The organism is Paenibacillus montaniterrae, assembly GCF_018403185.1.
In the GTDB taxonomy this organism is placed as follows: domain Bacteria; phylum Bacillota; class Bacilli; order Paenibacillales; family Paenibacillaceae; genus Pristimantibacillus; species Pristimantibacillus montaniterrae.
Window position 1 is genome coordinate 1 of sequence record NZ_BOSE01000002.1, and the last position, 57,671, is coordinate 57,671.

At 47.0% G+C, this 57,671-nt stretch carries 39 protein-coding genes, 1 rRNA gene and 1 other annotated feature (1 of these 41 running past the window's edge); of the genes, 7 read left to right on the forward strand and 33 right to left on the reverse strand.

The window, feature by feature from the left end; translation table 11 throughout:
* From KJS52_RS05910 to KJS52_RS05920, 3 genes are all read right to left on the reverse strand, one after another.
* Positions 1 to 348 (reverse strand): 16S ribosomal RNA (locus KJS52_RS05910); the annotation flags it as partial.
* Positions 349 to 590: 242 nt separating this feature from the next.
* Positions 591 to 1,160, reverse strand: coding sequence for an SLOG family protein (locus KJS52_RS05915; RefSeq protein WP_213513843.1), 570 nt, complete (start codon positions 1,158 to 1,160; stop codon positions 591 to 593).
* 41 nt (positions 1,161 to 1,201) lie between these two features.
* Positions 1,202 to 3,100 carry a serine hydrolase domain-containing protein gene (locus KJS52_RS05920; protein ID WP_213513844.1) on the reverse strand — a complete coding sequence of 633 codons (1,899 nt, stop codon included), beginning with the start codon at positions 3,098 to 3,100 and terminating at the stop codon, positions 1,202 to 1,204.
* Positions 3,101 to 3,323: 223 nt separating this feature from the next.
* On the opposite strand from KJS52_RS05920, the gene KJS52_RS05925 reads away from it, so the two are divergent.
* The 3 genes from KJS52_RS05925 (at position 3,324) to glsA (ending at position 6,315) form a co-directional block, all read left to right on the forward strand.
* Positions 3,324 to 4,040, forward strand: coding sequence for a response regulator transcription factor (locus tag KJS52_RS05925; protein WP_213513845.1), 717 nt, complete (start codon positions 3,324 to 3,326; stop codon positions 4,038 to 4,040).
* Entirely contained in the window at positions 4,037 to 5,104 is a 1,068-nt protein-coding gene (locus KJS52_RS05930) for a HAMP domain-containing sensor histidine kinase (protein WP_213513846.1), read from the forward strand. The genes KJS52_RS05925 and KJS52_RS05930 overlap by 4 nt, the downstream gene beginning before the upstream one ends.
* Positions 5,105 to 5,415: 311 nt before the next feature.
* Positions 5,416 to 6,315, forward strand: coding sequence for a glutaminase A (glsA, locus tag KJS52_RS05935; protein ID WP_213514423.1), 900 nt, complete (start codon positions 5,416 to 5,418; stop codon positions 6,313 to 6,315).
* 137 nt (positions 6,316 to 6,452) lie between these two features.
* On the opposite strand, the gene KJS52_RS05940 is transcribed toward glsA, so the two are convergent.
* The 3 genes from KJS52_RS05940 to KJS52_RS05950 all read right to left on the reverse strand — a co-directional run bounded on the left by KJS52_RS05940 (position 6,453) and on the right by KJS52_RS05950 (position 12,165).
* A complete protein-coding gene (locus KJS52_RS05940) occupies positions 6,453 to 8,321 on the reverse strand; it encodes an ABC transporter ATP-binding protein (protein WP_213514424.1) in 1,869 nt (622 codons plus the stop codon).
* A 29-nt stretch (positions 8,322 to 8,350) separates the two neighbouring features.
* A complete protein-coding gene (locus tag KJS52_RS05945; protein WP_306433571.1) occupies positions 8,351 to 10,117 on the reverse strand; it encodes an ABC transporter ATP-binding protein in 1,767 nt (588 codons plus the stop codon).
* A gap of 1,142 nt (positions 10,118 to 11,259) precedes the next feature.
* Entirely contained in the window at positions 11,260 to 12,165 is a 906-nt protein-coding gene (locus tag KJS52_RS05950; protein WP_213513847.1) for an ArsR/SmtB family transcription factor, read from the reverse strand.
* A 226-nt stretch (positions 12,166 to 12,391) separates the two neighbouring features.
* Here KJS52_RS05950 and KJS52_RS05955 point away from each other — a divergent pair, with 226 nt between their 5' ends.
* Positions 12,392 to 15,793, forward strand: coding sequence for a choice-of-anchor I family protein (locus KJS52_RS05955; protein ID WP_213513848.1), 3,402 nt, complete (start codon positions 12,392 to 12,394; stop codon positions 15,791 to 15,793).
* 35 nt (positions 15,794 to 15,828) lie between these two features.
* On the opposite strand, the gene KJS52_RS05960 is transcribed toward KJS52_RS05955, so the two are convergent.
* From KJS52_RS05960 to KJS52_RS06010, 11 genes are all read right to left on the reverse strand, one after another.
* A complete protein-coding gene (locus tag KJS52_RS05960; protein ID WP_213513849.1) occupies positions 15,829 to 16,446 on the reverse strand; it encodes a hypothetical protein in 618 nt (205 codons plus the stop codon).
* A 49-nt stretch (positions 16,447 to 16,495) separates the two neighbouring features.
* Complete coding sequence (locus KJS52_RS05965) at positions 16,496 to 17,356, reverse strand: glycoside hydrolase family 43 protein (protein WP_213513850.1); 861 nt, start codon at positions 17,354 to 17,356, stop codon at positions 16,496 to 16,498.
* A gap of 62 nt (positions 17,357 to 17,418) precedes the next feature.
* Positions 17,419 to 19,071, reverse strand: a complete 1,653-nt coding sequence (locus KJS52_RS05970) for an MGH1-like glycoside hydrolase domain-containing protein (RefSeq protein WP_246563208.1) — start codon at positions 19,069 to 19,071, stop codon at positions 17,419 to 17,421.
* 28 nt (positions 19,072 to 19,099) lie between these two features.
* A complete protein-coding gene (locus tag KJS52_RS05975) occupies positions 19,100 to 20,455 on the reverse strand; it encodes an ABC transporter substrate-binding protein (protein WP_213513851.1) in 1,356 nt (451 codons plus the stop codon).
* 117 nt (positions 20,456 to 20,572) lie between these two features.
* Positions 20,573 to 21,400 carry a carbohydrate ABC transporter permease gene (locus KJS52_RS05980; protein WP_213513852.1) on the reverse strand — a complete coding sequence of 276 codons (828 nt, stop codon included), beginning with the start codon at positions 21,398 to 21,400 and terminating at the stop codon, positions 20,573 to 20,575.
* Between the two features lies 1 nt (position 21,401).
* Positions 21,402 to 22,319, reverse strand: coding sequence for a carbohydrate ABC transporter permease (locus KJS52_RS05985; protein WP_213513853.1), 918 nt, complete (start codon positions 22,317 to 22,319; stop codon positions 21,402 to 21,404).
* 109 nt (positions 22,320 to 22,428) lie between these two features.
* Complete coding sequence (locus tag KJS52_RS05990) at positions 22,429 to 23,982, reverse strand: response regulator (RefSeq protein ID WP_213513854.1); 1,554 nt, start codon at positions 23,980 to 23,982, stop codon at positions 22,429 to 22,431.
* Entirely contained in the window at positions 23,975 to 25,774 is a 1,800-nt protein-coding gene (locus tag KJS52_RS05995) for a sensor histidine kinase (RefSeq protein ID WP_213513855.1), read from the reverse strand. The genes KJS52_RS05990 and KJS52_RS05995 overlap by 8 nt, the downstream gene beginning before the upstream one ends.
* A gap of 182 nt (positions 25,775 to 25,956) precedes the next feature.
* Positions 25,957 to 28,446 (reverse strand): glycosylhydrolase-like jelly roll fold domain-containing protein, encoded by a 2,490-nt coding sequence (locus KJS52_RS06000; protein ID WP_213513856.1) that lies wholly within the window; start codon positions 28,444 to 28,446, stop codon positions 25,957 to 25,959.
* 20 nt (positions 28,447 to 28,466) lie between these two features.
* Positions 28,467 to 29,504 (reverse strand): glycoside hydrolase family 88/105 protein, encoded by a 1,038-nt coding sequence (locus KJS52_RS06005; RefSeq protein ID WP_213513857.1) that lies wholly within the window; start codon positions 29,502 to 29,504, stop codon positions 28,467 to 28,469.
* Between the two features lie 162 nt (positions 29,505 to 29,666).
* The gene (locus KJS52_RS06010) at positions 29,667 to 29,927 is read right to left on the reverse strand and encodes a YfhJ family protein (RefSeq protein WP_213513858.1); all 261 of its coding nucleotides are present in this window, start codon (positions 29,925 to 29,927) and stop codon (positions 29,667 to 29,669) included.
* 173 nt (positions 29,928 to 30,100) lie between these two features.
* Here KJS52_RS06010 and KJS52_RS06015 point away from each other — a divergent pair, with 173 nt between their 5' ends.
* Positions 30,101 to 31,555: a SpoVR family protein gene (locus KJS52_RS06015; protein ID WP_213513859.1), complete on the forward strand. Its 1,455-nt coding sequence runs from the start codon at positions 30,101 to 30,103 to the stop codon at positions 31,553 to 31,555.
* Between the two features lie 149 nt (positions 31,556 to 31,704).
* Here KJS52_RS06015 and KJS52_RS06020 read toward each other — a convergent pair whose 3' ends face one another.
* From KJS52_RS06020 to KJS52_RS06055, 8 genes are all read right to left on the reverse strand, one after another.
* Positions 31,705 to 34,389 carry an exo-rhamnogalacturonan lyase family protein gene (locus KJS52_RS06020; protein ID WP_246563210.1) on the reverse strand — a complete coding sequence of 895 codons (2,685 nt, stop codon included), beginning with the start codon at positions 34,387 to 34,389 and terminating at the stop codon, positions 31,705 to 31,707.
* Positions 34,389 to 35,681, reverse strand: a complete 1,293-nt coding sequence (locus tag KJS52_RS06025; RefSeq protein WP_213513860.1) for a hypothetical protein — start codon at positions 35,679 to 35,681, stop codon at positions 34,389 to 34,391. The genes KJS52_RS06020 and KJS52_RS06025 overlap by 1 nt, the downstream gene beginning before the upstream one ends.
* Positions 35,682 to 35,785: 104 nt before the next feature.
* Positions 35,786 to 37,354, reverse strand: coding sequence for an extracellular solute-binding protein (locus tag KJS52_RS06030; protein WP_213513861.1), 1,569 nt, complete (start codon positions 37,352 to 37,354; stop codon positions 35,786 to 35,788).
* A gap of 456 nt (positions 37,355 to 37,810) precedes the next feature.
* A complete protein-coding gene (locus tag KJS52_RS06035) occupies positions 37,811 to 38,695 on the reverse strand; it encodes a carbohydrate ABC transporter permease (RefSeq protein WP_213513862.1) in 885 nt (294 codons plus the stop codon).
* A 14-nt stretch (positions 38,696 to 38,709) separates the two neighbouring features.
* A complete protein-coding gene (locus tag KJS52_RS06040; protein WP_213513863.1) occupies positions 38,710 to 39,618 on the reverse strand; it encodes an ABC transporter permease in 909 nt (302 codons plus the stop codon).
* A 121-nt stretch (positions 39,619 to 39,739) separates the two neighbouring features.
* Entirely contained in the window at positions 39,740 to 42,064 is a 2,325-nt protein-coding gene (locus tag KJS52_RS06045; protein WP_213513864.1) for an AraC family transcriptional regulator, read from the reverse strand.
* Between the two features lie 221 nt (positions 42,065 to 42,285).
* Positions 42,286 to 43,953, reverse strand: coding sequence for a 2-isopropylmalate synthase (gene leuA / locus KJS52_RS06050; RefSeq protein ID WP_213513865.1), 1,668 nt, complete (start codon positions 43,951 to 43,953; stop codon positions 42,286 to 42,288).
* 74 nt (positions 43,954 to 44,027) lie between these two features.
* Positions 44,028 to 44,273, reverse strand: a binding site (T-box leader).
* A gap of 146 nt (positions 44,274 to 44,419) precedes the next feature.
* Positions 44,420 to 45,256 (reverse strand): polysaccharide deacetylase family protein, encoded by an 837-nt coding sequence (locus tag KJS52_RS06055; RefSeq protein WP_213513866.1) that lies wholly within the window; start codon positions 45,254 to 45,256, stop codon positions 44,420 to 44,422.
* A 242-nt stretch (positions 45,257 to 45,498) separates the two neighbouring features.
* On the opposite strand from KJS52_RS06055, the gene KJS52_RS06060 reads away from it, so the two are divergent.
* Positions 45,499 to 46,392 carry a helix-turn-helix domain-containing protein gene (locus KJS52_RS06060; protein WP_213513867.1) on the forward strand — a complete coding sequence of 298 codons (894 nt, stop codon included), beginning with the start codon at positions 45,499 to 45,501 and terminating at the stop codon, positions 46,390 to 46,392.
* Positions 46,393 to 46,536: 144 nt separating this feature from the next.
* The gene (locus KJS52_RS06065; RefSeq protein ID WP_213513868.1) at positions 46,537 to 47,829 is read left to right on the forward strand and encodes a glycoside hydrolase family 27 protein; all 1,293 of its coding nucleotides are present in this window, start codon (positions 46,537 to 46,539) and stop codon (positions 47,827 to 47,829) included.
* A 374-nt stretch (positions 47,830 to 48,203) separates the two neighbouring features.
* On the opposite strand, the gene KJS52_RS06070 is transcribed toward KJS52_RS06065, so the two are convergent.
* The 8 genes from KJS52_RS06070 to KJS52_RS06105 all read right to left on the reverse strand — a co-directional run.
* On the reverse strand, positions 48,204 to 48,341 hold the full coding sequence (locus tag KJS52_RS06070) for a hypothetical protein (protein ID WP_213513869.1): 138 nt from the start codon (positions 48,339 to 48,341) through the stop codon (positions 48,204 to 48,206).
* A gap of 43 nt (positions 48,342 to 48,384) precedes the next feature.
* Positions 48,385 to 50,148 (reverse strand): glycoside hydrolase family 2 protein, encoded by a 1,764-nt coding sequence (locus tag KJS52_RS06075; protein WP_213513870.1) that lies wholly within the window; start codon positions 50,146 to 50,148, stop codon positions 48,385 to 48,387.
* 31 nt (positions 50,149 to 50,179) lie between these two features.
* A complete protein-coding gene (locus tag KJS52_RS06080; protein WP_246563212.1) occupies positions 50,180 to 52,633 on the reverse strand; it encodes a family 43 glycosylhydrolase in 2,454 nt (817 codons plus the stop codon).
* Between the two features lie 5 nt (positions 52,634 to 52,638).
* Positions 52,639 to 53,475, reverse strand: a complete 837-nt coding sequence (locus KJS52_RS06085; RefSeq protein WP_213513871.1) for a carbohydrate ABC transporter permease — start codon at positions 53,473 to 53,475, stop codon at positions 52,639 to 52,641.
* 11 nt (positions 53,476 to 53,486) lie between these two features.
* Positions 53,487 to 54,380, reverse strand: a complete 894-nt coding sequence (locus KJS52_RS06090) for a carbohydrate ABC transporter permease (RefSeq protein WP_213513872.1) — start codon at positions 54,378 to 54,380, stop codon at positions 53,487 to 53,489.
* Positions 54,381 to 54,456: 76 nt separating this feature from the next.
* Complete coding sequence (locus tag KJS52_RS06095; protein WP_246563214.1) at positions 54,457 to 55,833, reverse strand: ABC transporter substrate-binding protein; 1,377 nt, start codon at positions 55,831 to 55,833, stop codon at positions 54,457 to 54,459.
* Between the two features lie 98 nt (positions 55,834 to 55,931).
* On the reverse strand, positions 55,932 to 57,017 hold the full coding sequence (locus KJS52_RS06100; protein WP_213513874.1) for a GntR family transcriptional regulator: 1,086 nt from the start codon (positions 57,015 to 57,017) through the stop codon (positions 55,932 to 55,934).
* Positions 57,018 to 57,126: 109 nt separating this feature from the next.
* On the reverse strand, positions 57,127 to 57,671 hold the 3' portion of the coding sequence (locus KJS52_RS06105) for a LacI family DNA-binding transcriptional regulator (RefSeq protein ID WP_213513875.1). 511 nt of this gene lie beyond the right edge of the window; only the last 545 of its 1,056 coding nucleotides appear in the window; its start codon lies beyond the right edge, outside the window; its stop codon occupies positions 57,127 to 57,129.

Below are 57,671 nucleotides of genomic sequence, written 5' to 3' on the forward strand. Positions count from 1 at the left end.
TCTGGGCCGTGTCTCAGTCCCAGTGTGGCCGATCACCCTCTCAGGTCGGCTACGCATCGTCGCCTTGGTGAGCCGTTACCTCACCAACTAGCTAATGCGCCGCAGGTCCATCCATAAGTGACAGATTGCTCCGTCTTTCCCAACTCCCTCATGCGAGAGAATCGCGTATCCGGTATTAGCATCCGTTTCCGAATGTTATCCCGGTCTTATGGGCAGGTTACCTACGTGTTACTCACCCGTCCGCCGCTAAGTCTCAAGGAAGCAAGCTCCCTATCAACTCCGCTCGACTTGCATGTATTAGGCACGCCGCCAGCGTTCGTCCTGAGCCAGGATCAAACTCTCCATGAAAGTTTGTCTTGCTCATTGTATTTCGCTTTTATCAATGTTGACCGACGGGGCGGCAACATTGATGGCAGTTCTTACTCGTTGTTCAGTTTTCAAGGATCAATTTCTTTTCCCTCGTCACCAGCAATCTCTCGCGGCGACAAGAAATAATATATCATAGGGGGCGCCCATAATGCAACCCTTTTTTCAAAAAAAGTTTTAAGTTTTTATTTATGCCTATTTGACTAGCATTATTGCTTATTCTTCTAGCTCTCGTAATCCATCATTTGCAATGCCTCTTCCTCTATTATGACGTTAATATCATCTGCTGTAATCGTATAGAGAGGATAGTCGACGTTCTCTGCTTTTTTAATTGCCTTTTCTTTTATAAATCTCGCCTTGCTCGCAGACGATTCTTCATCATAAAACAACAGCATGCCATCCGTTTTATTAAGCAGCAGCGTATCCCTCGCCTGAAACTGCCACGGCCCGCTATACGGCTGTTTGCTCACAACAGCATAATGATCAAGCTTCGCTTTTATTTTGTTCCAATATTGCTGCTTGTCTTCATTCCAGCCTTGTTCCTGATTAGCATAAGCGTGAATGATCGATACTTTTAGTTGAGGAAACATCTGCTCTCTAATTTGTATAGCCATTTCAGCAGCCCAAAGGTCAAAGCCGTATTGACCAGGAGTTATAATCCACTCCACGCCTTCTTCAATTAATGGGATCATCTTATTGATGCATGCTTTTCTAATATATTTTAATGCTTTATGCTTTTGGCTATAGATCCCCAGTTCATGAGCAGCATAGCCTGTTACTAATAAATTTTGCATAATTCCCTTCCTTGATCACCAATAATGATAAGAACACCTACCTAAAATAGGTGGATGCTCAACATATTCCAATATAATAGAAAAAACGTATAGGCTAAGCTAATCAATGACAAGAATATTTTCCCAGCCGCTAATGCTATTCTACCACTTTTGGCAAGCTTAATGCTGAAAATTATAGCATACACCGCTAAACCCGCTGCAAGCAAAGGAAGTGATGTTATTCCAAAGCTATATATTAGCGGGTAGCCATAGCTCATCTCCTTTATGCCAATTAATAATTGTAAAACAACATACACCGTAAACAGCATTGACATAAGCATAATGCTGCGAGAGATGGACCCCCTTGCTTTCTTGCTTACAATTACTCTCCAGCCTCTAACGCTATATCGAATAAGCCAGATCAGCAGAACAATGAGCCAAAATAACGCACCGCCCGCATATATAAACAGTAGTGTAAAGGATTGCTGCCACCAGGAAACTCGCTCCATCGTTACTTTATCAATGCCCGTCATGACCGTTCGCCCGTCTTCCTCATGAAACCAAATACGCTGCGTGCCATTTTGCTCCTGAAATATTTGATCGGCAATCTCACGGAACTGTACAGTTGCGTGACTAGCCAAATGCGGAAAATTTCCACTGATCTGCAAGCCGTCATTGGTCGCCTTCACCTTATATGATGTGCCAAGCGTAAAAAGCCGAATCGATCTACCCCAGCCCTGTTTTGGTGCCAGTAAATAAGCATACGTCCCTTCATATTGCTGAAGCTTATTAGCTTGTTGAATAGTTGGCACTAAATGCTGAGTACTGATTTGACCAGCTCCAGCGATTTGACTATGTTCGCTTTGCTCCAAGCTTTGCGCCGTTACTAGCTCTACAACCTGATCATGAAGCTTTGTTCCTGCATCCCCGCTGTTCGTCAAGACGAAAACTCCGAGCTGAGCAGCAGGATACAGCACTAATTTGGAGATAAAGCCTTCTACCTCCCCGGTATGCCAAACTATTTCCTGACCATCAGCCGCAAGATCAACATGAAAGCCGTAGCCAACTCCGTCCAGCATAGGATGTGAGCGGTATTGCGCTTGATGCATACGCGTGACCAGCTCAGGGGACAATATTGATTGTCCGTCATACGAGCCTTCATTAAGATGAGCAATCATATAAGCCGCCATATCATTAGGCACTAAACTGATTGCCCCCGCTGTGGGAATATTCAAATGATCAGGCGGTATTGGAGTAAAGCCTGCTGATTCATCAAATGTGTAGGAGCGGCTTTCTGCTGGTCCTAGTCTGGCGCTGTTCATCTTCAGCGGCTTAAACAGCTGCTCTTGCATATAGTCGTCTAATGCTTGACCCGTCACCTGCTCGATTAAAAGCCCCGCCAAGCCATAACCAACATTGCTATAATCATATCTTGTTCCAGGCGCACGAACAGGAGGCTGCTTCTGAAAATACTGCTGCAAAAATGCTTCCGCCGAGCTTTGCCCCGCTGCAGACCTGGCGGTTAAATGATAAATGCCTTGATCCAGGCCCGCAGTATGAGTCAGCAAATGATGCAAGCTAATTGGCTGCTCTTTATAAAATGGCACCTGAAAGGATTTCAAATAATCGTTAATATTGCGATTCAAATCCACTTGTCCGCGATCTACCAGCTGCATAACCGATGTCGCCGTAAAAGACTTCGTTAAGGAGCCAATTCTAATTAAAGTTGTTTCGGGGTCCATTGCGATTTGATTCTCTACATCGCTATACCCATACCCCTTGCTAAAAATCATTTCCTCTCCATGAACAGCTAATACGACAGCGCCAGGAATGTTAAGCTCCTCCAACTGTTTCTCCATAAGCTGATCAACACTTGCCTCCAGCTCCAATTGCGCAGACGACGCTACACTATTATACGATTTAACAGGCAATACAGCCGACAACCAGATTAGTATAGCCAAACATGCACAAGCAGCAGCTTTATTCAACATTGCAGCCTCACCTTCCTCGCCTCTTTAAGTTTAAGCATTTAACTGAACTGTATCCCATCAATGCTTCTATTTATGCTAAAGCATGATTCTTTCTCTCGCCTATCTCGAATCTTAAATTTACCTTAAATAAAAGGATGGTGAGCTTATTGCAAGAAAGTATTAAGCAACAGGCATAAACTAAGGAGGAATCAGGATGAGACGATCCGTCCTGCTGGTTGATGATGAACCAGAAATACTAGAGCTGCTCACACTATTTTTAGAGAAAGAACAATTTCACATTGTTACTGCGCAAAATGGGCTTGAAGCGTGGGATTATGTCAGAACCAGAGCATTTGATCTAGTCGTGCTCGATATTATGATGCCCAAACTGGATGGACTGCAGCTTTTGAAGCTGCTGCGCCAGGATTACAAGCTGCCCGTTATTTTGCTGTCAGCCAAAAGTGATGACAGCAATAAAATATTAGGCTTGGGTCTCGGCGCAGATGATTTTATCGCCAAGCCCTTTAACCCTTTGGAGGTCGTCGCACGCATATTAGCAATGTTGAGACGAACATATGAATTTAATGAACCGCAAGCTGCCAAGCCAATTGTTGAGCCAACTATTGAAATCGGCTCGCTAAAACTTGTCGGCTCAGATTGTGCTCTATATAAGGAAGGTCGGGCAATCCAACTGACAGCAATGGAATACCGCATACTGAAGGCTTTTATGGAAGCGCCGGGCCGCATCTTTACGAAAAAACAATTGTTCGAGCAGGTTTGGTCGGATTTTTATCAAGAAGATGCCAATACGATTATGGTTCACATTTCGCGTCTGCGGGATAAAATCGAGGATCAGCCGAAGGAACCTGTCTACATCAAAACGATTCGCGGACTAGGCTATCGCTTTGCGAAAAGGGAGGAATTTAAGTGAAGCAAAGCTCTCTTTTTCATAGGCTGACAAAGTCCTATGTCTTATTTATGCTATCTTCCGGCGCAGTCTGCCTGCTGTTTGCATTTTTCATGCTTCGCTCCTCGCTTATCAATATTGAAATTTCGTTAGGTTGGCTGCTTGTCTTTCTGCTTCTGATCGGCATGAATGTCGCGATCTACAGTCTGTGGACGGCCAAACGCATTACACGCCCGCTGGAAACCATTGCAAAGTCGCTGCAAGGCATGGCTGAGGGACAATATCATCAAAGGCTGGCAATTGATGCAGGCTATGAATTTTCAATCATTCAGCAGCACTTCAATGCACTGGTAGAAAAACTGCAGCAGGCGCAGGAGGAAAATGCTCGCCTCGAGAACAGCAAGCAGCAAATGCTGGCTGATCTTTCGCATGATCTGAGAACGCCCATTACAACGATTCAAGGCTATGCCAAAGCACTTCAGCTCGGCTATGCTCAAAATGAGGAAAAAAGAGCGGCTTACATTGAGCTCATCTATAACAAATCCATTTACGTAACCTCGCTAGTCGAACAAATCTTCAATCTGGCTACCTTGAACAGAGCCGACTATCCGTATGAGCCGAAGCATGAGGATATCGCCGAGCTGCTGAGAGAAATAGCAGCCCACTATTATGATCAGTTTCTTGAGAAGAGCTTCAGCGTGCAGCTCGACATTGCTGAAGCTGAACTACTGCATTGGTATGATCCTGTTCTGATGCGCAGAGCGATCTCCAACCTGCTGTCGAATGCGCTAGTCCACAATCCGCCAGGCACGAGCATAGCGCTGCGGCTTGCGGAAGCAGAGCAGCATATCGAAATCACGATAACCGACGACGGCGAAGAAATTCCCGATGCAGTAAAGCCAGTGCTGTTCGATTCCTTTATTAGAGGGGACGCATCAAGAAAAAGTGGTGGCGGCAGTGGGCTTGGACTTTCAATCGCCAATAAAATCGTCGGCTTGCATCAGGGAACACTTACTCTGCATACTGCAAATGGCTGCAAAACCTTTACGATCCGTCTGCCCAAGCTAATCCCTCCTGATCAAAAATGATAAGCTAGGGCGTGTATACACCCCCGCTTAGGGGTATCTTACACCGCCTGTTCGCCCCCTGCTTCGTTGCCTTTCCTTGACGTACACCCGGTACGCCTTCGAAAAAGCGCCTGGCATGGAACGAACATTCGGCATAATCTGCTCCCTTCTGAGTTTGCATACACGCCCTAGTAGACAAAAGCTCTGCTGATAAAATACTATAAAAAAAGCAAGAATATTAGCTAGGAAGCTTGAAAATCCAGAAAGGAGGAGCGGCAGTGAGCTACATAAAATTGCACGACCGACTCCCGAATATCGAGCACAATCTTCAGATGTGGGTAGAGCAGTGCAAGCAGCAATGCCATGGCGGCAAGGTCGCATCCTATATTCCAGAGCTTGCGAAAGGAAATAAACAAGCACTCGGTATCGTAATGATGGATGCGTATGGTGAACAATGCAGTGCCGGCGATATTCAAACTGTGTTCACATTACAAAGCATATCGAAGGTTTTCTCGCTCTTGCTTGCTCTAATGGACAATGGCGAAGAAATTGTATTTCATAAAGTAGGGATGGAGCCAACAGGAGACAGCTTCAACTCTATGCTCAAATTAGAGCTGGTACAGCCGGGGATACCATTCAATCCGCTAATAAATGCGGGAGCAATCGCCGTTTCTTCCTTAATTCAAGGAAGCTCGCAAAAGCATAAATTGGAGCGCGTGCTGCAATTTTTTCGGAAATGCGCCCACAATGACAGCCTGCAGTTTAATGAGCAGGTTTATCAGTCAGAGCTGCATTCTGCGGATTTGAATCGTTCGATGGCTTATTTTTTAAAGGATAACGGGGTACTCGAGCATAGTGTGGATGATGTGCTCGATATTTACTTCAGACACTGCTCCATTGACGTGAGCGTTAAAGATTTAGCGCGCATGGGCCTGCTGCTTGCCTATAATGGAACAGATCCGATTACTGGAGAACAGCTTATTCCGAAACGCTATGTGCAAATTGCCAAATCATTTATGGTAACATGCGGCATGTACAACGCGTCTGGGCAGTTTGCGATTCAGGTTGGACTGCCTGCGAAAAGCGGAGTGTCTGGCGGTATTTTAACCCTTATTCCCGGAGCAATTGGAATCGGTGTAGTTGGACCAGCGTTAAATAGTAAAGGAAACAGCATCGCAGGAGTTGAGCTGCTGGAAAAGCTGTCCAATGCATACGACCTGAGCATGTTTTAAATAATAAGCACGGAGATAGTGATCTGTAAGCCTCTTTCGCATGGTTAATCTGTACGCCTCTTTGCATGGTTAAAGTGAGGTTTAAATAATCTGGGCAACGACAGCCCATCTCCGTGCTTTAGTTTATTATCGAGGCCTTAAGCCTCGAGCATCTGCTGACCTAGCACTAATTTGCGATACAGCCCTTCCTGTCTGGAAAGCTGTTCATGCGATCCGATTTGCGAGATTTTTCCCTTCTCCAGCACAATAATTTTATTTGCCTGTGTAATTGTATTAAGACGGTGCGCGATAACGAATGATGTTCTGCCGGCCATTAAACGCTGCAGCGCCTCTTGGATTTTAATTTCAGTGACCGTATCGATGCTGCTGGTCGCCTCATCCAGAATTAAAATCGCCGGATCGGCAATCAGTGCGCGTGCGATCGCAATCAACTGCTTCTGTCCTTGACTAATGCCCGCTCCGCCAAGCTTAAGCTCAGTGTTATAGCCATCCTTCAAGCGCATGATGAAGGAATGCGCATTGGCCATTCTCGCGGCCTCATACACCTCTTCATCGCTAGCATCGAGGCGCCCGTAGCGAATATTTTCCAAAATCGTGCCTTCAAACAGATAAGGGTCCTGCAAAACAAACGCCATATGCGAGCGCAAGCTTTCTCTTGTGTACTGGGCTATATTTTTGCCATCAATTAAAATCGCACCGTTTGTCGGCTCATAGAAACGCGATAGCAATGAAATTAGCGTTGTTTTGCCAGCTCCCGTCGGCCCTACAAACGCAACCATTTCCCCAGCATTTACATCAAAGCTCGCTTGCTGAATAATAGGCTGCCCTTCATCATACTGAAAATCAACCTGCTGAAACGATACATTGCCGACAACCTTGGCAAGCGGCTTCGCTTCCCGCTCATCCTGCACCTCAAGCGGCTCATCCAAAATATGAAATACCCGCTCCGCACCGGCAATTGCAGACAGCAACGTATTCCATTGATTCGCCAAATCATTAAGCGGCCGCGTAAATTGTCTGGAATACTCCGCAAAAATAATGATCGTTCCGACCGTAACCGAATCGGTCCAAATTGATAACAAAGCCCCAACTCCAACGATTAAAGCAAAGCTTAATGAATTCAAGCCGTTCATCAGCTTTGGAATAAAGCCGGAAATAGTCTGCGCCCAGAAGCCGGACAGCATTATTTTCTCATTGCGATCCTTAAAGCCTTCGATCACTTCATTTTCCTGCGCGAATGCTTTAATAATTTTTTGCCCGGACAGCGTTTCTTCCACGAAGCCGTTTAGAGATCCCAAGCTTTTTTGCTGCATGCGAAACAGTCTGCTCGTGCGGCTCGAGATCCATTTCATGCCGAGAAACATTAGCGGAATCACGATAAAGGTAAGCAGCGTTAAAATCGGACTTAAGCTGAGCATGACAAAAACAATTCCGATTAGCGTCAACGTGCTTGAGCAAATTTGAATAAAGGAGCTATTCATAGATGAGCTAATATTTTCTATATCATTGCTGGCGCGGCTCATCAAATCCCCTTGCTGCCGCTTTGTAAAAAATGAAATCGGCAAGCGATGGAACTGGGCAAACAAGTCAGTTCTCAGCTTGTAAACGGTTTGCTGAGAAACCTGAATCATCCATATGTTTTGCAGCCACGCCGACAAGGCTTGCAGCAAATAAATCGCAGCCGTCACAACTAGCATCAAAAGCAAGCCTTCCTTAGCCTCAATAATGTAATGATCGACAATATGCCCGACCATATACGGGCCAAGCAAAGTTAATGCCGTTCCCAGCACAACCATAAGCAATACCGCGATTAACCGCATACGATAAGCGGCCAAATAGCTCCAAATTCTTTTGAGCGTGCCCCACATATTTTGCGAGCGCTTTGCTTGCTCAGGCGCCCGGCCTGGTGCTCCGCCCAAGCCCAGCCCTTTATATTTGCTTTGAGCTGCTCCACTTTCTTCTTCAGCCAACAATGAATTTGGCTTTTCATAACGAAACGGCAGCATAAAAAAGTGCTTAATGCGGCTGAAGCCTGTTAAGGTGCGGTCAGCTCGCGTGTTGTCGGGTTGGTCCATGCTGCTTCACGCTCCTTTCCCCGTTGCGACTGATAAATTTTGCGATATAACGATGAGTGAAGCATAAGCTCCTCATGCGTGCCCTGCTTCATAACCTTGCCATCATCAACAATGAGCACGGAATCGGCACGAACTGTAGTGCTCATTTTTTGAGTAACGAGCAAAACTGTGCAGGACAGCTCGCCAATCGCATCCAGCAACCGTCGTTCTGTTTCTACATCCAAGGCGCTGGTGCAATCATCAAGCAGCAGAATGGCTGGCTTTCGCACAAGCGCTCTTGCAATGCTGAGCCTTTGCTTTTGACCGCCTGATAAATTGACGCCCTTCTGTCCGATCATTGTATCGTAGCCTTGAGGCAGCTCGATAATCGTATCGTGAATTTGTGCCAGCTTGGCTGCCTCCACTACCTCATCATCTGTAGCATCCAGCTTGCCCCAACGTATATTGTCTGCTACTGTGCCAGAAAACAGCATAATTTCTTGCGGCACATAGCCAATATTCATTCTTAGCTGATGCAGAGCATAATGCTCAACAGGCTTCTGATCAATCGTTATAACACCGGCATCCGCATGATACATTCTAGGAATAAGCTGGAGAATGCTCGTCTTGCCGGATCCTGTTGCTCCCATAATCGCCAGCAGCTGACCGGACTTCACTTGGAAGCTGACGTCTGACAGCGTATTCATATTCGATTCTGGATACGTGAAGCAAACACCAGAGAAGCAAATATCGCCTTCCATATGTACGCTATCTGCACTTGCTTTCGCTTCGGTCTGTTCACTGTCTGCTACTGCGAAAACTTCATCCACCCTTTGCATTGAAGCCGATGCTCGGGCAATTCCATTAACAATCATCGAAATCATCGACAGCGCGCCCGTTATGCGCATCGCATAGTTGACGACTGCAACAATTTCCCCAACCGTAATAGAAGAACCCGCTTGAATTTGATTGCGTGCCGCCCAAAGCATAAATAATATACAGCTATTAATGAGGATTAGCACAATCGGATTAGACAGCTCGGCAAAAATCATCGTTGCTACAGTTCGCGCACGCAGCTGTTCATTTTTATGCTGAAACTGGTTATTTTCGTGGCTCATTCGGCCAAAAACGCGAATCAATCTGACACTCATCAAGCTTTGCTGCATCACCTTGTTAACTTGATCCAGCTTTTGCTGAACGATGTGGAACAGTTTATTGTTGCGAACCATCAGCCAGCCGAGAAAAATCGCAAGAATCGGAAACGCAATTAATAGATAGATTGCCAGCTTTGCATTTAATGCGAGCGCCATAATGAGACTCGTAATAACGAGCAACGGAGCCCGCAGCATAATTCTCATGCCCATAAACACAGCGTTTTGCACTTGATTGACATCATTGCTTATACGAGTAAGCAAGGAAGCCTCTTGAAATTTGCTGAACGTATTATAGCTCATACGCTGAATGCATTCATAAAGTGATTGCCTAAGATCGAAGCCGAAATTTTGACTGACATGTGCGGAATAAAAGGAGCTTAATATACCTATAGCAAATGCAAAAATCGTAGTCCCGAGCAACAGACCGCCCCAAAGCAAAATGCTGTTAACATTGCCGGCGACGATCCCCTCATCGATCACCTTGGACATCATTAATGGCTGCGCCACTTCAACTGTCAGCTCGATCAGCATCAGCATAATCGCAACAACAACATAAGCCTTGTAACGGCCTAAAAAACGAGTAAAAGTCTGCAAGCAATACTCCCTCCTTCTCTCTCTTATTATAAGTCATCATAGGCTATAAATTGAATCATTTTTTTATACCTTTAAATATCTCGTTATTAAGATATTTAACACAAGAAAACATCGAAGCACAATCCCGCAAATCAGGGATATTGACCTCGATGTCCTTCAGCGCTGCGGAGCTAAGCAATCCTACAGTCGCTTTTTAAATCGTAATGCTCTTATTTGAATTTTTTAAGGGAGCATTACGATGTTAAAGGCGACCCTCTTCGTTTTTCGGATTGCTTTGCTCCTCCGCTGTAGCTTTTTTTGAGTGCGCTACGAAGCGATTGTAGCGTCTTCATAGCAGAGCTTTTTGAATGCCCTCTTTCAGCGCTGCGGAGCTAAGCATCCTACAGTCGCTTTTTAAATCGTAATGCTCTTATTTGAATTTTTTAAGGGAGCATTACGATGTTAAAGGCGACCCTCTTCCGTTTTTCAGCGCTCCGGAGCAAAGCAATCCTACAGTCGCGTTTAAATCGTAATGCTCTTATTTGAATTTTTTTATGGGAGCATTACGATGTTAAAGGCGACCCTCTTCGTTTTTCGGATGCTTTGCTCCTCCGCTGTAGCTTTTTTTGAATGTAGGACCAAGAAGCTTGTGCGCTAGTAAAAAACGAGGAGCGCAGCGTAGGCAACAAGCTACGTGAGCACCGAAGTTTTCGCTAGCGCGCAAGATTCGACGTCGACTAAGCTACGAAGCAGCGCAGCGTCATCAAAGTCCTGCTTTTAAACCTTCCACTTCCAATGAGGGTTTAAAAGCTGGGCTTTCAGGACCAAGAAGATGGCACGATACTAGAAGGCGAGGAGCGCAGCGTAGGCCATTAGCTACGTGAGCACCGCAGCCTTCGGTAGCGTGACATATTCGCCGCCGAATACGCTCCAACGCAACCACATCGTCATCAAAGTCCTGCTTTTAAACCTTCCACTTCCAATGAGGGTTTAAAAGCTGGGCTTTCAGGACCAAGAAGATGGCACGATACTAGAAGGCGAGGAGCGCAGCGTAGGCAACAAGCTACGTGAGCACCGGAGCCTTCGGTAGCGTGACATATTCGCCGCCGACTAAACTACGAAGCAACCACATCGTCATCAAAGTCCTGCTTTTAAACCTTCCTCTACTCGTAGTACATGCGGAAGGATATGTCTCGACTGTAATTCCCAAACCCTTTGCCGAACAGCGTCAGGCCGCCTACATGCTCTGCATCCTCGTGGACTCCTAATCTGAAGCTCCATACATTGCGGTTAATGCTCAGCATATCCAGCGTAACATCAGATATTTTATGACCGTCAACCCAGCTGCCTACCTCGTCGACACGCAGCACCTTCAACAAGCCGTATTGGTTGACAGGGTCGCCCCACCAGGACGGGGAAAATCTGCCGCGTTCCGCTCCAAAGTCACCCGGACTTGTCCATGTCCCGATCTCGGTTCCGTTTACTTGAAAAAATATATCGGAGGGCCAGTTTTCGTTGTAGCCTGGCGCCTCGGAGCCTAGCTCCAATGAGATTTCAATTGCGATTATTTTTTGTGAAGGCAGTAAATAGTTCGGCACCTTATACTCCAGGTAGCCGTGTCCAAGCCAAAGAATTCCCGCATTCACTCGCTCAGGCGTATAAAAATAACGAGGATCGTCAAATTGACCGATTACCCGATCAGGCGTAGCCAGACCGCAGGTCGGATAAATTTCAAACTCTGTATAATGGCCAATTGGAATCGTGACCTCGTGGCATTTATACTGAGCGCTTGAATGAGACGGAAGCTCAATGTGTATATCATGCTCGGCAAGCGAGCACATTTTATGTGTCCCGCCATCTTTACGGACCATTTGCGTCGCCACCAAGCCAGCCTTCTCCAGCTTTTTCACGTGCATCGTTATGATTGCACTGCTCAGCTGCAGCGCAGCGGCAAGCTGCTTCACGTTCATTGATTCTTTGGAAAGCAGCTTAATAATCTCCAGCCGCACTTCACTAGCCAATGCTTCATACAAAGGTAGCCACTTTTTATCCGTATTTGCCTCAATCATTAAATTCGATCCTTCCCGTTCTACTTTACCTTATCTTATCCAATTATCCTAGGTTTCATGGTACATCTAAGCAGGCCGCTTGTAAATAGCTTGTAAAGTGAATCGGAGCTAACCGCGAGGTACATCTCAATACAATCTTTATAAATCCTTAATAATTCGTTAACAATAGGCTGACAGTGCATTGCTACAGTTAGTCCGAAAGCTATTATATTTGGGAGGGAAAGCAATGAACTTCAAAAAAGGATTAATTGCGGTAGGCTTGTCGATTTCCTTATTGGCCGTACAAGCTCCTGTCGCAACTGTCCATGCTGCCAATGGCGCTGAGCCATGGTTATCCTTTGCCGGACAAGGCAGCCTGCAAGCCGAGCTGATCGCTCGTTATACAAGTGGAGCAGAGTTTGACGAAGGCGGTACCGAAATCGTTGCCTATGATTCAGTTCATAAGCAAATGTATTCTGTCAACGGAGCAGAAAAATCACTAGATATTATATCTTTATCCACTCTATCATCCAATTCTGCTACTGTTCAGAATTTATCGCTTACAAAACGCATTTCCTTGGAGCAATTAAGCAGAGAGTCGTTGGCGCTAAGCGATATTACTAGTGTTGCGATTCATCCGTCCAATGAGTATGTTGCGATTGCCGCACCTGCTGACCCGACTACTGACGCAGGCTATGTTATCTTTATAAGTCATGATGGCACTTATCTGAATCATGTAAAGGTAGGCTCGCTACCTGATATGGTAACCTTCACGCCTAACGGCAAATTTGCGCTTGTAGCCAATGAAGGCGAACCTAGCAGCGATTACAAGATTGACCCTGTTGGCTCTGTCAGCATCATTGATGTGTCAAATGGCGCGAGCAATATTACAAGCAATAATGTTGCAACAGCTGGCTTCGATAAGCTTGATGCAGAGGGCATTCGCATTGTGAAGCCAGGTGCCAGCTTTAGCGAGGATGCCGAGCCGGAGTACATTGTCGTCTCCAACGACAGCAGCAAAGCCTATGTCGCTTTGCAGGAAAACAATGCGATCGCCGTATTGGATCTTTCCACAAAACAATTCACTTCCGTACATGATCTGGGCGAAATCGATCATTCCTTGCCAGGCTTTGCGCTCGATGCTTCCGATAAAGACGGTGCTGCCAGCTTGAAAAACTGGCCGACGCTTGGAATGTTTATGCCGGATGGTATGAGCACTTACACAGTAAACGGAAAAACATATATTTTGACAGCAAATGAAGGCGATGCCAAGGACTACGACGGCTTCTCGGAAGAAGCAAGGGTAGCTGATTTGGCTGACCGCCTGGCCTTGAACGCTTCGCATTATGGCGGCTTCTCACAAGAAGAGCTAGATGCGATGATGGAAACCTTGACGGCTGATGAGCAGCTTGGACGGTTAAAATCAACGACTAGCGTGCCGTTGAACGAGGATGGCAAGCAGGAAGCGATTTATTCCTTTGGTACTCGCTCCTTCTCTGTGTGGGATGGAGATACGCTGGAGCTCGTATTTGACAGCGGTGACCAGTTCGAACGCTTGACCAAGCTGGCAAACCCTGCTGGCTTCAATACTGACAACGCTGAAAACAAGTTTGACAGCCGCTCTGACGATAAAGGCGTGGAGCCGGAATCGGTAACGGTAGGCCAGGTTGGCGAACGCAGCTACGCTTTTGTAGGCTTGGAGCGCGCTGGCGGCATTATGGCTTATGATTTGACCAACCCTGCACAGCCTGTTTTCGATCTGTACTTCTCATCTCGCAGCTATGACAGCGAAGAGGAAATTCCATCAGGCGATGTAGCACCGGAAGGCTTGTCTTTTATTGCAGCCGAGCAAAGCCCGACAGGCAAAGCATTGCTGCTTGTTGCACACGAGCTTAGCGGCACAATCGCGGTCTATGAGCTGGCTCCTTCCGAGCAAACACGCATCCAGATTATTGCGACCAATGATATTCATTCGCGCGTATATGAGGACAGCGGCATGGGCTATGCCAAGGTTGCTGCAATCGTCGAGCAATATCGTCAAATGAATCCGAATACGATTGTGCTTGATGCTGGCGACACGCTTCATGGTCAAACCTACTCTACCTTGGTAGAAGGCAGCAGCATCGTCGAGCTAATGAACGAAATTGGCTATGCAGCGATGACAACAGGCAATCATGATTACAACTATGGATTCGAGCGTGTGCTTGATTTGGGCGAGCAAGCCAACTTTGATATTTTAGCGGCCAATGTAAAGGACGCTGACGGCTCTCATGTGTTCGAGCCTTATATCATTAAGGAAGTAGCAGGAGTGAAGCTGGGCGTATTTGGCTTGGCAACGCCGGAAACGGTGTACAAAACTCATCCGAACAATGTTGCAGGCATAGCGTTTACTGATCCTGCAACAGCGGCCAAGGAAATGGTCGAGGAGCTTCAGGGCAAGGCCGATGTCATTATCAATCTTGCGCATCTTGGCACAGATGGCTCTACAAGCAAGGAAAACCGCTCTGACACCATTGCTTCAGAGGTAAGCGGTATTGATCTCATTATCGATGGACATAGCCATGAGCTAATTAATCGCACCATTAACGATACCTTGCTCGTGCAGTTTGGCGAATACGGCAAACAAGTCGGCATTATTACACTAGTGCTGGAGGATGGCAAGCTGGTTGATAAGCAATCGTATTACATTACAGCCGAGGATGCTGTAACCTTGCCTGCAAATGCGCAAGTAGAAGCAATGATTGAAAAAACAACTGCTGAACAGAAAAAGATTTTGGATCAAGTAATCGGGAACACAAGCGTAAAGCTGGAAGGTGAGCGTGCCGTTGTCCGCACAAGTGAATCCAACCTTGGCAACCTGATTACGGATGCTATGATTGCTGCAACAGACGCAGATATCGCACTTACGAATGGCGGCGGCATTCGCGCTTCGATTGAGCAAGGTCAAATTACAAAAGGCGATGTCATTACGGTTCTGCCGTTCGGCAACTTTATCGTAACGATTGAAGTGACGGGGCAAGAACTGAAGGATGCGCTGGAGGTTGGCGCTGCTGGTTATCCGGATGCGCACGGTGCATTCGCCCATGTTGCAGGAATCAACTATAAAATTGATCCTGAAGCTGCAGCAGGCGCTCGTGTGCATAGCGTGATCGTCAACGGCAAGCCGCTTGATTTGAAGCAAACCTATACGCTGGCAACGAATGACTTCCTAGCTGCCGGTGGAGATCAGTACACGATGTTTGCCGACAATACGATTATTAACAATGCAGGCACGCTAGACGAGGAGCTTATCAAATTTATACAGAAGCAAGCTTCAATCGCGCCTGCAACGGAAAAACGAATTGTTGTTGAAGCCAAGGCAGCTTCGACTACTCCAACAGGCAACACTGGCAAAGACAAGGATAAGGACAACAATCAAGAAGCAGGCCCAACAACTGGCAGCAAGCCAGGCGATGCCAACCAAGCTGGCGGCAACAAGCAAAATGAGCAAGCAACTGATAAAAATGTTGTGTATATCGTGAAAAAAGGCGACAATTTAACAAAAATTGCCAAACAATACAATACAACATGGCAAAACATTCAACGCGCAAACAGCATTAAAAATCCGCACAGAATCTATCCGGGGCAAAAGCTGGTCATTCCAGCCTAACAATGAAGGGGGCAGCATGCCCCCTTTTTTTTGAATTATTCTACAACAAAAGAGATCGAGTTGCTAAATTGATAGGAAGGCTTTCCGTCGGCTCCATCATGTGCTGCATGCTCGACAAAGCTTGCATGCGCAGCAATCGTATATTGCCCCTCTGGAAACTGTTCATCCATTAATTCCTTCACAAAGGCAATATAATCCTCGCCATCCTGCTCAGAATAGCCTCCGGTAAAGCTGTACTCATACTTTACCGGCTCATCCTTTTTTAAGGTCGTTACAATGTACGGCTCATTCATAGACCCTGGAATGGACATATCTCTCGTATGCTCCTCGATCGAGAAGCCAACAGGATACATGGAATGGCCGATTTCAATTTGCTCATGCTCGCCTGTATAGGTCAGCTCCGCATATACTTTAATCGTCTCGTCTACTGCATAATGCGTTTTGCTCGTATACAGCGCCAGCTCAAAATCCCCTTCTGTCACCTTCGTGCTCAGCACCAGTTCCTCTTCCTTCAACGCTGATGTTGGACTAGGCTCTGGCTCTTGATTGCCCGCTCCGGCTTGATGTTGTGGTGTAGGCGTACCCTTTAATTCACCTTCTCCGCAGGCTGACAGCAGCAGCAATGACAAAAGCAATACAGCTATTTTCTTCAAGAAAATCCCCCCTTGTGTAAGCTCTATCCTAATAGACGGGGGGTTTATGCTATAGGTTGCTGATTCGAATAAACTTCGCTCGCTCATGCGGTGTTTGATTCGGACCATGCAGCGCCAGCATGCTTTGACCGTCAAATGTTTTGAAGATCATGCCGTGACCGCCGTCCTCGCGATAAATCGGCTCCGGCTGGTGAATCCATGGTCCATCCACCTTGCCTGTGGCGGAAATGGCAAGCCCTTGCGCATACCTCTGATCAATAAAGCTGGCCCATAGCAGGCAGAGCTCGCCCGCTTCATTTTTGAACATAAATGAGCCGTCTGTCACATAGTTTTGCTCGAAGGGAAACCGCTCATGTTGAAAGGAGGTCGGCCAAGGCGCTTGCGAGGCGCGGAACAGCAGCTTTGGTGGCGATACGGCCTGCTTCAAATCCTTGCTCAGCTGCACAATACAAACCTCGCCATCTCCAACCTGCTGCCACTCATGGCAAAATACCATCCACGGCGTCCCCTCTTCATCCACATAGAGCGAGCCGTCCAAGCAGCACCATTCCTCAGGTGTGACGACTCCATCGCTGTACAGCGCAAATGGTCCGTACAAGGAGTCGCTTCTTAGAACCGCGGTGCCCAGCAAATCATTTTCACGTCTGCGAAATGTGGCGAACATATAGAAGGCGCCGCCGTATTCATACACCTCAGGAGCCCAAAAGTTTTTGTCTGCGAAGAAGCCCTCGTAATTTTGAAATACGCGATAAGGCCCCTCCCACTCCTGCAAATCGTCGCTGACATACATTTCGAAGCCGTTGCCTTCCTGCCATATATTTTTGTCGGTCGAGCCGTACATATAGTATTTTCCTTCATCTGGACGCGGCACGATAAACGGATCACGAATTTGAATTTGCGAAAGCTTCATATCAACCTTCCTTTCCAGCGGATTAGCAGCTTAGCAGAATAATAGATTAGCAAATTCGCGGGTTAATAGCTTGGCGCTACTACGCCCGGCTGATGCACGCACTGCCACCTGCCCTCGATAAGCTGCCACTGCTCATTGCCATTGATGGCAAGCTGGTACATCTGCTGCCCCACCATCACCTCTCCGGCAACCGGGCCGTACTGCATGCCGATCAAGCTGACAAGCTCGCCTTGCTCATTCAGCACAGCCCGCAAGCCTGACGGGAAGGCGGCATAGAGCATATCATCCTGCCAAATCTCACAGCGCTCGCTTCCGTTGACGAATTCATAGCATTTGCCGTTTACAGTGCGACGATAGACCAGAGCTCCTGTAATTTTCTCGCCATGATCAGCATCGTACGGCAGCACTCCCGTAAACCAGATCGTCTGCTCCTTAGTCGGCAATATTCCCGACAGGCGCTCAATAAAATCCAATACGCATAAAATAGCGGGTGAGTAAGCTTCAGTGAAGCCCTCCTGTCCCGTCCACGGGCTAAGCGTTTGCGAAAACCTGCTCATTCTTGTCATTGCAGATACAATCGGCTGAATCGTCCACAGCTGCTCCACATAGCGCTGATGATGCTCAAAGGCATGGGCCGCGCGAATGATTGCCAAAAAGTTGGTTGGTCCAGCCCAGCTATTGTAGCTCGTATGCGGATCAAAGCGCGGATCATCTAGCGCAATCGAAGGAAACGGGTATTTGGCGAAAAATTTGCGCGTATTCAGCAAGTATTTGCCTAGCATTCTGGCAAACATCTCATCGTCAGCCACCTCGCAAGCCAGCACCCGCAGCAGCACATCCGACTGAACCCGTACAAATTGCCCCTGACGATCTACATCATAGAAGAAATCATCGACCGGATCATAGCAATATTGGAACAAAGCCTGTCGTGTCTGCTCTGCCTTCAGCCGCCACTTTGCTGCTTGCTCCTGCTTGCCCAGCTCTTGCGCGATCTCTGCCAAATATTTGCGCTGACAATAGACGTTAGCCGTCAAGTCAGGCGCGAGAAACGGCAAAATCGGCGAATGCGGATTGCATTGCGTGGCATCGTTCTGATGCGGCGTATCTGCCACATGCCAAAAGCGCGGCGACAAATCATGCCCGGTGTCAAAAGCGCTGAACGCTTCAATACAGCCTGTTTTCCGCGTATTGCGATAGGTCATCAGCCAATCGTCATACTTGACCATTGCGTCATACATCGTGACAAGAAAATGCTTGGGCTTGCCATTCAATTGATAATGATGCCAAACAGAGCGGGCCAGCGGCGTTACGAGCTGGATTTGACGAAAGCTGGCTCCGTCAACTGTAATTTTGTACGGCAGCATGCCATCCTCGCGCTGATTTCTCGCAAATTCAAGATACGTTTCCTCGGCAACCTCGGGCAAAAAGCGGGCCAGCAGCTCATTATTGATTGTTCCTGTACTCTCCAGCCAGCAGCCATAGTAAATGCCGCCTTCATGCAAAATCGGCTTATCCGTCAGCGTTGGCTTAATGCAATCGAGCAGCCTTGCAACCGCCTGCTCATACACCTTGCTCAGTGCATCCGTCTCGGCAGTAAAAAAAGCATTGCCTGTCTGTTTCCACTGTGCCAACAGCGGCTGGTCCTTGCTCACATTTCCTGGCGAAATACGCTTCGTTATATCGATGCGGCGTAGCTGCTCGCGCAATTGCTGCATGCTGTTTCCTCCTTGTAAAAGATAGTCGCTACTGAGCGACATTGTTGGCGATAATCTCCTGCGCATTGGCATAGAAGCTGGCCACCGCTTCTTCTACTGTTTTGCGGCCAAAGCCGATTTCCTGAATCGTTGTTTTTGCCATTTTCTCAAACTCTGCATTGCCAGGCAGGTTGTAGCTGATTGCGAACGGCTCTGTTTTCGTCGCTTCAGAAACGCGAGAGGTATAATCATAAATGATTTTCTCGACATCACTCGCTTCGGCCTGCAGCACATCACGGTTTGCTGCTGTAACAGGCACGCCGCGGTTGTTTCCTAAAATGCGCGCTGCCTCCGGATCATTAATAAAGAAGGAAATAAACAACGCTACCTCTTCAGGGTGCTCCGTTTTCGCATAGCCGGACAAGCCTTGCGACGATTCGAACACTACGCCAGTTCCTTTCGGGCCGCGCGGCAGCTGCACCATAGTCAGCTCATCTGTTGTCAGGCTTTGCAGTGACGTCAACTGATTTGATGGCAATAGCGTCATCGCAACCTGGCTCGTAATCATCAGGTTTTTGGAAATATCTTCATTCGGATTGGAAACGGCTGCTTCAGGCGTGACAACTCCGCCTTTTTCAGCCAGCTCAGCCCAGTAGCTGAACCACTGCATTGCCATATCCTGATCAAATCCGATCGTTTGCTCATCCATGTTGTAAAGCTGCTGACCATGCTGCTTGAAGTAAATATCCAGGCCATCATAGGTGAAATCATACGTACCGTACACGCCATCGCCCAGCTTGTCGCTAATTTCGGTTGCGATCGCTGCATATTCCTCCCATGTCCAGCCGTCCTGCGGAATTTCCATATTTGCTTTTTCAAACATCGTTTTGTTAATGACGATGCCGCGCGCATTTGCACCCGCTGAAATGTGCAGCAGCTGGTCATTCACTGTGCCGTATTGAATCATCGATTCATCCATATCGGAAAGATCAAGCTGATTGCCAACATATTCATCCAAAGGCAGCAGCACGCCTTTTATCGCATAATCTACTACATTGCCGCCAAGGAAGAAAATATCCGGCGCTGTGCCTGAGGCTAGCTGCGTATTGATTTTATCCCAGTAGCCAGAGGACGGAGCGAATTCGCCAATAATATCAATATGAGGGTATTTTGCTTCAAACAGCTCAACCACTTGATTCGTAATATCGGCACGCTCCTGATCGCCCCACCACATCATGCGCAGCTCTACCTCAGCAGGAGTATCTGACCCATTAGAATTTGAGTTGGCATTGCTCGTTCCTGTTCCTTGCGAGTTTGGTGCTGTATTCGCATTTCCACCGGATGAACACGCGCTCACTAGCGCAAGACTTAATACGATGCATACAAGTAAACTCCATTTTTTCATGCATAGCTCCCCTTTATTCGAATATTGTCTGTTGCCTGTATTCAGAATAACGCTTTCATTTTACAGTTTGAATTCTATAATTTCGGGTCATGTCATATTATTTTTTTGGGATTCAGCTTATTTGAAGCCGGTAGTTGCAATTCCTTCCAGGAAGTATTTCTGGAAAAACAGGAAGATCAACGAGATTGGAATAAGCGACAGTGCTGACATTGCCAGCAGCGCTCCCCAGTCTGATGAGCCCGACGGGTCAAATAAGGCGCGCACACCAAGCTGAACGGTAAATAGATCAATTTTGCTAATATAGATCATTTGGCTAAAGAAATCATCCCATGACCAAATAAATGTAAAGATCGCCGTTGAGATGAGCGCCGGCACTAATAGCGGCAGCATTATTCGCATATAAATCCCTTTCTGATTGCAGCCATCAATCGTCGCGCTTTCATCAAGCTCGCGCGGCACACCGCGAATAAACTGAACCATCAGCAAAATAAAGAAGGAGTCTGTCGCAAGCCACTTAGGCACGATAAGCGGGTAATACGTATTGAGCCAATCAAGCTCGCTGAAAATAATATATTGCGGAATGAGCGTCACATGATATGGCAGCATAATCGTAACAATCATCAAAGCAAACCACAGCTTGCTAAGCTTGAACTTCAATCTGGCGAAAGCAAAAGCCGCCAGAGAGCACGTAACAATATTGCCAAGCACGCACATGATCGAGATGAACGCGGAGTTCAAGAAAAAGCGACCAAAGGATTGCCCTTGAAATCCCGCCCAGCCCTTTATATAATTGTCAAGCGTCCACTGCTTGGGCCACAGCCCCGGCTCGCTGAAAATGAGTTGATTCGGCTTGAACGAGCTGCTTATGAGCCACAGGACGGGATACAGCATCAGGATGCCGAGCGCTATAATAAACAGATGACGAAACAGATTTGTCTTCACCATATTATTTCCCTCCTTGGTCGTCGCTGTAGAACACCCAATATTTTTGCGTTGTAAATACAATCGCAGTTAAAAAGCCGATGACGAGCAGCATAATCCAGGCAAGCGCAGAAGCATAACCCATATCAAAGAATGAGAAGCCCTTCAAATAGAGATACAGTGTATAAAACATCGTTGCATCCAGTGGACCGCCTCGGCCATCCCCGATTACAAACGCTGGCGTAAAGGCCTGGAAGGAATTGATTATGCCCATTACCAGATTGAAAAACAGCACTGGCGTTAACAAAGGAAAGGTAATAGAAAAGAACTGGCGTATTTTCCCTGCTCCATCAATCGAGGAGGCTTCATACAGCTCGGTCGGAACCTGCTTTAGCCCTGCGAGGAAAATGACCATTGCTGATCCGAATTGCCATACCGTCAGCATAATAATGGTGTGAATAATATAATCCGGATGAGAAATCCAGGACGGTCCTTTAATGCCAAACCAGCTCAGAAAATCGTTGACGACACCATTTCCATCAAAAATTTGGCGCCAAACGATCGCAATCGCGATGCTGCCTCCCAGCAGTGAAGGCAAATAGTAAACCGTACGATAGATGCCAAGCCCGCGCAGTCCTTTATTCAAAATCATTGCCACGATTAGCGCGAAAGCAAGCTTTAACGGCACCGAGAAAAATACATATTTGAATGTTAACAACAAAGAATTGCGGAATGTTTCATCCTCCGAGAAAATTTTGCTATAGTTGCCTAGTCCAATCCATGTCGGAGCATTAAGCAAATTGTACTTGGTAAACGAGAAATAAAGCGAAGCTATCATCGGACCTACCGTCAAGCAGAAGAAGCCGATCAGCCATGGTGTTAAAAACAGATATGCGGTGCGATTTTGCTCGCGTGCCAAGCTGTTGCTGCTTTTCTTTATCATCCTTGTCCCTCCTAAAATGTTCTGTACTTCCATCTTAAGAGTGAACATGACAAAGCTGAATTCTATTTTTTCGGCGATTGACTATTAATTTTTTTAGGTTCACATTGCGCTATTGCGTCTTCGATTTTTCATTGCGATATTCAGAGGGCGATATATGAAACATTTTCTTAAAACGAGAGCTGAAATAGCTCGCATTGGAAAAGCCAGTCAGCTCGGCTATATCGCTTAGCCCGAGCTCCGTCGTTTCCAGCAGATGGCAGGCATGCTTCATCCGTATTTCCGACAAGTATTGAACAAAGCTTTGCCCAACCTTGCTTTTAAATAGCTCGGAAAAATAGCTGGTATTGTAGTTGAATTTTTCGGCAAGCGAAGGCAGTGTAATTTCGTATACGTAGTTTTGTCCGATATACGCGAGTACCTCGTCAAAAATATCCTCGTTGCTTTCCTGACGCATCGACTTGTGGCTTTCCTGCAAATACCGCTCCACATAAGCGATCGCCTTGTCAACGGTCGTCAGCTTCAGCACCTGCTCCGGATTCAGCCAAATCGAATGGGTATGGACAACGCTTGCCTTTTGCTCCTGCAGCAATCGCTCAAGCGCAATCAGTACTTCAAAAATACGGCGCACCAGCTCGGTATGGGAAAGCTGCTTCGCTTCGGTAAATGTCGTGCGAATATATTGCAGCGCGGGATTCAAGTCGTCCTTTTGCAGCAGCCGAATTAGCATCTCATCGTTCAGCCTGCCAATATGTCCATGCAGCGCTGTATGCTGATGTGCCTCGCTGTTATGCAGGCTCCACTGCAGCAAAGCATCCATATAAGCGTGATGCCATTGCGCGAACCCGCATACTTCACCGCTTATTCCGAGCACCAGCTCGAAGCCCAGCACCTGCTTGAGCTGCTGCTTAAAGCTTTCAATCATTTGCAGGCGCGTCGAGCTGCCGTCGCGGCATACAAGATGAAGCAAATGCGGATAGCTGCTATCCTTGCATATGAACAGCTGCTCGGCATGCTGCTGAGCAAGCTCGCGCATAATCAGCTCAAAAGGCAGCTGAAACTGCTCCGTCTCCTGCTTCGCTTCATGTGCCTTATCCGCCTGCAGTCCGAAGGTGGCAACTTGAATCGCGGCCTCATCCCACGGCTTCATCTGAATAGGTGCAGCCTTGCTCATAATGATCGGGGACAGATCGCCCTTCAGCATATGCAGCGCAAAGTTTTCACGAATTTCCTGGAACCAGCGTTCATATTTGCGGCTGGATTCCTGATCAACCAGCCTTTCTTGCCGCTCATTCATAATCGTCTGCTTTAGCTGCAGCAGTAGCTGCTCCAGCTCATCCGGCATTACAGGCTTCAGTAAATACTCTACTGCACGATGGCGGATTGCTGCCTTCGTATACACAAAATCATCATAGCCGGTCAATACGACAGACTTAATGCCGGGATATTGCTGCTGAATTTGTGAAAGCAAGGCAATGCCGTCCATGACCGGCATATTCATATCGGTAATGACAACATCAATCGGCTGTTCCGTCAGCTTCTCCAACGCATCCTCGCCATGAACAGCTTCTGCTGCAATGTTAAAGCCAAGCTGCTGCCAATCCACCTTCAAGTGCAAGCCTTTGCGAATTTCCAATTCATCATCAACAATTAACACATTAATCATGCTGTATGTCCTCCTTTATCGGTACAAGCAAGCTAACCTCGGCCCCGCCAAAGCGGCTCGTCTCCAGCTTGAATTGAAATTGCTCTTCATATACGGCATAGCAGCGCAAAAGCACATTTTGCAGGCCGATATGCTGCTCATTGCTTTCAAACTGCTTTAGGCTTGATTGCTTCTCGACTTGATGGATAAGCTGGTATTTCTCATCGGCCGTAAAGCCCGGGCCATTATCGCTGATCACAATTTCAATTTGCTGCTCATGGCGAATCAGCTTAATTTCGATTTTAATAAAATCATGATGCTGCGAGCTGAACTTTACGGCATTTTCAATAATCGGCTGCATAATTAGCTTGAGCACCAGCAGCTCATCCAGCTCACCAATTGTTACAAGCTCAATTTGCGAGCGATTCTGATAGCGCACGCGAATAATATCCAAATAATGCTTAATAAAACGCAGCTCATCCCGCAAGTATACAAGGTGATCGCTCGTCTGCAGCGAATAGCGCATCATTTGTCCCAGCGACAAAATCATCCTTGACGTTTCCTGACCGCGGTTTTGCAGCGCCAGGCTGCTGATCATTTCTAATGTATTAAATAAGAAATGCGGATTAATTTGCATTACTAGCGCTTTGTATTCCGCTTTTTGCTTGAGCAGCGTTAATTGATATTCCTTGGCGATATATTGCTGCAGCTGGGTATTCATACTTTTGAAGCCGTCAATTACAAAGGCGATTTCCATCGTATTCGATGTTTCATGCAGCATCCGCCTTTCTGCTTGTACGAAGTCGCCGCGCCGCAAATGGCGCATTGCCGCCACAAGTGAGCTGAGCGGCTTGGAAATGCTGTGCGAGAATACGAGCGTCACAATAATCGATACGAATAACAGGATGGAAACAATAATGAGTACAGTATCGCGAAACTTGAATAGCTGGGAATATAAATCCTTTTCGCTTACAATGCCGACCAGCATCCATTTCGTTCTAGGTAGACGCTTATATACGATCATCTCCTTTTCTCCATGCTCGTTTTTTTGGAACATTCTACCTTCACTGGATGGAATCGTTTTCAATTGCTCGAAATAAGCCAGCTGATGGTCAGCAATTTGCTGTGCTTGTCCGGTCAGCAGCATCTGCCCGTTGCGATCAATTAAGTAAATTTGCCCCGTTTCTCCCAGATGCAGCCGTTCTAACGGCTCTAAAAAATAGGCCTCGCTCACATTAATTTTCAAATAAGAGCTGGCAAGCGCGGGATTGTAGGTATCAAGCGGCATCGTCATGCTGACCATCGGGTTCGGATTACCCTTGGCCATTTCCACTATATCAGGGCTGGCCGGACTCCAATACCGTTCCTTTTCCCGAATATCGACGTACCACGATTCACCCGTAAACGAGCCGCTGCGGTTAATATAACTTTCGCCACTAATCCACAGGTCCGGGTAGCGGTAAATCGTCATGTTGGCAAGCGGCGTATAGCTGTTCGTTACCTGCGTCAAATACTCGCTAAGCTCGATATTCGCCAGCATTTTCGCGCCATTGGAGGACTTTTCGTCCAAATGCACGCGGTCCCAGTTGTAGATGACATCGCTGTTATAAACTAAAGAAGCCGAATCATAAACCTGGTTTTGCAGCATCTCCACATAAGAGGCGTATTCCTGCATCTTTTCAAGAGCAGACTCCTCAATGTAACTGCTAATAATTGTTTTGGAGGAATTAAATAAAAATACAGCCATTATGCTAAATGAAACAACAATAAGGAAAATAAAGGTAACCATCAGCTTAAATTTTAATGAATTCATCTATATGAATCTCCTTACACAAAATAATGTGTTTTAATTAAGGTATCATAGAGTAAAGCGCTTGCAAACTATAAGTTGCTAAATAAGCCTGCTGCAAGGCAGTAGCGCAACAAGCTCCTCTATATGCAAATAAGCTCTACGCGTACGATCAAGGATCGTGCGTAGAGCTTATGTCTACCAGCTTATTCGCTGTGCTGAATCGTTAAGCTGACTGGCCCGAGCAAGCCTGAAGGCAATGAAAGACCATCATAGCGATTCGCCAAGCTATTCGTAACTTCTACCTTCAACTCATTATTGCTCTGCAGCAGCTCTGAATTTAGCGTGAATAGATACGGCTTCCACATCCGAACGCCAAGCTCCTGTCCGTTAACCGATAGCCGCGCAATTTCATGGACATCCCCAAGGTCCAGCTCAAGCCTTCCTTTTCTTGCGTCGTCAGACAGCTTGAATTGTTTCGTATAGGTTACATTTCCGGAATAATGCTCCATTCCTTCCCACTCTGTCCAGGAGGATAATGATTTGAGCTGCTTGCTCATTGATTCATTATCGATCCGCCAGTCATTAGACAGATCAAGCGTTTCCTTGCTCGCTGTTTGTTCGGCCTGCTCAACTATAGTGTCTCTGGCATCGCTCACTCTGTCAAATGCAATAACGATGCATTCTCTACGGGCTACGCTTAGCTTAATAGCTTGCTTATCTTCCAAGCGTTCAAAATGTGCTGCTGCAAATTCCCCTGTCCACGGATACCAAATTTCTGCTGTTCCTGGCAAGCTCACGTACAGCTTGCCTTCATAGCCAGCCTCGCCTTCATTAACGACTACAAGAAAGTCTGTTTCTTCCTTCGTAATCCGACTTATCCGTATAGCAGGTGCTGCAGGTTGGAGCTCGATGGTACTATGCAAATTCGCCGTTACGAGAGCCGACACCTCTTCCTCATCGGCCGCGAGCTCTTGACCAATAACTTCAAGCCCTTTAGCTTCACTCTTCCATTCGATCACTTTGCCGCCTTGCTTGACAAATTCCGTCAGCTTTGCCACACATGCTTGACTGAATCTGTCTCCATTCTCGACCACGATCATGCTGTACGTCTGATCAGCGATGCGTACCGTTCCATCCACGATGTGGCTACTACGGAGCAGCAGCTCTTCCTCCAAATAATTGAATTCAATTTGCTTCTCATATAACGGTTTAACGATTCTCCATGGCAAATATGAAGCCTGCGCCAGCACTGCAACCTCAGCGCCATTCACGCAATCGGTCATGAGCCAGCTCATTCGCTTGATGTATTTTGCAAACTGAGCATACTCTGACCACCAAATATTGTTGGGGCCTACATCTGGTGGACGCTCATCTCTACGTTCTCCACGAATCGAATAATAGAAAGCATGCGGGACAATGAGATTGACCCCGCGAACGAACAGCCAGTCCAGGTACCACTTCATATTATCCGCTGTCAAAGACCATCCGCCTTCACTCCCGCATACGCCAAAGCTTTCGTTCATGTTTCGACGTCTGTAGCGATGTCGCGCAGCATCAGAAGAGCATTTGCCCATCGTGCTGTGCACGCCGGTAATCGCTTTATTATGTTCAGGCGCAATATAGCGCCATACAATATCCTGGCCCGGAATATGGAAATGCTCCAACAGCCCGATATCATCACTAGCCGCAGGATGGCCTGTTAGTCCAATTCCATGCGCTTCGCACCAATCAGCCAGCGGCTTGTAATAGGTGCGCGAAAGACGTGCTTGAACAAGCGACTTATAAGTATGACGCACCCGTTCTGTCGCTTCTCCCGCTTCGAACCAAAGTGCGGGAAGCTCCTCCTCGCGACCACCGCTAGCCAGGAACTCATCCATAAAACCAGTCGTCCAAGGCTGCAAGCCCTCGCTATGTCCTCTGCCCAGCAAATCAGGCTCATCAGTAAACATCGCCAATATTGTCGATCCAAAATATTGGTGCAGCTTCTCATAATACCGTTCATGCGTCAATGCAATAAACGTGCTGGTCGCCTCCGGATTCAACAGATCTGCAGCCAGAGGAGCATCCGGCTCTCCATCGTCTTGACCAGGGTGAACTCCACGAATCGTTCCTTTCGAGCAGGTATCCACCAGCAGCAATACCGACCAGCCTCCATCCTCTGGCGGAATAAATTCGAGGCTGTCGCTGCCTTGCTCAAGCTTAAGCAAAATCGTACGCTCAATTGCAATTTCTTGCTCAGACAGCTTGCAAACGGCTTGCGCAGAAACGAGCTGCTCTCCCGGAGACAAATCAATTGGAATCGTAATCGCCTCGTTTATTTCTCCGAATCTATATTCTCGAAGCTGCAAGGCACGGCTGGCATATTGCGGGTTTTGCTTAACAACCATCCCGCATGCGGAACCAGAAGGATACATCCCTTCATCATAGAGAATTACCTTCATCCCAAGCTGATCGGCCTCAGCTACTGCTGCCTCCACCAAATCCAGATAAGGCTCCGATAAATAAGGCATCGTTCGCGGCATTCCCATTCGAGGATGAATAACAAACCCGTCTACTTCCTTTGCATGAAAATCATGAATTTGTTCAATAATTTTCGACTTGGACAGCTCATCGTTCCAAAACCAGAACGGTATTGGACTGAACTCGCTTGGCGGGTTTATAAATGACTGCTTTAAATGCTCAAGCAGCTTCATCGCCTGCACCTCGTTCCTTGTTATATACTGCTGACAACTTCCTTGTTTTGCAGCAGCGCTACCAAATAAGCCAAAGTCAATCCCTGGCCCCAGCCTTGCACTCGTTTTTTCGATATTGCTTTATAGTCATCAGCTGTATACATCACAGCTGTTCCTGCTGATACATTACGAACCGAGCCGTCCTCGTCAATGTTGGCGAGAATGCCTGTATACGCGCGCGCCATATAATTTTGATGCATTGGATGTCCGTTAATGGTCAAGGCAGCTGCAATGCCTGCTGAAGCTGATGTCTCCTCATACGAAGTCTCATCATTCAGAATCGTGCGCCATAGTCCATCCGAGGTCTGCAATCTGACAAGCGCGCTAAGCTGGTCGCCAAGTGCTCCGCCAAGCTGCATCCACATCGGCATAAACGGGTTTAACATCTTATGTGCCTGCGCCATTGTATAGGCTGCCCAAGCGTTGGCTCGTCCCCAATAAATGGCCGACAGGTGATTTCCTTGAACATTATCCCAAGCATGATAGAACAGATTCGTTTTAGTATCTTGCAAATACTCCTCATGCCAATAGAATTGGTTCAATGCGTCATCAATATATTCTTTGTTGTCCAGCTTGAAGCCGAGGCGCAGCAAGAAATAAGCCGCCATAAACAATGTATCTGCCCATGCCTGCTCCGGAAAATCGTTTTTAGAAGAAACCGTATGCTGGAAAACGCCTTCACCAAAGCGAATTGCCTCCTTCTGCAGGTATTCTGCTTTCTTTAAGGCCAAGTCCAAATATTTGGAATCTCCTGTCGCTTCATGCAAAGTCAACATCGTATGCCCCATCGCGCAATTGTTAACCATAAACTGTGGCAATCCCAATTCCAAATATTCATCGACCCAATTTACTAGAAAATCAATATATTCTTGCTTGCCTGTTGCTTCCCATGCTTTGCTTATTCCGTAAAACGCTACTCCACAGGACCAGTTCCAAGTAAAATCCATATTCATCGTTCTGCGAACGACTCGATCGATTGCTTCCTTCACTTCAGCTTCATTGCACTCAAATTTACGCATCATTCCGCCTCCTATTGAAAAGCTCATTCGATATTCATTCGCTTATAACTGTACCGAATCTATAAATTACAATCGACTATTTTTCTTGCTTATTTCATGAAAAACTATTCTTTCTTGCGCTGCAAAAAAAGAAAGACTGTCGACAGGTGCCGACAGTCAGATTCATACTATTGGATCACTTAGCAAATCCGCATACTTCGAATTTTTTGCAACAAATAGATGCAGCTTATCGCCGTAGCTAATAATTAGCTGGCGAACAAGATTTTCTGTATAATCTGCTCCTTGAAATTTATAACCCGCCTTGGCGGAGGTGGCTTCATAATCACTCCATAATAGCTCAACCCATAACATAGCCTTCTCCTCAGGCAGCTCTGGATTTTTCTCCATTAATAGCTCTGTTAATCGCTTTATGTTGTCCAGCATAATAGAATAGTCTCCTTCAATTCATGTTCAACCTATCAACTTCATATAAAATATCATCATACTAAACTTTTCATGAAATTCAAAGCCATAATACAACATCCTCTCGCACCTCATAACTTGCCTTGCCTGCTCATACATATGATAGTGGAATGATTGGATAAGGGGGCTAGGCTATGACAGCAGATGAGATGAAGCAGCTTGAACGCGCGATTGCTGAAATTACGGAGGTTGCGAAAGGCTTTGGCTTGGACTTTTACGATATGCGCTACGAAATCTGCCCTGCAGATATTATTTATACGTTCGGGGCTTACGGAATGCCGACCCGCTTCAGCCATTGGAGCTTCGGCAAAACGTTTCATAAAATGAAAATGCAGTATGATTTTGGCTTGAGCAAAATTTATGAGCTGGTCATTAACTCCAACCCATGCTATGCCTTTTTGCTTGAAGGTAACTCGCTCATCCAAAACAAGCTGATCGTCGCACACGTGCTGGCGCACTGCGACTTCTTCAAAAACAATATTCGCTTTAATCTCACTAACCGCGATATGGTAGAAAGCATGTCGGCTACGGCTGACCGCATTCACCAATATGAGCTGATTCATGGCACTGATACCGTTGAGAAGTTTATTGATTCGATTTTGGCAATTCAGGAGCATGTGGACCCAACGATTATTAAGCCTTATCAATTGGATAAAAAACGGTATATCGAGCTGGCGACGCGCGAGAAGGAAAAGCCTGCGCAGCCGCAGGAGGCAGCTTCCCCCTACGAGGAGCTATGGGGGCTGGATGAGGAAGCCAAGGAAGAGGAGCGTCTTAAGCGTGAAGCCGCTTTGCAGGAGGCGAAGCGTTTCCCGCCTCGTCCTGAAAAGGATCTGGTTTGGTTTATCGAGGAATACTCGCCTATTTTAGAGGATTGGCAGCGTGATATTTTGACTATGCTGCGCGATGAAATGCTATATTTCTGGCCGCAAATTGAGACAAAAATTATGAATGAAGGCTGGGCCTCCTATTGGCATCAGCGGATTATTCGTGAAATGAACCTAACGAGCGAGGAAACCATTGAATTCGCCAAGCTGAACAGTTCTGTTGTCATCCCTTCTCGCCACACTCTTAATCCTTATTATCTTGGCTTAAAAATATTTGAGGATATTGAAAAACGCTGGGATAATCCAACAGAAGAGGAGCAGCGCAGATTTGGCCGCAAGCCCGGGAAAGGACGCGAAAAAATTTTCGAGGTGCGGGAGCTGGATTCTGATCAATCGTTTCTCCGCAACTATTTAACGAAGGCGCTTGTTGATGAACTCGATCTGTACATTTTCGAGAAAAAGGGACCAGAGTGGAAAATTACCGATAAATCCTGGGAGCATATTCGCGACCAGCTAGTATTCTCCAAGGTCAACGGCGGTTTCCCGACTCTTAATGTTGTCGATGGAGATTACTTGGGCAATGGTGAGCTTTATATTGAGCACCAATATGAAGGCGATGAGCTTGATCTCAAATATGTGGAACGGACAATGCCGCATGTTGTTAGTCTATGGGGCAAAACCGTGCATCTGAAAACGGTAGTAGAGGGCAAAAAAATTCTGTTTACATGCAACGGTACAAAAACAACGCGGAAGTTTTTGTAACAGTAAGACACTTACAGCTGAACAGCTTACTTCATTCACTCGAAGGATTCTTACGAATAGGCACAAAAAATGGAACTGTTTTACATGGTCTATACCATGTTCACAGTTCCATTCTATTTTATATGAATAGCATTTTGCAGCTATTTTTTTCAAAGCGACGCTCCTTGCAGAAGCTCGCCAATATAAGCCTTGCACATTAGTACATTAAGCGACCATTGGCTGGCGGTGTTGGTGCTCAGCCCCTCTACCTCGACTACCTTATGCGGATACTCCAGTATTGGTGCCTGCTGAGGCGTGAGTCGACTTATTTGCCAATGGTCTGTTACGGTCGTAAGATAGCTCCATGCTTGCTTGCCCAGCTCCTTATTGCCCGTTCGTTGCGCTGCATAAGCCATTAGCAGCGTCGACAGCATCGGGATGCTCCAGCGTTTGCCGACAATGGCCCCATTGGTGCGCTTGCTTTTCTCCTCTGCTGACAAATTATAAAACTCGCCCAGCTCTGCAAGCATATCAGCCCATTCCTCATCCTCCAGCAAATCGGCCAGCTCGATCCAAACCTGCGGCCCGCCCATACAGATGATCATATGATAGTCGTAGTTTTCATGTCCAATATAGCTGAGCTCGCCGGTTTCAGGATTGTAGCCATAGGTTGGCCCGCCCAGCAATCTGTGCGGGCTGCGCTTGAGCGACTCTATACCCGCTTTGATTTTGTCCAAATAGTGCTGGCTTTCATAGCGCTCCCATTGCACTAGCCAGTTGGCGCAAAAAGCCGACCAGTCCGGACCGCTTCTCGCATGTGTAGGAAACTCATCCTTCGGAAAATAAGCGCGCATCGGGTCTAGCGCAACCGTCGCATAGTCTGCGTCCTTTATCTCGTCCATAATTTCGCCAACTCTTTCATCGGCGGTCAAATAAAAATAAAATCTGTGCAGCGTCGCCATGCCAATTCTCGCTTCCTTGCAGCCGCAGCCAAAATGCAGTACGTTGTGACGCGAGCCCAGCCCCTGATATGGACCAAAATGGTATAAATCCGTTTCGCTCGTATGGCGTGTCATCGCCTCCGCCATGTAGAACAGTTCGGACTGACCGGTGCGGAGAAAGGAATACCAAAGCCATTTGTTCGGGACAAGCTCCGTATTTTGCCAGGCACAGCCGCCGATATCATATTTCCATGTATGTCGAACAGGGTCATAGCTGTGCATCACATCGCCATAATCCCAAAAGCCGTACCATTTGCGCTGCTCCACCTCATCTCTGTAAAAGCGCCACAGCTGCTCCAGCATATCCTCCAGCTCACGATGTCCTGCTGTGCTGCAATCTGGCAGACTGTAACGTCCAAACACGCTGCTTGCAGCATAGCGCTCTGGCTGGCAGACAAGCAGCGGCGTATATTCGCAGACTCGCGCCAGCTGCTCCAGCTCAGCAAGGCTTGGCGTCTGCCCAGCCAAATGAAGGATGCAATCCGACGTATGGGCAATGCCATAAGGCGTGCTGCGCAGCTCATCATCTCCTTCATAGGATGAAAGCACATGTGTAACGGTATCATAATGGCGCAAATCCATTGGCTCGCCATCCGGGTTCCACAGCCAAAGCGTTGCTTCGGCCTGCTCGCTGCCGAGCCCACGTACTTCAAAGCCGCTCGGACACTGCTGCCAAAAATGCTTTAAGCCAAATGCAATTCCACCTGCTTCCGAGCCTGCGTACATCATGCCTCTTGCTCTTGCGCCGTATAACGCACGAATCCAGGCTGCTTGCTCTGAGGTTCGCTTGGAAATTTTATAGCTGTCCGGACTTAGCTGCACCAGCTTGAAATCATTCCATATCGCCGCATCGTCCAGCAGCTTTCTATAGCGCTGCACCTGCTCATCTGCTTGATCCCATTCCACAAATTCTCCATCCAGCTGACGCTTGTAAGAATCACGTATATAATCCGGCAGCCTTGCAGTCATAAGCCCTCTCGCCGCTTCGCTAAACCAGCCAGTATCTCCGGCAAAGCGGATATGGCGGTTGTAGAGCTCGCCTTGCATCGGCAGATCAAAGCAGATCCCGACTGCTGCAATTGCATGCTGAGCCGGATCACCATCATAAAACAGCGTATGCTTTAGACCAATTGTAGCCGAGCTGCGATAAAAGATGAGCCGTACAGTAAAGGGAATCAAGCCTGCGGAGCCGATTTGCAGCTTCTCCCCAATCGGCATATGCCTGCCCTTTATAACGATGACAGCTCGCAGTGGTCCTGCATTTTCAATACAGGCCTGCTCAATGTGGCCTGTATATTCCTGTTTGCTTGCGGTATGCCTGCTGCTGCCAGCTGCAGCACCTGACAAGTCAGCAACATGCAGCTTTAATCTGCCGCGCTGCGCAATTGGCCGAGCTGTGTTATCTGACTGAGACGCCGCTAAATTCAGGGCAAGTGATGTTACCAATATGTCGCCTTGCTTGGCAATTTTACAAGCAAGCACGTCACTATGAATGGATATATACTGATCATCCTCGCTTACAAAAGAGGCAGAGGCCGCAGCCTGCTTTGCTGCTTTGCACAGCGTGAAGCGCTCGTGCCCGTAGTTCGGCAGCTGAGCAGCATGAGCTGTCCATTTTACGCTGCCGTCAGGCCAGTAAGCAAGCGGCCATGATTGAACGGGCTGCTGCAGGCCTTGCTCATCCAACAGCTCAAGCGGCTCATCACGCGCAAGCTGTCCGCGATGCCAGGGAACTCCCCATGTTACTCCTGCTGTCAAGCCGGAGGCATGCCCTGGATCCAGCCATTTTAGCGAAACGCTTTGCCCCTCCTTTATACCGCTTGCTGCGCTTATTTCAATTTGATCGCAATTCATCAGTATTCACCCCCGGGATATAGGGTTGAGCTGTACAAGCGCTTTTCCTGCGGAATTGCTGTCGCTTGCCCACGACCTACTGCACCTGCAACAACGCTTGCAGGGCGAGCCTCCTTGCCGTACACTCTCGCTTCCTCATTATTGTAAATAACAACCTGCTCCAGTCCGCTTTGCAGCAAATCTCCGAACACGACATAGCCATCAAAAGGGAATTGAGCAATTATGTTCATTTGTCCATCATAGATCGTCGGGTTTATACCGCCGCCGCGGCGAAACGCTAGAATATAGTCCAACTCTGTATAATCCCAGCGGCGAATCGTATGAATAATCGTTAGCCAGCCGCTCGTTTGGCGATCCTCCTTCCACAGCTCCTCGCCATGCCGATTCAGCATAAAAATGCCATCCTTGCCGGATTGCGAATTCCGGCCGGACACATCACCGCGCACGATGCGATCCAGCCCGGCAACCTGCAGCCCGGGCTCATTCTTTATAAATCGCCCCAGCGCTATATGCTGCGACTCAATCGAGCCCTCATAGCGCCAAAGCTCCTGACCCGCACTGTCGTACATAACCGTTACGCTGCCTCCGATTACAATCTGCTTGTCTCCTCTCCCCAGCACATCTCCTACCCAAATGCAATCTGCATGGTCCTCAAGCGGCTGCGTCGACCATTTCAGGCGTCCTTCCGCATCCAGTACATCATAGCCGGCAATAACCTCATCGCGTCCATCTCCGTCAAGATCGTACGGATATGGGAAATGACCCGGGTTTCCTTCGTACGTCCACAGCAAATTCCAGTCGTAGTCCATTGCCCACAGTTTGCGATAGCGATCCTTGAGGATCAGATCCTGCGGCTGCCCGGTTCCTCGCAAATTGCAAATAATCATGCAGTCATGCGCTTCCTTGCCGGGCAATATCAAGCGCCGCTTTACGCTGCCATCATGCCCTGCCAGCACCAACAGCTCGCCATTCATGACACAGAGCACTTCATTGTGTCCATCAAGGTCCCAGTCATAAATTTGCGCCGGGAAGTCTGAGCCCGGCCCACCCGCATCAACGCTTGGCTCTCCAACCTGCCAAAGCAGCTCGCCGTCAAGCGTGTAGGCTGTTAAAGCAATGACCTGATGCGGCACATAGCGATCATCTATGTCGCCATCTGCTTGAACGAAGAGAAGCTCCATCTGCCCATCACTGTTTAAATCACCAAGCAACACCTTGCAGCGTGGGCCCGCCTTGCTGCAGTCCAGTCGTGACCATTCGATATATTGTTCTACACCTGCGTCGTTTTGCATCATGGATTCTCCTTTTGGCAGCGATATGAAGAGGCTGGCCAGTTGTTCTACGAACAGACTGGTCAGCCTTGGTCTCACATCATGCTTTTAATAAGCGCAAAGCATCATTTGCTTTGCTGGTACAGCTCATTAATTTCTGCGATATAGTCATCGCCGCCGTTTTTCTTCCACAGCTCAATCGCCGCATCTAGTCCAGCATCATCAATTTGTCCAACAATGTACTGGATGCGCGCATCGGAAATAATATTGTCAAGCTGCTGTCCAACCTGAGCGTATACTTCAGAAATAAGCGGCTCGGCTGGATTTCCGACGATAATGGCTTCATTGGCCTTTTGCACTTCATTTATTTTTTCATTAAGCGGTGTTTGCTCGATGGATGGCGCGTCTGGCCCAATATAGGTCAGCAGCTGATTCAAGCTTTCGATTTCTTTTAATAGTGCAGGATCATCATTAATAATTGATTTAATATGTCCATCAACCAGCTCATAATGTCTACCTTCGACACCACGCTCTAGCAGCAGCTGCATTTCAACATCGCCCAGTTGATCAATAAACTTCAAAACTCGTTTCAGCTCCTCTTCTGTCTTCACAGAGCTTTTGGAGATGGCAAGCATGCCGTTATAGCCGGATGTTGGCATATCACGATGGCCCTTAGGACCAACAGGCGCCTGGAATACATCTGTATAAGGCGTATCACGCGGCGCTTTCTCCTGCATCGCATTATCCAATCGTCTGGAGTTGTCAGCTACGTCAACGAATACGCCAGCTTGACCGTTAACAAACGGATCATTCCATGCCGCAGAATCCATTACTGCAAAATCCTCATTCACAAGCCCTTCCTCGTACAATTTGCGGAAAAACTTCAACGCCTCGCGGTATTCAGGGAACATATGAGTCGGCAGCAGCTGTCCATTTTCATCCTCGCCCCATTTATTAGGCGCACCGAACCAAACCTGCATAATATCCCATGGGCCGCTGTATTTGGAGACGACAATGCCATACGTGTCATCCTTGTTGTTTTGATCTGGATCATTTTCCTTAAACGCTTTCAAAACGTTATAAAATTCATCAATCGTTTTTGGCGCTTCCAGCCCCAGATTTTCCAGCCAGTCGCGGTTAAGAGTCACGCCCATACGTCCGAGCACACGCTCACGATATATGCCGTAAATTTTTCCGTCAATCGATGTATTGTTCAAAATTACTTCGTGCGCCATTGAAAGATTCGGATAATCCTTCAAATACGGACCAACATCCCAAAACGCGCCTGATCTCGCAGCATTAATAAAGCTGGCAGAGTTGCGGTCTACAACCATCAAATGCGGGATTTCGCCGGAAACAAGCGTAATATTTACCTTATCCGGATAGGAGCTGTTTGGTACAAATTGAATTTTCACATCTGTGTTGGTGTATTCTTCAAGTGCTTTAATAATTGGAGAATTGTCATCAGGCAAATCAGTGTTGAAGGCAGGAATCATAATGTCGAGCTTTAACGGCTCCAGCTTTTCCTCCGTTGCCTCCGCATCCGAAGTTGCAGATGGCTCGGATGACGGGCTGCCGCTAGGCGTTGCCGTGCCACTGTTGCCTGAGCAAGCAGCGAGAACAGTTGTCATAGCGATCACCATCGCCATCAACCAGAGAGAATTGCGCTTTCTTTTTCTAAGTTCCTTATACATTTCCTTGATCCTCCTTTTTTGATCTTTCAAAGTTTACTAACCTTTCTAATGAGAGTTTAAACCACCTTCCAATTGAAGTTTAAAAATTGGGCTTTCAGGACCAAGAAGATGGCACGATACTAGAAGGCGAGGAGCGCAGCGTAGGCAAATTGCTACGTGAGCACCGCAGCCTTCGGTAGCGTGACATATTCGCCGTCGAATCCGCTACGAAGCAACGCATCGTCATCAAAGTCCGATTTTTAAACCTCCCTTCAATGAGAGTTTAAAAATTGGGCTTTCATGACCAAGAAGCTTGGACGCTAGTAGAAAACGAGGAGCGCAGCGTAGGCAAAAGCTACGTGAGCACCGCAGTTTTCGCTAGCGTTCAAGATTCGCCGTCGAATCCGCTACGAAGCAACGCATCGTCATCAAAGTCCGATTTTTAAACCTCCTCTATAGAAATCGCTTTCGCGATAACTACCCTTTAATCGACCCCAACAACGCCCCCTTGGCAAAATGCTTTTGCAGAAACGGATAAACAAGCAGTATCGGAAGCGTGCCGACGATAATGACTGCCATTTTGACAGACTGATCCGGTGGTGTTACAAATTCAGGGTCAACATTGTTGAGATCGCCAATTGCAAGCTGTGAAAGCATTACGATTTCGCGGAGCATGACTTGCAGCGGCCATTTGTTGTGGTCGTTCAAGTATAGCAAAGCCGAGAAAAAGTTGTTCCAATGTCCAACTGCGTAAAACAAGCCAAAGGTGGCGATAATCGGCATGGACAGCGGAATAACGATTCGCCACAGCACTCCGATATCGTTGCAGCCGTCGATGCGCGCCGACTCCTCAAGCCCAGGCGGAAGATTTTGAAAAAAGTTGCGGATTATGATCAGATTAAAGGCGCTGATCGCTCCAGGCAAAATAACCGCCGCGTACGTATTAACCAGCCCCAGCCCTTTTACTACGAGATAGCCGGGAATCATGCCGCCGCTGAACAGCATCGAGAAAATAACCATATTCATGACAATATTTCGTCCTGCCAAGTCCTTGCGTGAGAGGGCGTACGCCATCGTCAGCGTAAAAAATAAATTCGTAATCGTCCCGATCACAGTAATATAAATCGATATCCCCATACTGCGAAACAAGGTGGAGGATGAGAAAATATATTCATAAGCCGAAAGTGAGAAATCTCTCGGGATGAGAAAGAAATCTCGTTCCGCCAGCTCTGCTTCAGTTGCAAAGGAGCCTGCCAAAATATAAACAAATGGAAGCAGTGTGGCGAGCGCGAATAATATAAGTAGCAAATAGTTGAGCATATCGAACAGCCGCTCATGCCATTTGTCGTGCTTACTGAACATGTTGCTGCCCCCCTTTAATAAATACCTTCCTGGCCAAAGCGCTTCGCCAGCCAGTTGCTGCCGTAGATGAGCACAATACCTACGAGAGATTTAAACAATCCGATTGCGGTGCTGTAGCTGAACGCCCCTTGCGTAATACCGACAAAATAGACGTAGGTGTCAAAAACATCCGCCACGGAGCGGTTCAATGAATTCGTCATCAGGAAAATTTGCTCAAAGCCCGTATCCAGGAAGTTGCCCAGTCGCAAAATCAGCAGTATGACAATCACTGAGCGGATCGCGGGAAGCGTGATATGAATCAGCCTTTGGAAGCGAGTCGCCCCATCCACAACCGCCGCCTCATACTGCTCCATATCGACGGTAGCAAGCGCCGCGAGAAAAATAATCGTGCCCCAGCCGGTTTCCTTCCACATAATTTGCAAAATAATGAGCGGCCTGAACCAATCCGGATCGGCAAGAAAATTGATTTTGCTTCCTGTCAAATTGAATATAATTTCGTTCACAATCCCGCCTTGTGTAGTCAGAAAGACATACGTCATGCTGGCGACTATAACCATCGATATAAAATGCGGAATGTAGATCAAGGTCTGTATCCAGCGCTTGAACAGCATCAGCCTCACTTCATTAAGCATCAATGCAATAATGACTGGCGCAGGGAAGAAAAAGATCAGATCATAAAGACCAAGAATCAACGTGTTGCGCAGCAGTCGAAAAAAATCAGGATGCGCAAAAAAGTTTTCAAAATGAGTGAAGCCAATCCACTCACTGTTCCAAAAGCCTAAAAAAGGCTGATAGTTTTGGAAGGAGATGAGTACGCCCCACATCGGTGCATATTTGAATACTAGAAAATATAAAAGACCCGGCAATAACAGCAAATACAGATAGCGGTTTTTTTTCAGCTTGGAAACCCACGCAGCATTCATAGCGTTCCTCCTCTCTTTTACAATGTTCACAACTCGAGTATTAAAGAAATACAACGGCAGTTCAATTACACATTTTTGCATGCAAAAAAGCCTTGATTTACAAGGCTTTTCCCGAACAGTATCACTTTTTTGAATAGGTGGAATTTTTTTGGTCGGCGCTTGCGGCACCACGATATTCGCTTGGCGTAACGCCCATCTGCTTCTTGAAAATGCGATTGAAGTATCGCTGCTGATAGCCAACCTTTTGCGCGATATCATTGATCAGCATATCAGTCGTACGCAGCAGCTCCTGCGCCTTTTTAATGCGCAGCTCGGTTAAATAATCAATAAAATTGACACCCGTTGCCTGCTTGAACCATTTGCTCAGCGTATACGAGCTGACGCCTGCGATTTCAGCGCATTGATCCAGCGATATGTCCTGGCTGTAATGCTCATGCATAAAAGCGGCTACCTGCCTCATCATACCCTGCTGCTGCACATTAACCCGACTTTCCAGCTCTGCTAAAAACGGCATGACAACCGTATCTCTGATCCAGCGCAGCATTTTGTTCGGATCACGAATTTGCGACAGCTGGCCATATAAATTTTCGCCATGAAACAGCTTGATCGGATTGATCCCGGACTGCAGCATCATATGCTGAATGCTGCCTAATAGCTGAAGCATATTTTGCTGAGCGTAGCGTTCCTTTTGCCGACCGCCCGCATCCACAAATTTTTTCAGCAGCTCCAGCGTTTGCTCCTTATCGCCGCTGCGCATAACCTGTAAAATTTCCAGTTCAGTATCAAAAGGGTAGTCGATATCGTCGAACGTAAACTCCTTCGGCAAATCATCCATATGGATCAGCTGATTTTGCGTTAAAAATTGGCGATAGCTGGCGGCGCGCTCAATTTCCATATACAAATTGCGCACCTTGCGCAGCTCATCTGTTTTGCGGCTAATCGTAATGCTGACCTGCAGACGCAATAGCTCGTTAATCGCATTCGTATAGCGCTCACAAAATTGCTGCAGCTGATTCTGAGCCGCTGGCCGTTCATTCGCTTCAATAATAAAAATGCCAAGTGAAAGATCATGGAAATTTAAAGCGTAGCCCTGCTCAAATGAGGCTGCTACCATTTCCTGCGCCATATTGTAGGCGGCAAACGTCATCAGCCGTTCATCGCTGGCCGTCATCTGCTGATCAATGCGATGCAGCCCTGTCAAATATATATGTATGAAGGTATACTGATGAGCCCCTACCTCCCAATAAAGCGAGCGCATTCTTCGCTCCAGCTCCAGCTCTGTCAAATTGCCTACGTGGCCCTGCAGCAGCTGCATAAGAAACGTATTGCGCAGCATCGGCAGCATCGAATCAAGTTTATGCTCCAGCTCGACACTTTTATTGGACAGATTGAGCCAGTGGTCGCGTATGTATTGGAACTCATTATGCTTGCGCCCTGCTTGTCTGCGTTCAGGATCGATTTGATTGAGCAGCTTTTGAATTGGCGAATACATCGTATTGGACACGACGACCGCCAGCAATAGCGCAATCGCAAGGCTTAAGCCGCTAATCCAGAGCAATGACTTGGAAAATGTAATTACTGGCGAGGTAATCAGCGTCATCGGCGAAGCTGACACATAGATCCAGTCCTCCGCCAGTCGCTTGAACATGCCGTAGGATACGGAGTAGCTTTCTTCACCATAATCAAACAAAAATTGTCCGGTGGGCTGCTCATTGTTGCGAATATGCTCAATCAGCATTTCCTGAAGCGGATGCTGCTGCTCGCTGTCAGACAGCATAATTTGATAGTCCTTGTTCATTAGAAAGGTTGTGCCTTCATTATAGGGCGTCATCGTTTTCAGCAAATTCATCAGCTTTTCCTTATCGACCCTGACGAGCAGCACGCCAAAAGGAGTCGTGCTTTCTCCAGGAATTTTATGCAGCAGCACGATGCTGTCTCGTCCGGCTCGGTTGTCCTGCTCCCAGTACATCCGCTTCTCTCGTGATAAAATTTGCTTGTAGTAGTTTATAGTCGCTTCGTCGTTCAGCTCGTAATATTCCGTTTTGAACAAAATCGGCTGCTCGCGGTCAATATATAGCTCAGCTTCATTAATGAGCGCATGCGAGCCTTCCATTACGACGAGAGACTTGGTCACTTCGTATGTATCGCGGAAATAATATACAAAATCCAGCGTTTGCAGGCGGTAGCCAAAGGTAGGATTGAACGCCCAGTTGGACAGGCCCATTTCCAAATAGCTCAATTGATCATCAATGTTTTGTACACGCTCGTTCATTTGCTCGTAGTGCAGCGCGCTAATATCATCCTTTAATTGATGTGTGGCAAAATGATAAACTAATAGGCCAATCATAAATCCTGGTATGCTTGCAGCCAGCAAAATAAATACGAGACTGTTGCGATAAAATACACCTCTCTGGTAGCTGCGAGATTTGGACCACAATTTTTTCATGCTAGAAATCATCTTAGCCAACCTCTTTCAACTTATGAATTTTGTTACAGTACTATTATATTCATTAAATGAATGCGTTTTCGTAATTAAAAATCCGTGTTTTTTCATTAAATAACAGTGAAAAAAAGCCTGGCAGCTGCTGCTCCAAAAGAAATTGCCATTCTTAATAGGATGCAGAGTACCAGGCTTGTTAGTGCAATTGCTATTCAAGCGATATTCAATTAATTGGCTGCGGCAATCATTTTATTGATTGCGCTGAACAGCGCTTTAACAGAGGAGGTCATAATATCAGGATCAATGCCGCAGCCCCAGAAAGGAACGCCATCCGGCGATTGAATGCCGATATAGGAAACCGCCTGCGACTTGGAGCCAACCTCAAGCGCATGCTCTGTATATGTTAAATTCGAGAAGCTGATTTCAAGATTGCTTTGCAGCGCGTCGATAATCGCATCCAGTCTGCCGTTGCCATTGCCGACAAAGTCCTTGATCGAATCGTTCATTTTCACCTTCACTACCGTTTGATAGTCATCATTATGTGTAAAGCTGTAGGAAACAAATTCGATCGGCGTCTTAATATTGACGTACTCTTCCATAAAAATTTGATGGATTTCCTCAGTAGAAATTTCCTTATTCAAGCGATCCGACACATTTTTAACGGCATAGCCAAAGTTCTCGCGCATTTTTTGCGGCAGATCAAGGCCATACTTTTGCTGCAGCAAATATCCGATGCCGCCTTTGCCGGATTGGCTGTTGATGCGAATAATATCGCCCTCATACTGTCTGCCGATGTCCAGCGGATCAATTGGCAAATATGGTACGGACCAGTATTGACGCGCTTCTTCCTCACGCCACTTCATGCCTTTGGCAATCGCATCCTGATGCGAGCCGGAAAACGCCGTAAATACAAGCTCGCCGGCATAAGGATGACGCTCGCCCACCTTCATTTTGGTCAGCTTTTCATAAGCTGCCACAATTTCAGGCAGGTTTTCAAAGTTTAAGCCAGGATCTACGCCATGCGAGTACATATTAAGCGCAAGCGTAATAATGTCGACATTGCCTGTGCGCTCCCCATTGCCAAACAGTGTGCCTTCCACGCGTTGTCCGCCGGCAAGCATGCCCAGCTCGGCGTCGGCTACGCCAGTTCCGCGGTCATTGTGCGGATGCAGCGATAATATAACATTGTCGCGGTAGTTCATATGATCGCTCATATATTCAATTTGGCTGGCGTACACATGCGGCATTGACATGGAAACGGTAGCCGGCAAATTAATGATGACTTTATTGTCTGCTGTCGGCTGCCACACGTCCAGCACCGCATTGCAAATATCAAGCGCAAACTCGATCTCGGTGCCCGTGAACGATTCCGGTGAATATTGGAACTGGAAATTGCCTTCTGTTTCCTCTGCGCATTGCTGCAGCAGCTTGGCGCCATTTACGGCAATATCAATAATTTCCTGCTTCGACTTTCTGAACACCTGCTCGCGCTGGGCGACTGAGGTTGAATTGTACAAGTGTACCACTGCTTTTTTCGCGCCCTTCAGCGATTCGAACGTTTTGCGAATAATATGCTCGCGCGATTGTGTCAGCACTTGAATCGTCACATCATCTGGAATAAGGTTTTGCTCAATCAACGTGCGCAAAAAAGCAAATTCCGTTTCGGACGCTGCCGGAAAACCAACCTCGATTTCCTTGAAGCCCAGCTTGACAAGCAGTTGAAAAAACTCAAGCTTTTCCTCCAAATTCATCGGTACAACCAGCGCCTGGTTGCCGTCGCGCAAATCAACACTACACCAAATTGGCGGTTCTGAAATATAATCCTTTTCTGTCCACTTCAAGCTGGTTACTGGCGGCATAAAATAACTTTTTGTATACTTCGTATAATTTTTCATGCTAATGACCTTCCTTCACTCGACAAATTTGACCTTGGCTGACGGGAAACAAAAAAAAGCCTTCCATCCCCTATTCCAGAGACGAAAGGCTAATAAGCTTTACGCGGTACCACTCCAGTTCATGCCTTGCGGCATGCACTTAACGGATCATGAGATCATCCATGATCCCCCTAAAATAACGGTTGGGCTCCGGCTCCACCTACTGCATGTTCAGCGAGCAACTCCAAGGCGAGTTCAGACGTTCTTCACAACTGCTTTGCACCAACCAGCAGCTCTCTGAATGCTTCAAACATCCTACTATTCCTTCTCAACGTATTTTAATATTAGTTAGTATCTTAATACAAACCTGTGCGCTTAGCAAGTAGGTTTATAAAAAAATTATCGATGATTATATCTTGACCTAATTTATTATACTACATTCCCAATCGGTTGGACACCAAATTTTGCAAATAAAGCTTTTTGAAGCTTAATACTGCTCAGTAATTTTTTTAATAAGGTCTTCCCCGTCCATTGCCGATAATCCGGCATTGACACGATAATATAATCCTTCTGGCAGCTTGCCGTCGCCGCCGCGCTCGTTAACGCCAGGACGAATCGTAAATGCATGCTTTATGCCTAATTCCTTCATCACCTCAAGCAGCTCGTCACTGTATGCACCGTATGGGAATGCTAAAATGTTGTCCTGCTCGCCAAGCTCCTTTACAAGCAGCTCATGTGCCTTTTGCAAATCATTGTGAACACGGGCACGGTACAGCTCGGAGGTTTCTCCTTCTTTGTAGTTCGCGAGCATTGGGTCCTTGTTGTCTGTTGTATTGATCATTTTGTGCGAATCATAGGTATGGTTGTAGAAGCTCATGCCATTTGCTTTCATCTCGCGCATTTGATCCCATGTCATATGCGGCAGCTGCTTCGGATTCGGCTCGTCCGTGGACTTGACGATGATGAAGTTGGTAGCTGGAAATTGGTACTGCTGCAAAATCGGATAAGCAATTTCATAGAAATCGGAATAGCCATCATCAAATGTAATCAGGACCGATTTTTCCGGAAGTTCAATCTTGCCCTCCATGTAATCTACATATTGTTCCATTGTAATCACATTAAAATTATTTTCAGATAGAGCTCTCATTTGATCATCAAATACTTCGGCATTAATAATTGACGGATTCCCGCTGTAGCCAAAGTCATGATACATAAGCACAACTACCCCCCGAGGCTTATGCGTACTCATGCCGAAAATAGCAATCCAACTGATCGATATTGCCGCAAGGAAACCGATTGCTATTAAAAACGACTTCTTAAACAAATACTTTCACTCCATTTCTCTATGTTCTATCTCTATTATGCCTTATTACTAGACGAATCTCCTAGCGTTAAGTTACACAATATTACTTGCTTCGCTTAAAAATTATATCCAGCTCTGCGCTATTCGTCTATTTGCCTTGCAATTTCCGCTGCTGAAATGATACATTTTTCAGTAGAAATATAGACAGCAATTTTGTCGTATAGCGACAGATTTCATTATAAAGGAAATGGGGCAGGTGCAACATGTTATATACATTGCCTAACGAAACATACGGCTTTCGCTTTCACAGCTCGAGCACGCTGCATCTGCCATTGTGCCAGCTGTTTGCAGTCGGTCATGATGTAGTCAGCAGCCAGAACTATCGCTGGCATGGCCTGGAGCGCAATGACGGACCGCTGCTGCTGTTCCAGTATACAATCAGCGGTCAAGGGCGGCTCACATTAAACAATGAAACAATTGCTCTTACGCAAGGAATGGCTTTTCTTGTGGAAATTCCAAGCGACCATTGCTACTACTATGAGCCTGAGCCTGCCAATAAAGGCTGGCAGTTTTTATTTCTGCTGGTCAGGCCGCACAGCATTATGCCGCTGTGGAATGACATTATTGAACAGCTTGGCCGCCTGCCCAGCTTGCCATTGGATAGCAAGCCGATTGCAGCATTAACGGAGCTTTTTCTCGCTGCCAAGCAGGGCGAGATTACGGATCCATATACGGCATCCAGCTACGTGTACGGATTCTTTATGAGCTTCAAGCAATTTGCAGATCATAATCCTGTACAGTCCACGATGCCAACTGCAATTGCGCAAGCGGTGGAATGGATCGATTCTCATTTTGCCAATATGATTAGCCTGGAGCAGCTGGCCGAGCAGGTTGGGCTGTCCAAGTATCATTTCCTGCGCAGCTTTGCCAAATATGTCGGCATGACGCCCAATGATTATGTCAACCGCAAGCGGATCGAGCATTCGCTTAACCTGCTGCTGTCAACCGATTATCCGCTGGAACGAATTGCACAGGAGGTTGGCTATTCGAGCGCGAGCTATTATATCCGCGTATTCCGCAGCATGCTTGGGCAGACGCCGGCAACCTTTCGCTCGAATAAGCATCAGCTTGCCTATAAGCGATTGTTTTTCAGCTAGCAATCGTTTTGCTACCAGCTTCCGCTTTGCTCAAAACAGCAATTTTGTACTATTCGCTTTCTATATTTATTATAGTCAAGCGGCCAGCTTCTCGTTAAGATGAAGGCAATATGCTATTCATTTATTTATCGGGAGGAATTCATAATGGATCATCGCTTATTTGCCCCAACACCGCCAATGGGCTGGAACAGCTGGGATTGCTACGGGGCTGCAGTTACTGAGGAAGAAATTCGCGGCAATGCCGCCTATATGGCAGAGCATCTGCTGGATTATGGCTGGGATACGATCGTTGTCGATATTCAGTGGAGCGAGCCAGGCGCGGTATCCTCGCATTACCGTCCATTCGTGCCGCTAGTGATGGACGAATATTCGCGCTTAATGCCAGCAGAGAATCGCTTTCCATCTGCGGCCAACGGACAAGGCTTCAAGCCGCTTGCTGATTATGTCCATAGCCTCGGCTTAAAATTCGGCATTCATATTATGCGCGGCATTCCGCGTCAAGCCGTTCATCAAAACACGGCGCTGTATGGTACCAATGTACGCGCGCGCGACATCGCTTCGACCAATTCCATTTGCCCGTGGAATACGGATATGTATGGCGTTGATGCAGGCAAGGAAGGCGCTCAGCAGTACTACAACTCATTGTTTGAGCTATACGCATCCTGGGGTGTGGACTTCGTCAAGGTCGATGATATCGCCGCTTCAAGACTGTATGATGCGCATTTGCCGGAAATTGAGCTGATTCATCAGGCCATTCAAAACTGCGGCAGACCTATGGTACTTAGCCTTTCACCTGGTCCCGCTCCGCTTGAGCATGCCGGATTTTTCTCAACGCATGCCAATATGTGGCGCATGACAGATGATTTCTGGGATCACTGGCATTTGCTGCTAGATATGTTTGACCGCTGCGAGAAATGGCAGGGCAAGTCTGGCAATGGCTGCTGGCCGGATTGCGATATGCTTCCGCTTGGTCATATCGGGATTCGTTCGGTAGATGGCGGCGGGGCGGACCGCTGGACGCGTTTTACGAAGGATGAGCAGATTACGATGATGACGCTATGGAGCATCTTCCGCTCACCGTTGTTTTTTGGCGGAGAGCTTAGAGACAATGACGAGTGGACGCTAGGCTTGCTGACCAACCGCGAGCTGATTCACATGCATCAAACCTCCTCCAATGCCGCCTTGCTGCGCAGAAAAGGGCATGAGGTCATCTGGACGGCGCAAGGCGAGGATGGCTCACGCTACCTGGCATTTTTCAATATTGGCGAAGCCGAGGCTTCCGCAAAGCTTGCGCTAAGCGAGTACGGCTGGAGCAAGGAAGGCTTTAAGGAGGCGCTCAACATTTGGAGCGGCGAAACATTTGCTGTAAACGATGAGCTAGCTGTCTCAGCCATAGCTCCGCATGGCGCAGTGCTGCTTAAGCTTGCTGCAAAATAGAAGTGTAAGACGACTGAGAGCTGATGAAAGGCTGGCATGGGATGCCAAGGGGATGGCTAGTCGCTAAGGAAACTGGGTAACGTTATGTGTGACCAATGAAGCCTTTGCTCATTTTAATGAATATACAGCGTCTTATTAGGCGATTTTCCCCGTATTTGGGGCAGATTTCGATACTTAAGGTTATGCATATTCGTTACAATGTCCATCGCCTGCAAACGGATGATTTAACGTTATCCAGATTCTTTAAACCTTCACTTTTACCTTGCACTACGGCTTACAGCTAGCCTCTGTGCAAGGTTAAATCAGCACTTGACAGTTGGCTGAGCATACGATGACGATTGGAGTTTGCGATTACGCCCTCCTTACGTGCTCTGTTATCCCCCTTGTTCCCCGTAATGCTGCAGAAGCTTCTTCGCCATCGCGCGCATGCGATCTCCCGTATTCTCGACAACATCCGGCTCATTGCGGCTTTGCCGGATGCCCTCGCGGGTCAATTCGACACGCAAGCGCACCGGCGACACCACCTCCCGCCAGAAATGGCTCTGCAAAGTTGAGTTATTTATCCAAATTAATCGCCTTGACGGCTTCGAGCGGCAGCTTAGGCTTGCGGTTTTCTTTAAGCAAGCCGTTCACTTCCTGCTGTACATCAGTAATTTGCGTATAGCAATAACCTGAGATATAAGGCGATTGCTTTATAGCCTGTGTCATTCGTTTGTAGCGGTCAAGGAACTCTTGCTCGGTAGCTACTTGATTGCCATAGCCCCAGCCTTTTTCGTCGGTAAAGGCGATCCCTCCGTACTCGCTAATTATAACAGGCTGGCCCTTATAGGCGTAGCCTTGTGCAAAAGCAAATTTATGACCGTTGAAGCTGATCTTATTAGACAGCAACGCTTCTTTATCACTGTAACGCTCAGCAAAACTTTCACCGTTCTCTTCATAGTCATGCAACGTAATAATATCGGAAATCGTATGCTCCCAGCCATCATTGACAATGACTAGTCTTGTATCATCAATCGCTTTGGTCAGATGATAGATGCCTTCTGTAAATTTCTGCTGCTTGCGGCTCGTCAAAATGTTGGCAATGCCCCATGATTCATTGAAAGGAACCCACGTTACAATACAAGGATGATTATAATGCTGCTCGACGATTTCGAGCCACTGCTCGGTAAATGTCGTTACCGCTCGCTCATTAAACTGATACGTGGACGCCATCTCCGACCACAGCAAAACCCCTTTGCGGTCACACCAATACATGTAACGCGGGTCTTCAACCTTTTGATGCTTGCGCACGCCGTTAAAGCCCATTGCCAGTGTTTGATCGATATCCTCGATTAGAGCCTGCTCAGAAGGTGGCGTAAGATGCGTATCCGTCCAATAGCCTTGATCGAGAATCAAGCGCTGCTCGATCGGTACATTGTTAAGCAATACATTTCCTTCATAGGTAGAAATTTTGCGCATGCCAAAATACGAATAGACATGATCAAGTACCGTATCTTCATAGCACAAAATAATTTCTACATCATATAAATTGGGATGCTGCGGATGCCATAACGCAACCTGCCATTCGCCTGCTTGCGAGCTTGACAGCTCATAAGTATGCGACAGCTCCTCTTCAACGATATGTGTACATTGACGAACGAGCTTGCCTTGAAGCCAGATCTTGGCCGTTAGCTGCAAGCTGTTCGGCTCAACATGCTCCGAACCTTGAATATAGTAATCAAAGGAAATTGTCCCTGCATCAATGTCTGGCGTCATCCGTACCTTCTCCACATAAGTTGGCTCTACAAACTCTAGCCATACCGATTGCCAAATCCCCGTTGTCTGTACATACCAGCAACCAAAGTTATCGTTAATCCAGCGCTGCTTGCCGCGCGGCTGCGTTCTCGACAAGCTATCTTCAACCTGAACAGTTACGATATTTTCACCATCAGGTGCGATAGAATTGGTAATGTCAAAGGAAAAAGCCGCGTACCCTCCCTCATGTGTACCGACCTGCACACCGTTAACCCAAACGGTCGCTTTGTAATCTACCGCTTGAAAATGAAGGATGACATGCTGCTGGCGGTTATGCTCCGGCACGGTAAAGCTGCGCTCATACCAAATGCAGGAATGATGACTTTCTTCTCCGATGCCGCTAGCCTTTGTTTCATACGTAAATGGTACAATGATGTTACGTGCATCGGGCAGCGTCTTGTACCACTCTTTTGCTACGCCTTGCTTGTTATCGTCAAATCGAAAGTTCCACGCACCGTCCAAGCTTAGCCATGCCTCTCTCACCCATTGCGGCCTCGGGTATCCTGCGATGTATTTATGTTCCAAATTGTCCACCTCATTATAAGTTTTGAATAGGTTAGTTAAGTGATTTGATCGACAAATCTGTTAGCGCTATGCTTCTGGCAAACTGTGAACGAAGCCCAACTTTTCCTACCATAAATGCATATGGATCTGTATAAGAAAGCACCTTTTCGCCTGCTACATACACCGTTATCGTCTCAGCCACTGCCTCCACTTTCAAGGAGATGTCTCCCCCTGCAGGCAACTTGATTTTTGCTGCATGCAGCATGACCGAATCATAATTAAGCTTGTAAAGCTCCAGCTTTGTTGGCGTAATCGCAACATAATAGCCGCTTAAGGCATCGGCAACCTGATGCGGGAAATCTGATTCATTCGTGACTCGCAGCAGAATCCCGGCATTGCCTGATGCATCGTCGCCCAGCCTTACTTTCGTCTCTATGCTGTAATCGCTCCAGCGTGTGCTTCCTCCGTAAAGCTTGACATCCTGCTGCTCATTCGAGCTGCTGTACCAGCCTTCATTGAATGACCAGTCGCCGTGCACATCCTCAGATGTAGAGCTTTCGAGCAAATTCTCAATATGGAAAGAGGAAGAATCAACCGCATCAAAACGCATGTTCGACCATAGCACGCTGCCCTTGATTGCTCGCACGGTTATCGTATGATAGCCCTGCTCCAGCTTGATTGTCCCAAGGCGCGACTTTTCCCAAGCCACAGCTTCATCATGCTTATTCTGGGCCGAACGCTCCAGCTTGTAGCGGCTGCTATGCTCATCATCAACGATTAACTCCAGCTCCGCTTCGCTATGTGCAAGATTGCTCATAATCGAGACTGCATATTCCCCTGACTCTGCTGCATTGATGCCATAGCGAACCCAATCCCTGCTGTCTTGAAGCAGAAGCGCATAATCTCCTTGGCCTGTCTCTTGGATCGTTATACCGTCTGCCATGCGAATCGGCGCATGCTCATTTTTATTTGACGTATAAAAGCCTCTATTTTCACCTTGCAAATAATGAACGGCTTCAATCGTGCCGGGGATTGGCTTCAGTGCATCATAGTCACTCGAACCAGCAGCTGTGTTGGAAAAAGCCGTATACTGCAAGGTTGGTGTCAGCTGCTCATAGCGATAACCAATTGCACCGCCACTACCTGATGCAGCGAGCTTCAACTGCTCTAATCCATCCCAATACAGCTGCAAAGCATGCTCATGCTGAACGAGACGCAAAGTATGCAAAGCGCTTAAATCCATTCCAGGAAGAAAATCCTGAGCGGCAAGCTCGGTTTCAGCGCCATTCATGAAGCGAATAACCTTCAGCTTGTGTTCATGCGGCAGCAACATAACAGCATCATATTGATCTGGACCTTTATAATTGAATATAAACTGGAGCCAGCCTTTTTCGCTTAAATCCTCAAGCGCAAAGTTGTATTCCGCAGTAAAAAACGGAGCTGTCTCCTTTACGCTCACGATTTTCCCGCCTTGTTCACCCCTCTCACTGCGCCACAGCTGCTCATCCACCTGCTTATTCAAGTGCGATGCCAGCTCAGGCATTCGTGGTGCAGGCTGATCAACGTTCGTTGGTCCAAGCAGATCCATTTTACTGCCGTTAAATACGAGACGGTCGATATTCATCGCACGTACAGGAGGCCCTTCGGCTGATCTTCCCAGCAAATTATGATAAACCAAATAATAGGAATCAAGATCAGGCCCAAGCACGGTTGAGCTATGACCCAGTCCGTAAAAGTCACCTTCGGTGCTAATCGCTATCGGATTATGCTGCGGCATCCTGTATGGACCTAGCGGCGATTGATCCGATACCGCATAATGAATGCGATAGCCTTTGCTGAACACATGATTGCCTGTTAAGGTCATATAATACAAACCATTGCGCTTAATAATCATTGAGCCCTCTGTCCAGTGTCCAAGAAACGTGCCTTCAATCACTTGACCCAAGCCAAATTCGGTTGGCGAGCTCATTGGTACACCCACAATGCCTGTTGTTCCGGCATGTGTAAAATACCAAGAGCCGTCATCATCAATAAACACAGAGCCATCAATGCTCATGCCCAAATTATCAGTCACTTTCTGAAACGGTCCTTCTGGAGAATGGCTCTCGTATACATAATGACCATTGCCCGCGGGAGACGTATACATATAAAACTTGCCGTTCCAATATACAACCTCCGGCGCATAGGCGCCGGTCGTTTCATGATCGTCAGCAACCAGCCCAACATAACGCCAATCCAGCAAGTTGTCAGACGTCCATGCCTTAATTCCTGTTCGATGGTCCTTCGTGCTTACATATAAGTAATATTGACCGTTATGCCTCAGCACAAAAGGATCTCCATTGCCATAGTCCACCCATTCCTCCTCTAAGGCTGGAAGGGGATTCATATATGTTGCCGTTTCGAAATTCACAGGTAGCACCTCCGGTTTTTCCAGCTTCGTACAGCCCGCCATGATCACGACTGCGCCTGCCAAAAGCCACAACAATAGCAGTTGGTATAGCCTCATTTCCTTCATCCTTTAATCCCGCTAATTGCCAGAGATTCTATAAAGTAACGCTGGCAGAAAAAGAATACGAGAATGACTGGAATCATGGCTATAATGGCGGCGGCCATAATAATCGGATAATTAGACTGACCAATATACATCGCCTGCATCGAGGCGATCAACACTTGAATGGTCTGCTTCTCCGGCGTATGCAAATAAATAAGCGGGCCAAGAAAGTCATTCCATATGCCCATAAATCCTAGCGCAGCCTGCGCAGCAAGTGCCGGCTTCATAACGGGCATCGCAATTGTCCAGAAAATACGCGGGAAGCTGCAGCCATCAATTTTCGCAGCTTCGATTAGATCATTCGGCAGCGCACTCGATATAAACTGACGAATAAAAAAGATGACGACAATATTGCCGAACAACCCGGGTATAATTAACGGCAGCAGCGTATCGACCCAATTCAACCAGGAAAACCCGATAAACTGCGGAATCATCACGACAGAATACGGAATCATCATCGTGCCGAGCAGCCCGAGGAACAGTACGCCCTTCAACGGGAACTCAAATTTGCCAAACGCATAAGCGCTCATAGCAGAAATAAGCAATCCGACTGTCAATACAACCACAACAATGATCAGGCTGTTCATAAAGCCTTTAAGCAAGGGCACCTGCTGCCAAACATCCACATAATTGCTATACGTAAGCGGATCAGGCAACCATTTGGGCGGTATTTCAAATATATTACGCTGTGATTTCAACGAGGTCGAAATCGTCCAAATAAAAGGAGCGATCATAAAGATCAATCCGGATAGAAGCAGCAGCAGTGCCCAATAATCAGCTAATTTTTTGTACTTCATCTCCACACCCCTTAGTCTTGATAAACCCAACGATTAGCAAGCTTGAATTGAATGAGCGTAACAAAGAAGATTAATAGTCCAAGCATCCAGGCAACCGCACTGGCAAAGCCCATGTTGAAATATTTGAAGGCATGCTGGAATATATAATAAACGACCGTTGCTCCGCTATATTCCGGACCGCCATCAACCGCGAGCACGTAAATTTGACTAAAGGATTGGAAAGCGCCGATGACGCCCATCACGACGACAAAAAAATGAATAGGTGTTAGCAAGGGCAGTGTAATTCTTGAAAACTTCTGCCATCCGTTGGCGCCGTCGATTTCAGCTGCTTCGTAATAAGTGGAAGAGACTGATTGCAAACCTGCCAAATACAGCACCATATTTCCGCCAATCCCACTCCATAGTCCGATCAAAATGAGTGAAGGCTTTACCCAAGCTGCATCCCCCAGCCAGTTGGGTCCTGCAATGCCAAACCAGTTCCATAGCATTTGATTGAGCAAGCCATAATCCTGATTAAGAATCCATTGCCATAGCAAGGAAACCGCGATAATAGGAGAGATAACCGGCAAATAATACATCGTTCTCAAAAAGGAAATCCCTCTAATGGAACGGTTCATTAATATTGCAAGCAGCAATGACAACATCATGCCAAGCGGAATTCCAATCATCAGGTAAACGGTATTGTACAGCGATTTGATTACTTTTTCGTCTTTCAACAGCTCTACGTAATTGTCCAGCCCGACCCATGTTGGGCTCGTAATCATATCCCATCTTTGGAAACTGATATAAACAGAAAAAAGCATAGGCGTCAGTCCAAAAATAAGAAAACCTAAAACTGGAGGAGCAACAAACAAATAAAGCCAGGCAAGCTCTTTTCTGCGATATCCCGTCAGTTTCATGCCCAAATCGACTCACCTCACTAACATTTTGTACGAAGAAAGGAGCGCAGCGAGCGAACCACTGCCACTCCTTTTTGTCGCATTACTTATTGAATTTATCGTATAGCTCCTGCATTTTAGGTTGAATTTCTGCCGTAAACTGCTGAGCAGTCACTTCACCATTCCATACGCGGCTTGCTTGCTGCCAAAACAAATCAATCCATTGTGTGTCTTTGGAGAAGGCTGGTACATCAGGACGACCATAATCCTCGATTATGTCCAGAAAGACTTGACGGTTGGCAGGTGCTTTGTCAGTTTCCAAAAACTCGCCCTTAGCCATATTAATCAAATTCGGAACTGCTTGACCCAGCTCGTAATTTTGGCGTTGACCGTATTCATCAAGTGATAAAAATGCTGCCAAATCGAACGCTTCTTGTGGATGGTTGGATTTGTTGGAGACTGCGAAGCCCATTGAACCAAGCCATGTTGCTGTTTCACCCGTTGCAGGGCTCGCTGGCCAGGCTGCTATATCCCACTCGAAAGGCAGTTCCCAGAATGCCGGCTGATCCCACGGTCCCATGGCGAACATCGCAAGCTGTCCGTTCAAAAAGCGTGTGTAGCCATTCATAGATTGCTCTGCCTCAACATTTGGGCTAACATTATGCACCAGTGTCAGATCAGCAACAAATTGCATCGCTTCGTAAAACGCAGGCTCGTTTACAAGCACCTGGCCTGTTTCATAGTCGATAAAGTTTCCGCCGTTTGCCCATACAGCCGACTCAAGCGTGTACGCTGCAACGCCGTATTGCTCTGGTCGCCCATCCCCGTTTTGATCAACGGTCAGCTGTTTAGCTGCGGCTAGCATATCATCCCATGTCCATTCACCTGCAGCCGCAGGTGGCGGCGCTATGCCTTGTTCATCGAACAGCGTCTTGTTATAAACAAAGGTCCAAGGTCCTACATCTTTAGGCAAGCCGTACAAATCACCTGTTCCTACCTTTTCACCGTTGTAACGGTAGCGATCCAGTGCTGGTTTCCAGACATTATCCTGATCAAACAATTCTGTTCCGTCCAAATAAGACTGCAAGTTCAGTATCGTTCCAGCTTCGGCAAAGCGGTAAAACTCAGAGCCGCCAACATAAAATACATCTGGTGCTTTGCCAGAGCTGATTAATGTTGTCAGCTTTTGCGAATATTCGCCCGGAGGAACAGACGTATATTTCACAGTAACATGCGGATACCTGTCTTCGAAGGAAGCAATCAGCTTTTCAAATATGCTTTTCTCACTTGGATTTCCATGCCCCATAAACTCGATCGTTACCGGCTCATTGCCAGTCCCCGTTTCGTCGGATGGTTGATTGGACGATTCGTTGCCTTTATTGCTGTTTACCGGTTGATTGCCAGAATTGCTGTTTCCTCCGCATGCCGATAAAACCAACGTCATTGCCAGCAGCAACATCGCAGACCATTTAAACTTCATCTTCAAATGAATCCCCTCTTCTCTTCTTATTTTGAAAGCGCTTTATATAAAGATTAATATATATTAATATAAATTTATATATTAAATTCAGTATAAAATTAGCTGCTCCATACGTAGGTTACCGGAATAATCATACGCTGTGCTTCATAGTTTCCTTGTATTTGCTGCATTAGCAGCTCTATCGTAATCCTGCACATCTCATCCTCATTTTGCCGAATATAAGACACACCTGGCAGGTCTGGCGGGTCAAATGTCATGATCTCAAGCTCGCATGGAACCTGTTTTCCCAAACGCTGTGCGGCTTGATACGTATAATGGCACAGCTCCGTGTTGGCAGTAAACACTGCAGTGATCTGGGGGTGGTCAATGAGAAACTGATTAATCAAATGCGCTGCCTGTCCGGACACGATTCTTTCCAGTGGCAGTAAGCACCACACATTTTTATCGATCGATTGTCCGCGCTCCAGATAGGCTTGCTCAAAGCCTTGTGCTCGCTCATCAGTAACAGAATTCGTAATTTCAGGTGAGATGAATGCGATGGAATGATGGCCCTTATTAAGCAGGAAAGAGATCGCTTCTCTTGTTCCCGCTACATTGTCGGAGCTGACGCTGTACGTTTTCACTTCCTTTAGAAAACGATCAATCAGTACAAGTGGAAAGCGATCCAGCGATAAACGCAAAATAGAATCATTGTACATTTCATTCTCTACAGGAAAAATAATGAGGCCGTCCACTCCCTGCCGCAAAAAAGACGAAATAACTGCGGATTCCTCCTCCTGCGATTCACGCGTAATCCGCACCATTAGCTCAAAGCCATGCTGCGAGGCATATTTCTCAATATAGTCCAGAAACCTTTGGTCTACCTTAGTTTTCATCGTTGGCAGCACCAGCCCGATTCGCCCACTTTTTGCGCTGAGCATATGATGCATATTCCAGCCTTCAATAGCTTTAGATGCAGCATCCTCTGTTTGATCTGCGACAAATGTTCCTTTTCCTTGGACTCTAATTAGCAGCCCTTCTTCCATTAAGCCGATTAACGCATTTTTACTTGTAATCTGACTTACGCGATACGTTTCGGACAGCTCCTTTTCAGAAGGAATACGATCTCCTTCACGCAGCTTGCCGATTGCAATCAATCGTCGTATATCACGTTGGATTTGTTTATATAGAGGCAAAGTCTTCATTGCAAGATAACCTCCTTATACTTAGTATATTAAATATATGTTTATACTATATTTATATACGAAGTAAGCAAATAAAAAAAGAGATTCTAGAATCTCTTTTACGAAATCATTATTGTTCTTGCTCAATATACAACACTTCGATATATTCACGCCTTGGCTTATAATGGCCTGCCAGCTGTTCCAGCAGCAAGCTGACTGCAGCTCGACATATCTCATCCTCCTGTTGCCTGACATACGCAAAAATGTGTTCGACATCATCAAAACTGCTGTGAAGAACAGAATGTCGCCCTTTTGCATGAAGTGCTCTTTTCACGACTTCCGCTAGATATGCATTTACAGTAAAGATGGCTGTAAAATGCGGTTGCTCCTCTATAAACTGCTTTATTTTCTCTTCAGCACTTCCCGACTCGATCTCGTGCAGGGAAAGCAAGCACCATAACGATTTGTTGATCGACAACCCGTAGTCTATAAACGCCTGCTCATAACCTTTGGCACGCTCATCCGTTGCGGTATTGGTGATTTCCGGGCTAATATAGGCGATCTGAGTATGCCCACGCTCAAGCAGCTTCGTAATGGCGGTATGTACCCCAACCATATTGTTAGAACTGACGCTATACGCCTTAATTTCTTTCAGGTAACGGTCAATCAACACCA

Coding starts and splice junctions, on each gene's coding strand:
- KJS52_RS05915 (WP_213513843.1), bottom strand. CDS start 1,160: ATGCAAAATTTATTAGTAACAGGCTATGCTGCTCATGAACTGGGGATC.
- KJS52_RS05925 (WP_213513845.1), top strand. CDS start 3,324: ATGAGACGATCCGTCCTGCTGGTTGATGATGAACCAGAAATACTAGAG.
- glsA (WP_213514423.1), top strand. CDS start 5,416: ATGTGGGTAGAGCAGTGCAAGCAGCAATGCCATGGCGGCAAGGTCGCA.
- KJS52_RS05940 (WP_213514424.1), bottom strand. CDS start 8,321: ATGCTGCCGTTTCGTTATGAAAAGCCAAATTCATTGTTGGCTGAAGAA.
- KJS52_RS05950 (WP_213513847.1), bottom strand. CDS start 12,165: ATGATTGAGGCAAATACGGATAAAAAGTGGCTACCTTTGTATGAAGCA.
- KJS52_RS05955 (WP_213513848.1), top strand. CDS start 12,392: ATGAACTTCAAAAAAGGATTAATTGCGGTAGGCTTGTCGATTTCCTTA.
- KJS52_RS05965 (WP_213513850.1), bottom strand. CDS start 17,356: ATGAAGCTTTCGCAAATTCAAATTCGTGATCCGTTTATCGTGCCGCGT.
- KJS52_RS05970 (WP_246563208.1), bottom strand. CDS start 19,071: ATGCAGCAATTGCGCGAGCAGCTACGCCGCATCGATATAACGAAGCGT.
- KJS52_RS05975 (WP_213513851.1), bottom strand. CDS start 20,455: ATGAAAAAATGGAGTTTACTTGTATGCATCGTATTAAGTCTTGCGCTA.
- KJS52_RS05980 (WP_213513852.1), bottom strand. CDS start 21,400: ATGGTGAAGACAAATCTGTTTCGTCATCTGTTTATTATAGCGCTCGGC.
- KJS52_RS05985 (WP_213513853.1), bottom strand. CDS start 22,319: ATGATAAAGAAAAGCAGCAACAGCTTGGCACGCGAGCAAAATCGCACC.
- KJS52_RS05990 (WP_213513854.1), bottom strand. CDS start 23,982: ATGATTAATGTGTTAATTGTTGATGATGAATTGGAAATTCGCAAAGGC.
- KJS52_RS05995 (WP_213513855.1), bottom strand. CDS start 25,774: ATGAATTCATTAAAATTTAAGCTGATGGTTACCTTTATTTTCCTTATT.
- KJS52_RS06000 (WP_213513856.1), bottom strand. CDS start 28,446: ATGAAGCTGCTTGAGCATTTAAAGCAGTCATTTATAAACCCGCCAAGC.
- KJS52_RS06005 (WP_213513857.1), bottom strand. CDS start 29,504: ATGCGTAAATTTGAGTGCAATGAAGCTGAAGTGAAGGAAGCAATCGAT.
- KJS52_RS06010 (WP_213513858.1), bottom strand. CDS start 29,927: ATGCTGGACAACATAAAGCGATTAACAGAGCTATTAATGGAGAAAAAT.
- KJS52_RS06015 (WP_213513859.1), top strand. CDS start 30,101: ATGACAGCAGATGAGATGAAGCAGCTTGAACGCGCGATTGCTGAAATT.
- KJS52_RS06020 (WP_246563210.1), bottom strand. CDS start 34,389: ATGAATTGCGATCAAATTGAAATAAGCGCAGCAAGCGGTATAAAGGAG.
- KJS52_RS06025 (WP_213513860.1), bottom strand. CDS start 35,681: ATGCAAAACGACGCAGGTGTAGAACAATATATCGAATGGTCACGACTG.
- KJS52_RS06030 (WP_213513861.1), bottom strand. CDS start 37,354: ATGTATAAGGAACTTAGAAAAAGAAAGCGCAATTCTCTCTGGTTGATG.
- KJS52_RS06035 (WP_213513862.1), bottom strand. CDS start 38,695: ATGTTCAGTAAGCACGACAAATGGCATGAGCGGCTGTTCGATATGCTC.
- KJS52_RS06040 (WP_213513863.1), bottom strand. CDS start 39,618: ATGAATGCTGCGTGGGTTTCCAAGCTGAAAAAAAACCGCTATCTGTAT.
- KJS52_RS06045 (WP_213513864.1), bottom strand. CDS start 42,064: ATGAAAAAATTGTGGTCCAAATCTCGCAGCTACCAGAGAGGTGTATTT.
- leuA (WP_213513865.1), bottom strand. CDS start 43,953: ATGAAAAATTATACGAAGTATACAAAAAGTTATTTTATGCCGCCAGTA.
- KJS52_RS06060 (WP_213513867.1), top strand. CDS start 45,499: ATGTTATATACATTGCCTAACGAAACATACGGCTTTCGCTTTCACAGC.
- KJS52_RS06065 (WP_213513868.1), top strand. CDS start 46,537: ATGGATCATCGCTTATTTGCCCCAACACCGCCAATGGGCTGGAACAGC.
- KJS52_RS06080 (WP_246563212.1), bottom strand. CDS start 52,633: ATGAGGCTATACCAACTGCTATTGTTGTGGCTTTTGGCAGGCGCAGTC.
- KJS52_RS06085 (WP_213513871.1), bottom strand. CDS start 53,475: ATGAAGTACAAAAAATTAGCTGATTATTGGGCACTGCTGCTGCTTCTA.
- KJS52_RS06095 (WP_246563214.1), bottom strand. CDS start 55,833: ATGAAGTTTAAATGGTCTGCGATGTTGCTGCTGGCAATGACGTTGGTT.
- KJS52_RS06100 (WP_213513874.1), bottom strand. CDS start 57,017: ATGAAGACTTTGCCTCTATATAAACAAATCCAACGTGATATACGACGA.